Source organism: Mesorhizobium sp. P160219, assembly GCF_057786095.1.
In genome coordinates this window covers 118,504-174,735 of sequence record NZ_JBYNWG010000001.1, presented here as the reverse complement: position 1 = coordinate 174,735, position 56,232 = coordinate 118,504, and the positions used below count along the sequence as shown (strand labels likewise).

At 62.7% G+C, this 56,232-nt stretch carries 52 protein-coding genes and 1 tRNA gene (2 of these 53 cut by a window edge); 28 read left to right on the top strand and 25 right to left on the bottom strand.

Annotation, left to right across the window (positions count from 1 at the left end; all coding sequences use genetic code 11):
- The 3 genes from AC3EMP_RS00850 to AC3EMP_RS00840 all read left to right on the top strand — a co-directional run.
- Positions 1–573: the 3' portion of an alpha/beta hydrolase gene (locus AC3EMP_RS00850; protein ID WP_023730788.1), read on the top strand. 60 nt of this gene lie to the left of the window's left edge; only the last 573 of its 633 coding nucleotides appear in the window; its start codon lies beyond the left edge, outside the window; the stop codon is at positions 571–573.
- Positions 566–865, top strand: a complete 300-nt coding sequence (locus tag AC3EMP_RS00845) for a GNAT family N-acetyltransferase (RefSeq protein WP_023730787.1) — start codon at positions 566–568, stop codon at positions 863–865. The genes AC3EMP_RS00850 and AC3EMP_RS00845 overlap by 8 nt, the downstream gene beginning before the upstream one ends.
- 249 nt (positions 866–1,114) lie before the next feature.
- Positions 1,115–2,173, top strand: coding sequence for a dipeptidase (locus AC3EMP_RS00840; protein WP_352498123.1), 1,059 nt, complete (start codon positions 1,115–1,117; stop codon positions 2,171–2,173).
- Between the two features lie 3 nt (positions 2,174–2,176).
- Here the strand turns inward: AC3EMP_RS00840 and AC3EMP_RS00835 are convergent, their stop codons facing one another.
- Genes AC3EMP_RS00835 through AC3EMP_RS00820 form a run of 4 tightly spaced genes read right to left on the bottom strand, consistent with a single transcriptional unit; the run spans position 2,177 to position 6,874 of the window.
- Positions 2,177–2,422: a hypothetical protein gene (locus tag AC3EMP_RS00835; RefSeq protein ID WP_023690115.1), complete on the bottom strand. Its 246-nt coding sequence runs from the start codon at positions 2,420–2,422 to the stop codon at positions 2,177–2,179.
- A 2-nt stretch (positions 2,423–2,424) separates the two neighbouring features.
- Entirely contained in the window at positions 2,425–3,651 is a 1,227-nt protein-coding gene (locus AC3EMP_RS00830; RefSeq protein ID WP_352712579.1) for an aminomethyl transferase family protein, read from the bottom strand.
- Between the two features lie 51 nt (positions 3,652–3,702).
- A complete protein-coding gene (locus AC3EMP_RS00825; RefSeq protein WP_352712577.1) occupies positions 3,703–5,268 on the bottom strand; it encodes a phytoene desaturase family protein in 1,566 nt (521 codons plus the stop codon).
- Positions 5,255–6,874 (bottom strand): phytoene desaturase family protein, encoded by a 1,620-nt coding sequence (locus tag AC3EMP_RS00820; RefSeq protein WP_352712576.1) that lies wholly within the window; start codon positions 6,872–6,874, stop codon positions 5,255–5,257. The genes AC3EMP_RS00825 and AC3EMP_RS00820 overlap by 14 nt, the downstream gene beginning before the upstream one ends.
- A 201-nt stretch (positions 6,875–7,075) precedes the next feature.
- Between AC3EMP_RS00820 and AC3EMP_RS00815 the strand changes: the two genes are divergently transcribed.
- From AC3EMP_RS00815 to AC3EMP_RS00795, 5 genes are all read left to right on the top strand, one after another.
- Positions 7,076–7,876, top strand: coding sequence for a class I SAM-dependent methyltransferase (locus AC3EMP_RS00815; protein ID WP_352712575.1), 801 nt, complete (start codon positions 7,076–7,078; stop codon positions 7,874–7,876).
- Positions 7,877–7,903: 27 nt separating this feature from the next.
- Positions 7,904–8,584, top strand: a complete 681-nt coding sequence (gene betI / locus AC3EMP_RS00810; protein WP_023670076.1) for a transcriptional regulator BetI — start codon at positions 7,904–7,906, stop codon at positions 8,582–8,584.
- Positions 8,585–8,642: 58 nt separating this feature from the next.
- Entirely contained in the window at positions 8,643–9,725 is a 1,083-nt protein-coding gene (locus tag AC3EMP_RS00805) for an ABC transporter substrate-binding protein (protein WP_023696413.1), read from the top strand.
- A gap of 116 nt (positions 9,726–9,841) precedes the next feature.
- The gene (locus AC3EMP_RS00800) at positions 9,842–10,918 is read left to right on the top strand and encodes an extracellular solute-binding protein (protein ID WP_023690122.1); all 1,077 of its coding nucleotides are present in this window, start codon (positions 9,842–9,844) and stop codon (positions 10,916–10,918) included.
- Positions 10,915–12,210, top strand: a complete 1,296-nt coding sequence (locus tag AC3EMP_RS00795; RefSeq protein ID WP_023715004.1) for a flavin monoamine oxidase family protein — start codon at positions 10,915–10,917, stop codon at positions 12,208–12,210. The genes AC3EMP_RS00800 and AC3EMP_RS00795 overlap by 4 nt, the downstream gene beginning before the upstream one ends.
- Positions 12,211–12,250: 40 nt before the next feature.
- Here the strand turns inward: AC3EMP_RS00795 and AC3EMP_RS00790 are convergent, their stop codons facing one another.
- The 3 genes from AC3EMP_RS00790 to AC3EMP_RS00780 form a co-directional block, all read right to left on the bottom strand.
- Positions 12,251–13,324 (bottom strand): ABC transporter ATP-binding protein, encoded by a 1,074-nt coding sequence (locus AC3EMP_RS00790; RefSeq protein WP_023696411.1) that lies wholly within the window; start codon positions 13,322–13,324, stop codon positions 12,251–12,253.
- Between the two features lie 91 nt (positions 13,325–13,415).
- Positions 13,416–14,240: an ABC transporter permease gene (locus AC3EMP_RS00785; RefSeq protein ID WP_352712572.1), complete on the bottom strand. Its 825-nt coding sequence runs from the start codon at positions 14,238–14,240 to the stop codon at positions 13,416–13,418.
- On the bottom strand, positions 14,237–15,154 hold the full coding sequence (locus AC3EMP_RS00780) for an ABC transporter permease (RefSeq protein WP_023696410.1): 918 nt from the start codon (positions 15,152–15,154) through the stop codon (positions 14,237–14,239). The genes AC3EMP_RS00785 and AC3EMP_RS00780 overlap by 4 nt, the downstream gene beginning before the upstream one ends.
- Positions 15,155–15,446: 292 nt before the next feature.
- Between AC3EMP_RS00780 and AC3EMP_RS00775 the strand changes: the two genes are divergently transcribed.
- On the top strand, positions 15,447–16,859 hold the full coding sequence (locus AC3EMP_RS00775; RefSeq protein ID WP_352712570.1) for an aminotransferase: 1,413 nt from the start codon (positions 15,447–15,449) through the stop codon (positions 16,857–16,859).
- A 15-nt stretch (positions 16,860–16,874) separates the two neighbouring features.
- Here the strand turns inward: AC3EMP_RS00775 and AC3EMP_RS00770 are convergent, their stop codons facing one another.
- Entirely contained in the window at positions 16,875–18,077 is a 1,203-nt protein-coding gene (locus AC3EMP_RS00770) for an aromatic ring-hydroxylating oxygenase subunit alpha (RefSeq protein WP_023696407.1), read from the bottom strand.
- A 503-nt stretch (positions 18,078–18,580) separates the two neighbouring features.
- Between AC3EMP_RS00770 and AC3EMP_RS00765 the strand changes: the two genes are divergently transcribed.
- On the top strand, positions 18,581–18,961 hold the full coding sequence (locus tag AC3EMP_RS00765; protein ID WP_023683947.1) for a hypothetical protein: 381 nt from the start codon (positions 18,581–18,583) through the stop codon (positions 18,959–18,961).
- A 235-nt stretch (positions 18,962–19,196) separates the two neighbouring features.
- Here AC3EMP_RS00765 and AC3EMP_RS00760 read toward each other — a convergent pair whose 3' ends face one another.
- Together AC3EMP_RS00760 and AC3EMP_RS00755 are read right to left on the bottom strand one after the other, a co-directional pair.
- Positions 19,197–21,287, bottom strand: coding sequence for a hybrid sensor histidine kinase/response regulator (locus AC3EMP_RS00760; protein ID WP_023670065.1), 2,091 nt, complete (start codon positions 21,285–21,287; stop codon positions 19,197–19,199).
- 223 nt (positions 21,288–21,510) lie between these two features.
- Positions 21,511–22,239 carry a response regulator gene (locus AC3EMP_RS00755; protein ID WP_023670064.1) on the bottom strand — a complete coding sequence of 243 codons (729 nt, stop codon included), beginning with the start codon at positions 22,237–22,239 and terminating at the stop codon, positions 21,511–21,513.
- 94 nt (positions 22,240–22,333) lie between these two features.
- Between AC3EMP_RS00755 and AC3EMP_RS00750 the strand changes: the two genes are divergently transcribed.
- Positions 22,334–23,038 carry a response regulator transcription factor gene (locus tag AC3EMP_RS00750; protein ID WP_023670063.1) on the top strand — a complete coding sequence of 235 codons (705 nt, stop codon included), beginning with the start codon at positions 22,334–22,336 and terminating at the stop codon, positions 23,036–23,038.
- Between the two features lie 71 nt (positions 23,039–23,109).
- Here the strand turns inward: AC3EMP_RS00750 and AC3EMP_RS00745 are convergent, their stop codons facing one another.
- Together AC3EMP_RS00745 and AC3EMP_RS00740 are read right to left on the bottom strand one after the other, a co-directional pair.
- A complete protein-coding gene (locus AC3EMP_RS00745) occupies positions 23,110–23,280 on the bottom strand; it encodes a hypothetical protein (protein ID WP_023670062.1) in 171 nt (56 codons plus the stop codon).
- Between the two features lie 33 nt (positions 23,281–23,313).
- Positions 23,314–23,646, bottom strand: a complete 333-nt coding sequence (locus tag AC3EMP_RS00740; protein ID WP_023670061.1) for a hypothetical protein — start codon at positions 23,644–23,646, stop codon at positions 23,314–23,316.
- Between the two features lie 331 nt (positions 23,647–23,977).
- Here AC3EMP_RS00740 and AC3EMP_RS00735 point away from each other — a divergent pair, with 331 nt between their 5' ends.
- Entirely contained in the window at positions 23,978–24,439 is a 462-nt protein-coding gene (locus AC3EMP_RS00735) for a L,D-transpeptidase (RefSeq protein ID WP_023683946.1), read from the top strand.
- Between the two features lie 164 nt (positions 24,440–24,603).
- On the opposite strand, the gene AC3EMP_RS00730 is transcribed toward AC3EMP_RS00735, so the two are convergent.
- A complete protein-coding gene (locus tag AC3EMP_RS00730) occupies positions 24,604–27,687 on the bottom strand; it encodes an efflux RND transporter permease subunit (RefSeq protein WP_023696405.1) in 3,084 nt (1,027 codons plus the stop codon).
- Positions 27,684–28,988 carry an efflux RND transporter periplasmic adaptor subunit gene (locus AC3EMP_RS00725; RefSeq protein ID WP_023670058.1) on the bottom strand — a complete coding sequence of 435 codons (1,305 nt, stop codon included), beginning with the start codon at positions 28,986–28,988 and terminating at the stop codon, positions 27,684–27,686. Before AC3EMP_RS00725 ends, AC3EMP_RS00730 begins: the two co-directional genes overlap by 4 nt.
- Before the next feature lie 149 nt (positions 28,989–29,137).
- On the opposite strand from AC3EMP_RS00725, the gene AC3EMP_RS00720 reads away from it, so the two are divergent.
- The 8 genes from AC3EMP_RS00720 (at position 29,138) to AC3EMP_RS00685 (ending at position 36,812) form a co-directional block, all read left to right on the top strand.
- Entirely contained in the window at positions 29,138–29,674 is a 537-nt protein-coding gene (locus tag AC3EMP_RS00720; protein WP_023670057.1) for a TetR/AcrR family transcriptional regulator, read from the top strand.
- Between the two features lie 348 nt (positions 29,675–30,022).
- Complete coding sequence (locus AC3EMP_RS00715) at positions 30,023–30,811, top strand: 3-hydroxybutyrate dehydrogenase (protein ID WP_023670056.1); 789 nt, start codon at positions 30,023–30,025, stop codon at positions 30,809–30,811.
- Positions 30,812–30,951: 140 nt separating this feature from the next.
- Positions 30,952–31,770 (top strand): chromate resistance protein ChrB domain-containing protein, encoded by an 819-nt coding sequence (locus AC3EMP_RS00710; RefSeq protein ID WP_023670055.1) that lies wholly within the window; start codon positions 30,952–30,954, stop codon positions 31,768–31,770.
- A complete protein-coding gene (gene chrA / locus AC3EMP_RS00705; protein ID WP_352712566.1) occupies positions 31,767–33,158 on the top strand; it encodes a chromate efflux transporter in 1,392 nt (463 codons plus the stop codon). Before AC3EMP_RS00710 ends, chrA begins: the two co-directional genes overlap by 4 nt.
- Before the next feature lie 288 nt (positions 33,159–33,446).
- Positions 33,447–34,382, top strand: coding sequence for a methyltransferase (locus AC3EMP_RS00700; protein WP_488494577.1), 936 nt, complete (start codon positions 33,447–33,449; stop codon positions 34,380–34,382).
- A gap of 379 nt (positions 34,383–34,761) precedes the next feature.
- Positions 34,762–35,967, top strand: a complete 1,206-nt coding sequence (locus tag AC3EMP_RS00695) for a pilus assembly protein TadG-related protein (protein WP_348529196.1) — start codon at positions 34,762–34,764, stop codon at positions 35,965–35,967.
- A gap of 19 nt (positions 35,968–35,986) precedes the next feature.
- Positions 35,987–36,412, top strand: coding sequence for a TadE/TadG family type IV pilus assembly protein (locus tag AC3EMP_RS00690; RefSeq protein ID WP_245260130.1), 426 nt, complete (start codon positions 35,987–35,989; stop codon positions 36,410–36,412).
- Positions 36,402–36,812, top strand: a complete 411-nt coding sequence (locus AC3EMP_RS00685; protein ID WP_023708223.1) for a TadE/TadG family type IV pilus assembly protein — start codon at positions 36,402–36,404, stop codon at positions 36,810–36,812. Before AC3EMP_RS00690 ends, AC3EMP_RS00685 begins: the two co-directional genes overlap by 11 nt.
- 278 nt (positions 36,813–37,090) lie before the next feature.
- On the opposite strand, the gene AC3EMP_RS00680 is transcribed toward AC3EMP_RS00685, so the two are convergent.
- Positions 37,091–37,167: transfer RNA gene (locus AC3EMP_RS00680), tRNA-Arg, on the bottom strand.
- 106 nt (positions 37,168–37,273) lie between these two features.
- On the bottom strand, positions 37,274–38,437 hold the full coding sequence (locus AC3EMP_RS00675) for a M20 aminoacylase family protein (protein WP_023699100.1): 1,164 nt from the start codon (positions 38,435–38,437) through the stop codon (positions 37,274–37,276).
- A 233-nt stretch (positions 38,438–38,670) separates the two neighbouring features.
- Between AC3EMP_RS00675 and AC3EMP_RS00670 the strand changes: the two genes are divergently transcribed.
- Together AC3EMP_RS00670 and AC3EMP_RS00665 are read left to right on the top strand one after the other, a co-directional pair.
- The gene (locus AC3EMP_RS00670) at positions 38,671–39,849 is read left to right on the top strand and encodes a D-alanyl-D-alanine carboxypeptidase family protein (RefSeq protein WP_023694057.1); all 1,179 of its coding nucleotides are present in this window, start codon (positions 38,671–38,673) and stop codon (positions 39,847–39,849) included.
- 3 nt (positions 39,850–39,852) lie between these two features.
- The gene (locus AC3EMP_RS00665; RefSeq protein ID WP_023822508.1) at positions 39,853–40,950 is read left to right on the top strand and encodes a CobW family GTP-binding protein; all 1,098 of its coding nucleotides are present in this window, start codon (positions 39,853–39,855) and stop codon (positions 40,948–40,950) included.
- A gap of 12 nt (positions 40,951–40,962) precedes the next feature.
- On the opposite strand, the gene AC3EMP_RS00660 is transcribed toward AC3EMP_RS00665, so the two are convergent.
- The 5 genes from AC3EMP_RS00660 to AC3EMP_RS00640 form a co-directional block, all read right to left on the bottom strand.
- Positions 40,963–41,211, bottom strand: coding sequence for a sulfurtransferase TusA family protein (locus tag AC3EMP_RS00660; RefSeq protein ID WP_027050749.1), 249 nt, complete (start codon positions 41,209–41,211; stop codon positions 40,963–40,965).
- 60 nt (positions 41,212–41,271) lie between these two features.
- On the bottom strand, positions 41,272–42,567 hold the full coding sequence (locus AC3EMP_RS00655) for a L,D-transpeptidase family protein (RefSeq protein ID WP_352713599.1): 1,296 nt from the start codon (positions 42,565–42,567) through the stop codon (positions 41,272–41,274).
- A 233-nt stretch (positions 42,568–42,800) separates the two neighbouring features.
- Positions 42,801–43,751 (bottom strand): acetyl-CoA carboxylase carboxyltransferase subunit alpha, encoded by a 951-nt coding sequence (locus tag AC3EMP_RS00650; RefSeq protein WP_352463189.1) that lies wholly within the window; start codon positions 43,749–43,751, stop codon positions 42,801–42,803.
- A gap of 88 nt (positions 43,752–43,839) precedes the next feature.
- A complete protein-coding gene (locus AC3EMP_RS00645; protein WP_286439652.1) occupies positions 43,840–44,751 on the bottom strand; it encodes a site-specific tyrosine recombinase XerD in 912 nt (303 codons plus the stop codon).
- Positions 44,752–44,772: 21 nt separating this feature from the next.
- Positions 44,773–44,925 (bottom strand): hypothetical protein, encoded by a 153-nt coding sequence (locus tag AC3EMP_RS00640; protein ID WP_023670666.1) that lies wholly within the window; start codon positions 44,923–44,925, stop codon positions 44,773–44,775.
- 171 nt (positions 44,926–45,096) lie between these two features.
- On the opposite strand from AC3EMP_RS00640, the gene AC3EMP_RS00635 reads away from it, so the two are divergent.
- Genes AC3EMP_RS00635 through AC3EMP_RS00625 form a run of 3 tightly spaced genes read left to right on the top strand, consistent with a single transcriptional unit; the run spans position 45,097 to position 47,731 of the window.
- Complete coding sequence (locus tag AC3EMP_RS00635; protein ID WP_023670667.1) at positions 45,097–45,708, top strand: shikimate kinase; 612 nt, start codon at positions 45,097–45,099, stop codon at positions 45,706–45,708.
- Positions 45,705–46,838 (top strand): 3-dehydroquinate synthase, encoded by a 1,134-nt coding sequence (gene aroB, locus AC3EMP_RS00630; RefSeq protein ID WP_023742904.1) that lies wholly within the window; start codon positions 45,705–45,707, stop codon positions 46,836–46,838. Before AC3EMP_RS00635 ends, aroB begins: the two co-directional genes overlap by 4 nt.
- Entirely contained in the window at positions 46,835–47,731 is an 897-nt protein-coding gene (locus AC3EMP_RS00625; protein WP_352713602.1) for an HlyC/CorC family transporter, read from the top strand. The genes aroB and AC3EMP_RS00625 overlap by 4 nt, the downstream gene beginning before the upstream one ends.
- Before the next feature lie 40 nt (positions 47,732–47,771).
- Here the strand turns inward: AC3EMP_RS00625 and AC3EMP_RS00620 are convergent, their stop codons facing one another.
- From AC3EMP_RS00620 to AC3EMP_RS00610, 3 genes are read right to left on the bottom strand one after another with little or no spacing between them, the layout of a single operon-like run.
- Entirely contained in the window at positions 47,772–49,322 is a 1,551-nt protein-coding gene (locus AC3EMP_RS00620; protein ID WP_352713605.1) for a SpoVR family protein, read from the bottom strand.
- A gap of 9 nt (positions 49,323–49,331) precedes the next feature.
- Entirely contained in the window at positions 49,332–50,639 is a 1,308-nt protein-coding gene (locus AC3EMP_RS00615) for a YeaH/YhbH family protein (RefSeq protein ID WP_352713607.1), read from the bottom strand.
- Between the two features lie 17 nt (positions 50,640–50,656).
- Complete coding sequence (locus AC3EMP_RS00610) at positions 50,657–52,606, bottom strand: PrkA family serine protein kinase (protein ID WP_352713610.1); 1,950 nt, start codon at positions 52,604–52,606, stop codon at positions 50,657–50,659.
- Between the two features lie 536 nt (positions 52,607–53,142).
- Here AC3EMP_RS00610 and AC3EMP_RS00605 point away from each other — a divergent pair.
- A complete protein-coding gene (locus AC3EMP_RS00605; RefSeq protein WP_352713621.1) occupies positions 53,143–54,696 on the top strand; it encodes an acetolactate synthase large subunit in 1,554 nt (517 codons plus the stop codon).
- A gap of 11 nt (positions 54,697–54,707) precedes the next feature.
- Here the strand turns inward: AC3EMP_RS00605 and AC3EMP_RS00600 are convergent, their stop codons facing one another.
- Entirely contained in the window at positions 54,708–55,010 is a 303-nt protein-coding gene (locus tag AC3EMP_RS00600; protein WP_023670675.1) for a BolA family protein, read from the bottom strand.
- Between the two features lie 168 nt (positions 55,011–55,178).
- Here AC3EMP_RS00600 and AC3EMP_RS00595 point away from each other — a divergent pair, with 168 nt between their 5' ends.
- Entirely contained in the window at positions 55,179–55,808 is a 630-nt protein-coding gene (locus tag AC3EMP_RS00595; protein WP_032887126.1) for a J domain-containing protein, read from the top strand.
- A gap of 121 nt (positions 55,809–55,929) precedes the next feature.
- Positions 55,930–56,232: the 5' portion of a cobaltochelatase subunit CobS gene (gene cobS, locus AC3EMP_RS00590; protein WP_023670677.1), read on the top strand. Its footprint extends 684 nt past the window's final position; the window shows 303 of its 987 coding nt (coding positions 1–303); its start codon is at positions 55,930–55,932; its stop codon lies off the right edge, out of view.

The following is a 56,232-nucleotide window of genomic DNA, read 5'->3' as shown; positions in this document are numbered from 1 at the left end:
TTCGTCTTTCACGGCACCGGCGCGGACGAGAGCCAGCTGCTGTCGCTCGGGCGCGACCTCGCGCCACAGGCGACGATCGTATCGCCGCGCGGCGATGTTTCCGAGCATGGTGCGGCGCGTTTCTTCCGCCGCACCGGCGAGGGCGTCTACGACATGGACGACCTCGCGCGGGCGACCGCCAAGATGGCCGGTTTCATCAAGGCGCAGGTGGCAGCGGCAAGGCCATCTTCGGTCTTGGGTCTCGGCTATTCCAACGGCGCCAACATCCTGGCGTCCGTAATGTTCGCCGCGCCCGAGCTGTTCGATGCGGCGGTGCTGATGCACCCGCTGATCCCGTTCGAACCGCAGGTGCAGGGCAGCCTTGCCGGACGCCGCATCCTGGTCACCGCCGGCAAGCGCGACCCGATCTGCCCGCCCAACCTGACATCCCGGCTGGAGGCCTATTTGCGCGCCGATGGCGCCGATGTCACAGTGGAGTGGCACGATGGCGGCCACGAAATTCGGCCAAACGAGATCGAAGCGTCGAGGCGGCTTTTTGCCGATGCGCCGGTTGAAGGAGCAAGCGATGCCTGACGAATTGCCTGAGATCGAACTCGAGGACCGCGGCTCGAAGGGACGTTATGTCCTGCGCAGGCCCGGTGGCGCCGAGGCGGAAATGACCTTCACCAAGGTCGGCGAGCACCAGATCATCATCGATCACACCGAAGTGCCGGACGTGTTTCGCGGCCAGGGCGCCGGCCTTCGGCTTGTCACACGCGCCGTCGAGGACGCGCGGGCAGTGGGCAAGAAGATCATCCCGCTCTGCCCCTTCGCCAACGCCCAGTTCCGCCGCCATCCGGAATGGGCGGATGTGCTGAAGCAATAGACCTTTTTCCCTTCCCCCCTTGTGGGGTGAGCAGCCGGTTCGCCGCAGGCGAATTCATCGTGCCGGTGGCATGATGAAAGGCCGGCGAACGCCGGGACGCTGCGAAGCAGCGGGGACCGGCAGGTGGTCGGAGTCGCTCAGCCACAAGAGCGAACGCCTCTCTGGCATTTGCGCAGTTCGGCCTTCTTGCCTAAGTACACAGTTCGCTGCGGTTCGTCCGCTCCTGCCAACTGACCGAATGGCTTCCTGATGACCGAATCCGATCTCGTCCCCGTCTTCGACGGCCACAACGACACGCTGCTGCGACTGTACCAGTCGAAAGACACAGACGTCGAAAAGCTGTTCATCGAGGGGACGCAGGGCGGTCATATAGATCTGCCGCGCGCCAAGAAGGGCGGCTTTGCCGGCGGCATGTTCGCGATCTTTCCACCGCCGGTCGAGAAGAGCAAACGCTCTGCGGTGCCGCCGGCGCCGAGCGACAATGAGCCGTTGCCGCCGGAACTGCCGCGCGCTGATGCGCTCAATTCCACCATCGGCATGGCCTCGATCCTGTTTCGGCTGGAGCGAGCGGGGGCGCTGACCGTCTGCCGCAGTGCCGGTGACATTCGCGAGGCGATGGCGAAAGGTTCGATCGCGGCGGTGTTTCATATTGAAGGCGTCGAGGCGATCGATCCCGAACTTACCTTGCTCGACGTGCTCTACGAAGCCGGCCTGCGCTCGCTCGGCATTGTCTGGAGCCGCCCCAACGCCTTCGGCCACGGCGTCCCGTTCCGCTTTCCGTCGTCGCCCGATACCGGACCGGGGCTGACCGATGCCGGCAAGGCGCTGATCAAGGCCTGCAATCAGCTCAAGATCATGGTCGACCTGTCGCATCTCAACGAAAAGGGCTTTCGCGATGTCGCCGCACTCAGCGATGCGCCGCTGGTCGCCACCCATTCGAACGTGCATGCGCTGTGCACCCATTCGCGCAACCTGACGGACTGGCAGCTCGGCGCTATCCGCGAGACCGGCGGCATGGTCGGGCTCAACTTCGCCACCGGCTTCCTGCGCGAAGACGGACGGATGAACTCGGACACCAGCCTCGACATCATGGTGCGCCATGTCGACTCGCTGCTGCAGGCGCTGGGCGAGGACGGCGTCGGTCTCGGCTCCGATTTCGACGGCGCCATGATCCCGGCGGTCATCGGCGACGTTGCCGGTCTGCCGAAGCTGATAGATGCGCTGGCCGCGCGCGGTTTCGGACGCGCGTTGATCGAGAAGATCGCCTATCGCAACTGGCTGAGCGTTCTCGAAAGAACCATAGGCTGAGGCTTAAGCGCCCATGCGCTTCAGCCAATCCTGGCCGCCGCGATCCCTGATCATCGGCAGCGGGTTCTCCCAGTCCAACCGCGCGCAGATGCGGTAGACTTCGAGCGTCTCGGCGCTCATTTCGCCGCGCTTGTAGAAGTACATGGCGGCGGCATAGCGGGTACGACCCGACCATTTTTCGCCGAGCGGCGTGTTGACCAGCTGCCACTGTTCGGCGGCTTCCGTCTCATCATCCGGTTCGTCGGCCATGATCAGAAATCCGCCGGCGGATTGGCGGTGCGGCGGTCGAGCTTGATGAAAGGACGGGCCACCACCTTGGCCCGCTTCATCAGCTTCTGGTACTGCAACTCGCGCATGGCGTAGATCTCGACCCAGAGGTCTTCCACCATCGTATCACCATAGGGACGCGTCAGCGAGGCGATGGCGATATTGCGCTTGGCCATCGGCGACCAGATGGCGGCGCTGACCAGCCCGACCTCCTGATGCTTCTTGTGGTAGACGATGGCGTGCTCGGCCGGGATGTTGCCTTCGATCTCCAGCCCGACCAGCATGTGGCGCAGCCTGCGTTTGGCACGGGCTTCGAGGATGGCGCGGCGGCCGTTGAAATGGCCTTTTCCCAGGTCGACCATAAAGCCGAGACCGATCTCGTCCGGCATGCGCAGACGGTCGGCGCGAATGGCATGGTCTGCGGTGGTGAAGTCGGCATTGGCGACGATCAGGCCGGCTTCCAGCCGGGCGCGGTTGAGGGCGGCGTAGCCGATGGCGCGGATGCCGCGCAGTTCGCCTGCCGTCATCAGGCGGTCCCAGAGGCCGAGCGCTTTTTCGGCCGGCACGAACAGTTCGTAGCCGAGATCGCCGGTGAAGCCGGTGCGCGAGATGGTGATAGTGCCGCCATCGTGCGGGAATTCGGCGAGATCGAACACTTTGAGTTTTTCAACGCCGGCGAAACCCGCCTCGTGCAGCACGGCGAAGGAGGTTGGGCCTTGCAGAGCGAGACCAGCGACGCTTCCAGTCTCTTCCTCGACTGTCACCTCGAAGCCGGTCGCGCTGTCCAGCAGCCAGGGCAGGTGCCGCTCCTGCGAACACAGGCGGAAGCGGGTCGGCGACAGCCGGAACAGCGTGCCGTCATCGAGGACAAAACCTTCGTCGTCGCACCATGCGGTGTAGTGGACGCGGCCCGGTTTCAGCTTGGTGACATCGCGCAGCGTGACGCGATCGAGGAAGGCTTCGGCATCCGGCCCCTCGATGCGGTATTTGGTCATCGGCGAGATGTCGAACAAAGCCGCCTGGCTGCGGATGGCGAAATATTCGAGTTCCTCGTCCCACAGCGAATGCGGCGCGCGATAGCCGGCCCAATTGTACCAGTCCTGAGTTTTGGCCAGCGCATCGATGCGCGGCTGGAACGGCGTGCCGAGACGCAGTGTGCGGAAATGCGACTGCGCTGTGGGGTGGGCGGCGTTGTTGATCGGACTCGTCATGACGGCATTCCTTCGCCGTAGAGTGCGGCGTTGACTGGCTGAAACATCCGATCATCCCTTCACCGCGATGATGCGCCGCGCCGCATTCAAACCGGGAGCACCCGAAACGCCGCCGCCTGGATGCGAACCGGCGCCGGCCAGGAACAGCCCCTCGATCGGCGTGTCGTAGCCCGACCAGCCGGAGACCGGCCGCGACATCAACATCTGGTCGGCCTGCAATTCGCCGTGGTGCCAATGGCCCCCCGGCATGCGGCAATTGGCTTCGATATCGGCTGGCGTCAAAAGCTCGGCATGCAGCACGGACTTGCCGATACCGGGGGCGTACGCTTCGAGCTGCGCCATAACAGCCTTGAGGAATTTCGGCTTGCCGGCATCCCAACCCTCTTTCAGCGCATAAGGCGCGTATTGCACGATCGCCGACAGCACGTAGGCGCCGCTTGGCGCGAGCGACGGGTCGGAGAGCGACGGCAGTGTGATCTCCATCACCGGTTCGGCTGAGAACTCGCCATATTTTGACGGGTTGAAGGCGCGCTCGACATGGTCGGCCGAGGGCGCGATGACCAGACGGCCCTTGTGGCTGGCGGCGTCGACGCCGGCGAAGTGCGGCGGCCGGTCGAGCGCCAGATGGAGCTTGGCCGCATCGCCCTTCATGCGAATGTTCTTCACCTTGCGCACGAAGCCGGTGCCGATCTCGCGTGACCCGACCAGGCCGAGCATGGTGGTCGCCGGGTTGATGGCGGAGATGATGGTTCTGGCTTGCAGCACCTCGCCGCTGTCGAGGGTCACGCCGACGGCGCGGCCTTTCTCGACGACTATCCTGGCCACGGGCGCTGCCGTGCGGATGGTGACGCCGGCTTGCTCCGCCGCCGCGCGGATCGCGGCGACGACCGCACCCATGCCACCTTTCGGCAGCATCTGTGCCCCTGCCGCACCGCCGGTCTCGCCGGCCAGCCGATAGTAGAGGCCGAGCAGGGAGGTCGGCGAACGCGGGCCGAGATGGCTACCAAGCGTGGCGTCGAAGGCAAGCAGGCCCTTCAGCCTGATATCGGCAAGCTGCTCGTCGAGCAGGTCGGCGACGTTCATCAGGAGAACGCGCAGGAAGTCGCGCATGTCTTCCTTGCCGAGCTTTTTCAGCGCCACGACCGTCTGGCCGAGCGCTGCGGTTTCAAGCAGCGACATGCCACCGAGATCGGGCGGGCGCCGCGACAGGAACGGTTTCAGGATGCCGGCATAGCGCATGAGTTGGGCGCGCAATTCCTTCCAGGCGGACTGCTCGGACGGAGTGGAGCCGGTCAGCACTTCGCCATAGGCGCCATGCAGGACAAGCGGCGGGCCGTCCTTTGCCAAGGCGACCGACGGCATGAAGTCTGTACGGGTGACCTGCACCCCGTGTTTCTCCAGCTCCAATGTCTTCACCACGTCGGGGTGCAGGCGGTTCAGCACATGCGCGATCGAGGAGACCCGAAAACCCGGCGCAAACTCTTCGGTGCGCGCCGCGCCGCCGACATCGCCAGCGGCTTCCAGCACCAGCACCTTGCGGCCGGCCTTGGCCAGCGTGGCGGCAGCGACAAGGCCGTTGTGGCCACCGCCAATGATAATGGCATCAAATGACGTCATGGGCCGGGCTCATATGGGAGGTCGATTTGGCGAGGTCGCGCAGGATCTCGGCTGCCGCATTGCGGCCGGGTGCGCCCATGACGCCGCCGCCGGGATGTGTCGAGGAGCCGCACATATAGAGCCCGCCGACCGGCGAGCGGTATTGTGCGTAGCCCGGCACCGGCCGGTTGAACAGCAGCTGGTCGAAGGTCAGCTCGCCCTGGAAAATATTGCCTTCGGTCAGCCCAACCTCGGCCTCGATCTCGCGTGGCGTGCGCACCTCCATATGGACGATGCGGTCGCGGAAGCCTGGCGAGTATTCCGCGATCTGCGCAACCACGCTTTCAGCGAAACCGTCGCGGTCGGCATCGGTCCAGTCCTGGCCATTCACCTTGGGCGGCGCGTACTGCACGAAGCAGCTCATAAAATGCTTGCCCGGCGGCGCCATGGTCGGGTCGAGCGTCGTTGGGATGACCATGTCGAGGAATGGGTCGGCCGACCAGCGACCGGCCTTCCAGTCGTCATAGGCGCGCTCCATGCGCTCCATGGAATCGGTGAAATGCATGTCGCCGCGATAAACGGGTGAATCCTTCGGCAGTGCCGGGAATTCCGGCAGAGAATCCAACGCGATGTTGACCTTGCCGGAGGAGCCGCGGATCTTGAAGTTCCTGACCCGCCGCAGGAAAATGTCGGGCAGTTCCTTCTCCTCGACCAGTTTCAGGAATGTGCGTTTGACGTCGGCGTTGGAGACGACGAGCTTGCCGTAAATCTCCTCGCCGCCAGCCAGCACCACGCCCTTGGCCTTGCCTCGGCTCACCAGCACATGATCGACCTCGGCGCCGGTACGGATGGTGCCGCCGGACGCCTTGAAGGAAGCGGCGAGCGCCTTGGTGACGGCGCCCATGCCGCCGCGCGCATAGCCCCAGGCGCCGACCGAGCCGTCGACCTCACCCATATAATGGTGCAGCAGCACGTAGGCTGTGCCGGGCGACATCGGCCCGAGCGCGGTACCGATGATGCCGGACAAAGCGAAGTTCGCCTTGATGACATCGGTCTCAAAATATTCGTCGAGGAATTCCGAGATCGACATGGTCCAGAAGCGCAGCGTCAGCGCCATTTCTTCTGATGACAGGCCGGCGAATTTCTTGCCGAGATAGAGAAGCTCTCCGAGGTCACGCGGCTTGAGACTGGCCGGGTCCGGTGCGGTGCGCATCAGCAGCGGCTGGATGAAACGGCACTGCCGCGTCACGTCGCGCGAATAGCGGTCATAGGCCTCCGCGTCGCGCCTGGAGAAGCGGGCGAATTCGCGCCGGTGCGCATCGTGGTCACGGTAGTTGGCGAGGTAGTCGCCGTCGCGGGTGAACACGGCGCCGCCTTCATAGGAAATAACCTGCAAGCCGAAACGCGGCAGTTCGAGGTCGCGCATGATCTCGGGGCGAAACAGCGAGCAGACATAGGAGCAGTTGGAGTAGAGGAAGCCCGGCGTCAGCTCGCGGCTGGTGGCGGCGCCGCCGACCCAGTCGTTCTTTTCCACCACCAGCACGTCGAGCCCGGCGCGTTGCAAATAGCAGGCGTTGACCAGGCCGTTGTGTCCGCCGCCGATGACGATCGCATCCCAAGCTTTCATTCGCGCCCAGCCTTCATGGTGCTCGACCCTTCATTTTCGCGTGATTTGTCGCCGAATGCGCGGAATTTGGCACGGCAGCGGCTATTCTGTCCAGCCATTCTGAATGAATGTTCAACAAATGATATTGCGTTTTCCTGTTAATACGCTACGCTTTGCCGGCATTCGAACCTGCGCAATTCGGCTGACGGGACTTAAGGTCTGATGATCGAAACGGCAGATGGCGAGCCGGAATATGACGACGCCGCGATCCGCTTCCTCGAGGCGCTGTGGGGCGAGGGCTATCTGTCGCCGGGCGGACCAGACGAGGTCGACCGGGTGGTCGAAGGGCTGTCGCTCAGGGGCAAGACGATCCTCGACATCGGCTGCGGCTCCGGCGGCATCGCGCTGCATCTGGTGGAGCGCCACGGTGCTGCTCATGCCACCGGCTTCGACATCGAGCGGCCGGTGATCGAGGCGGCCAGAAAGCATGTCGCTGCACGAGGGCTTTCAGACCGCGCCAGCTTCGTCCAGGCGCCGCCGGGGCCGCTGCCTTTTGCCGACGCTTCGTTCGATGTCATCTTCTCCAAGGATGCGCTGGTGCACGTGTCCGACAAGGACGCGCTGTTTGCGGAAATCTTCCGCGTGCTGAAGCCGGGCGGCGTCCTTGCCGCCTCCGACTGGCTGATCGGCCATGACGGCGAGCCGTCATCTGAGATGAAGGCCTATGTCGCGGCCGAAGGCCTGTCCTTCGCCATGGCCTCGCCGGCACGCTATGCGCAAGCGATGCGCAGCGCCGGCTTTGCCGATGTCACTGTGAAGGACCGCAATTCTTGGTACCGCGAGGTCGCACGCGGCGAGCTGGAAAGGCTGAAAGGCCCGCTCTACGAGACGGCGGCAGTCGCGGTCGGAGCGGCCTATGTCGACAAGAACATCAAGACCTGGGAAGCCATGCAGAAGGTGCTTGACAGTGGCGAGCACCGTCCCACTCATCTTCGCGGGTGGAAGCCGGCTGTGGTGGGATAGCCGGCAATGTGGAGCATGACGGCACCGATGAAAGCTGCAGCGCGCGAAGAGCGATCCTCCGACACGTCTGGAAAAACCGAGCCGGAAAAACGCGGCCGCAAGGCGTCGAAGGAGGTCAGGCAACAGCAGCTGATCGAAGCGACCATCGATTCGCTGGCCAAGCGCGGTTATTCGGAAACGACGATGGCCGATGTCGCTGACGGCGCCGGCCTGTCGCGCGGCATCGTCAACTTCCATTTCGAGAGCAAGGAGAAGCTGCTCGTCGCCACGCTGGCCTATATGGCCGACGAATATGCGGCGCATTGGCGCGTCGCGCTGACCAAGGCCGGCGAGGATCCAGCCCGGCAGCTGCGGGCGCTGGTCGCCGCCGATTTCGACCGTTCGATCTGCAACAAGCGCAAGCTCGCGGCGTGGTGCGCGTTCTGGGGCGAGGCCAAGTCGCGGCCGACCTACCAGGCGCTGTGCGGCGCGCGCGACGCGGCCTACCAGAAGATCTTCATCGACCTCTGTGCCACGCTCAAGCAGGGCGGTGGTTACGCCTATGAGCCGCAGGTCATGGCGCTGGCGCTCAGCGCCATGCTGGAGGGCTTGTGGCTGCGGCTGATGATGGGGACCGAGGACGTCACCCGTGAGAGCGCGCTACAGGCGGCAAACGAATTCCTGTCGGCCGCCTTTCCGAAGCACTACCCGCCGGACAGCGGACGTTGACAACAACCGGCGGATCCAAGCCGGAGCGAACAATCAGAAACAAAGAGGATGGAACAGCATGAAAAGAATAGCCCGACGCCTGACACTGACATTGGCGCTGACGGCGACGCTGGCTGGTTCGGCCGCGGCGATTGCGGTCGCCGCCGACAAGGACCTGATCGTGTTCGACTGGTCCGGCTATGAGGACCCGAGCTTCCACCCCAAATATGTCGAGAAGAACGGCGACTCGCCGACCTTCGCCTTCTTCGGCGACGAGGACGAAGCCTTCGAAAAAGTGCGCTCCGGCTTCAAGGCCGATCTTGGTCATCCCTGCTCGCAGAGCGTGACAAAGTGGCGCGAGGCGGGGCTGCTGCAGCCGCTCGACACCTCGAAGATCACCGGCTGGAAGGATCTCAATCCCGGCATCATGGCGATGAAGGATCTGGCCACCACTTCGGACGGCAAGGCCTGGTTCATGCCGTGGGACTGGGGCAACACCCAGCTCACCTACAACTCCGACAAGATCGACGCGAAGGATGTGCAGTCGCTGAAGGCCTTCGCCGATCCCAAGTTCAAGGGGCGGGTCTCGATCGGCGACAATGTCGACGACGCCTATGCGCTGGCCAGCCTTGCCATGGGGCTCAAGGACTGGACCAAGATGACGGACGACCAGTTCAAGCAGGCGTCCGACTTCCTGCGCCAGGTGCACAAGAATGTCCGCTCCTACTGGACCGATACCACGGACGTCGTCCAGTTGCTGAGCGGCGGCGAGGTCGATCTCGCCTGGGCATGGAACGATGCCACGGTACAATCCGTCGCTGCCGGTGTGCCGATCAAGTCCAAGAAGGATACGGACGAAGGCATCTCGACCTGGGTCTGCGGCTACGTGCTGTTCAAGGACGCACCCGGCAATGTCGACAAGGCCTATGACTACCTCAACGCGATCAACGATCCCGAGACCGCCAAGGTGCTGGTCAAGGACTGGGGTTATGGCCAGGCCAACGCCAAGGGCATGGCCGGCGTCGACCCGGCGATCCTGAAAGAAAAGGGCTATGACGATGTGCAGAGATTCGTCGACAAGACCCTGTTCCAATCGCCCGTGCCGTCGTCGCTCAAGCTCAAGATGATCGCCGAATTCGAGAAGATCAAGGCGGGGTACTAAAGGTCTGTCCGGCTTCCTCCGTCTGCCTGTCAGTGCGCCGGGCAGACGGTCTCGCCAAGGCCGCTGAAATTCCGTAACGTCGCCCGGCCGCTTTTCGCGATGAGGAGTTTCGCGCCATGAATTCCATGCTTCGCCGCCTTGCTCTTGCTGCCGCCCTTACGGTCGGCGCAGGCGCCGTGCTTGCTTATGCCGAAGGCGGCGGAGACCTCGTCGTGTTCGACTGGTCGGGTTATGAAGATCCGTTGCTGCACCCTGACTACACCGCCAAATACGGCGCCGAGCCGACCTTTGCTTTCTTCGGCGACGAGGAGGAAGCGTTCCAGAAGATGCGCGCCGGCTTCAAGGCCGACATCGCCCACCCCTGCTCGCAAAGCGTGACCAAGTGGCGCGCGGCCGGCATTCTGCAGCCGCTCGACACCTCCCGGATCGCCGGCTGGCAGGATCTCAATCCCGGCATCATGGCGATGAAGGATCTCGCCGTCACCGCCGACGGCAAGGCCTGGTTCATGCCGTTCGACTGGGGCAACACTTCGCTGCTCTACCGCACCGACAAGGTCACGGCGGAGGAAGCGCAGTCGCTGAAGATTTTCGCCGATCCCAAATTCAAGGGCCGCGTCACCATCGGCGACAATGTCGATGACGCCTATGCGCTGGCCAGCCTGGTCATCGGCCTCAAGGACTGGACCAAGATGACCGACGCGCAGTTCCAGGAGGCGTCCGCCTTCCTGCGTGACGTCCACAAGAACGTCCGCTTTTACTGGACCGACGACACCGACCTCAACCAGGCCTTTACCGGCAATGAGGTCGACCTCGTCTGGGGCTGGAATGAGACCTTCGTGACGCTCAAGGGCCAAGGCATGCCGATCGCCATGAACCGCGACACGAGGGAAGGCATATCCACCTGGGTGTGCGGCTATGTGCTGATGAAGGATGCGCCGGGCAAGCTCGATCAGGCCTATGATTTCCTCAGTGCGGTCAACGCGCATGCCGTGTCCGATTACTTGGTCAAGACCTTCGGCTACGGCCACGGCAACAGCGCCGGGATGGCCGCGATCGACCATCAGGTGCTGAGCGACCGTGGCTTCGACAATCTCGACAAGTTCTTGGACAAGACGCTGTTCCAGCAGCCGGTGCCGCCTGAGCTCAAGCAGCGCATGGTCACGGAATTCGAGAAGATCAAGGCCGGCTATTGAGCGACAGGACTGAAAGAACCGATGTCGTCATCGTCGGCGCCGGTTTCACGGGCCTGTCGGCTGCGCTTGAGCTGAGAAAGGCCGGCATCGATGTCGTGCTGCTCGAAGCACGCGACCGCGTCGGCGGCAGGGTCGAGGCTATTCGCAACGGGCTTGGCGAGCGCATCGACAGCGGCGGCCAGTTTTTCTGCGAAGACATGCCGGAGGTGACGGCGCTGGCCGCGTCCCGTGGCAAGGCCTTCGTCGAAACCTATGTGAATGGCGATTTCATCACCCATCCATCGCTGTCGGTCGAAGAGGCCGAACGGACCTATCATGGCGCGATGGCAATCCGCGAGCGGATGAATGCGATCGAGCCGGACGATCCCTCGATCGCCGGCATGAGCGCTGCCGCCTGGCTCGAATGCCAGCATGATCCCACTGACGCCAAGACGGCTTTCCGCTCGATGATCGAAGGCCTGTGGTGCCTGGCGATGGACAAGGTGCCGCTGTGGTACCTCATCGACAATGACCGCCGCATCACCAACGAGGTGCCCGAGCTGCAATATTCGCTGCTCGAAACCATGCAGTCGCTGGCCGAGGACATGGCGGGAGATCTCGGCGATAGCGTTCGGCTGAACGAGCCGGTTACGCGCATCGAGCACGGGCCGCAAGGGGTTCGTGCCGTCTCGGCAGGCAGCGCCATCGAAGCGCGAAGAGTGCTGGTCGCGCTGCCGCCGGCGAGGGCCGCGAAGCTGGATTTCGCGCCCGCTCTGCCGCCAGCTCTCGCAAAGGCGCTCGGCGTCTGGGAAAGCGGTGCGGTGATCAAGATCCTGGTGCGCTATCCCACGCCGTTCTGGCGCAAGCGCGACCTCTGCGGCATGGTGATGTGGCGCGACCTGCCGGGCCTGTTCGCTTGTGACGCCAGCAAGGATGCGCAACATGCTGCGCTGGTCGTCTTCGTCGGCGGACCGCTGGCCTTGCATTGGCGTCCGCTCGCGGACGCGGCGTTGCGTGCGGAGGTCACGGCAAGGCTCGTTGATGCCCTTGGGCCGGAGGCAGCCGACATTGTCGATTTCAGCCAGCGCGACTGGATCGATGACCGCTGGAGCGGCGGCGCCTACAGCGACCTTATTGTCGATGTGACGGCACGGGATGCCGAGCGCACGATCCGTGCCGGCGCAGATCCTGTTCATTTCGCATCGTCGGAACTGTCGCCGTCATTCCCGGGCTATGTCGAAGGCGCCATCGTGATGGGGCGGATCGCAGCCAAACAGATCGCGACGGAACTTAAAATTCTTAGTGGAGCATGATCTTATTCCGAAAACCGGTTCCCACTTTTCGGGATCATGCTCAGTCCGCCATCGCCACCAGGGCCTCGGGATCGTAGCCGAGGCGGATCGAAGTGCCGACGGGGATATCGTCGGCGCCGAAGTCGTTGGTCTCGGTGACCGACAGTGGCTTTTCCAATCCGGGTATCTCGACGATCAGGTGGGTGATCTCGCCAAAATAGTGGCGTTCGACCACCTTGCCGGCCACTTCGAATTTCGCCGTCGCATTGTCCCACAGCACGCGCAATCGCTCCGGCCTGATGCCCAGAGTGGCGCCGCCGCCATTGCGCACGAAGGCCTTCGGCTTGTCGGTCCTGACCCGGCCGAAGCCCAGCGTGTCGACGACCAGCGAGGCGCTGCTCTCCTCGACGATCTGCGCTTTTACGAAATTCATGCCGCCGAGGAAATCGGCGACCTGGCGGTTGACCGGCCGCTGGTAGATTTCCTTGGGCGAGGCGACCTGGGCGATCTTGCCGCCGAACATTACGGCGATGCGGTCGGACATAGCGAGCGCCTCATACTGGTCATGGGTGACCAGCACGAAGGTGATGCCGACCGCCTGCTGCAGGCGGCGCAGTTCGACCTGCATCTGCTCGCGCAATTTCTTGTCGAGTGCCGACAGCGGCTCGTCGAGCAGCAGCACCTTGGGCCGCATCACCAAGGCGCGGGCGAGCGCCACGCGCTGGCGCTGGCCGCCGGAAAGCTCGGTGGCGAGGCGTTTGCCGAGGCCGGTGAGCGACACCTGCGCCAGCGCTTCCTCGACGCGGCGCTTTTCTTCCGTTCCTCCCAGCCTGAGCCGTTTCAGCCCATAGGCGACATTCTGCTCGACATTGAGATGCGGGAAGATGGCATAACTCTGGAATACCATGTTGGTCGGCCGGCGGTTGGCCGGGATGCCTTCCATCGACTGGCCGCCGACCGAGATCGAGCCGCTGGTCGGGTTGTCGAAACCGGCAATCATGCGCAGCAGCGTGGTCTTGCCGCAGCCGGAAGGGCCGAGCAGCGAAAAGAACTCGCCCTCCTTGATGGTCAGCGAGGCGTCGTCGAGCGCCTTGAACGCCCCATAGCTGCGGGTAACGCTGCGGATTTCGATCATTGCCCGGTCGGTTTGGGGTCGATCAGATTGGGCCCGCTCGGAATTATCTTGCTTGGATGGCTCATCCTGAGGCCGTTCGGCCCGGGACTGCTCAGGCATAGAGGCCTCCCTCGCTCTGGGTGCGTCTGGCCGCATGGCGGCGCAGGATCTCGGCAACGGTCATCAAAACGAAAGAGGCAACCAGCAGCAGCGTGCCCAGCGCCAACACACCCGGCAGCTTGGCGGCAAAGCGCAACTGGCCCCAGATATAGATCGGCAGCGTCGTCTCGGTGCCGGTCAGGAAGAAAGCGATGACGAACTCGTCGAGCGAGATGGTGAAGCAGACCAGGAGGCTGGAAATGATCGCCGGCGCCACCATCGGTAGCGTCACCCGCCGGAAGGTGCCGAAGGCACTCTCGCCGAGATCGGCGGAGGCTTCTTCGAGGCTGCGGTCGAAGCCCTCGAAACCGGCGGTCAGCACCGTCATCGAATAGGGAATGCAGATCAGGACATGGCCGAGTACGACGGTGAACAGCGAAAGGCTTAAGCCCAGTTGCAGCATGACCAGCAGCATGGAGATGGCGAGGATGATTTCCGGCAGCACCAGCGGCGCCATGATCAGGCCATTGATTGTGCGGCGGCCGGGATAGCGGTAGCGGGTGATCGAGCGGGCGGCGAGGATGCCGAGCAGCGTCGCCAGCACCGATGCCGAGATACCGACGATCAGGCTGTTCCAGGCGGCGTCAAGCAGCGCCGGCGTCGTCGGCAGGTCTTGGTACCATTTCAGCGTATAGCCGGTGAGAGGAAATTTCGGCGTCGGCGCGGTGTTGATCGAGAAGATCGGCAGGAAGATCACCGGCAGATAGAGAAAGACGACGTAGAGGAAGGCGTAGGCGGACAGCCAGCCGCCGGGAAAAAGGCGCCGCCTCGCCGTCATCGCGCCAGCCTCTGCAGCGCGCGGATGATGAGCACGGTGGCGCCCGCCATCAGCGTCACGACCAGCATGGTGGTCACGGACAGTGCCGCGCCGAGTGGCCAGTTGGAGGCCTTATGGAACTGCGACTCGATGGCATTGGCGATCATCACGCCATCCTTGCCGCCGACCAGCCTTGGGGTGACGTAGTCGCCGACGGTGGGGATCATGACGATGAGAGCGGCCGAGATGACGCCCGGCGCCGACAGCGGCAGCGTCACGCGCAGGAAGGAGCGCAGCGGGCCGTCGCCAAGATCGGTGGCAGCCTCGACCAAGGTGCGGTCGACCTTCTCGAGCGAAACGAAGATCGGCAGGATGGCGAAGGCCGCCCAGGCGTGTGTGAGCGTGATGATGACGGCGCTGGAATTGTAGAGTAGCGCGGTCGATGGTTCGTCGACGATGCCGAGGGCCATCAGGCCGGAATTCAGCACGCCATTATAGCCGAGGATGACTTTCCATGACATCACGCGCAGGAGATAGCTGGTCCAGAACGGGATGGTGATCAGGAACAGCCACAGGCTCTTGTGGCGACCGCCATGGAACGAGATGAAATAGGCGATCGGATAGGCGAGGATGACGGTGAAAAAGCTCACCGTCAGGGAAATGCAGAGCGAGCGCCAGAGCAGATCGCGGTAGATCGGCTCGGTCAGCGCGATGCGATAATTCTCCAGCGTGAATGTATGGTCGATGGTGAGGTAGTTCTGCGTCCAGAAGGAGTGGGCGAAGACCACCAGGATCGGCACCAGCAGCAGGATCAAAGCGTAGACCAAGGTCGGGCTGATCAGGGCAAGGCCCTGGACGGACTCGGACTGCAGAAGGGCGTTTCGCCTTGCTCGCGTCATGCGCCGCGTGGGCACCCCTTCGGCAGCTACCGTCATTGCAGCGACCCGGGCGTGATCTCGGTTGCTGGCTCGAACTGTTCCGCCATGATGCTCCCATCGACCGGGCCGGCTGCCTGTTCCCAATTTTTGCGGAGCGCGCTTTGCTGGTTGCGCTCCAAGCTTGCCGGCTTTCTTTCATCATGAGCGCATCCGTGCATTGAAATCAAGCGCTATTTCTGTAATATTGATTGAACGGACATTCAAAATGAAGTGAAGAAAGCCGGCTTTCCTGCCCGTGGCGCTTCGCTTTCTGTCCGGTGAAATTACGCTCAGACGATGCGAGGCAATGATGGCGGCTGCAAGAGACCTAAGAGCGATGGAAATGGCTGACGGTGGCGATGCGGTCGAGCTGGCCAAGCGCCATCTCATCCAGCCCTGGCCTTATGCCGGCTCGGTCGGCAATGAAGCGCGTGCGCTGATTGGCGAGGGCGATGGCATCTACATCACCGATGTAACAGGCAAGCGACTGATCGACGGGCCGGCCGGCATGTGGTGCATCAATGTCGGCCACCGCCGCGAGGAGCTGGCCAGGGTGATGTACGACCAGGCGATGATGCTGTCCTACAACACGCCCTGGTATACGATGAATGCGCCGTCGGCCGAGCTCGCCAAGCGCCTCGCCGATCATGCGCCGGGCGATCTCAGCCATACCTTCTTCACCACCGGCGGATCGTCGGCTGTCGAGACGGCACTGCGCTTCATGCAGTTCTACAACAATGTGCGCGGGCGGCCGGAAAAAAAGCTGATCCTCAGCCGCGGCGGCGCCTATCACGGCTCGACCTATCTGTCGGCCTCGCTCAACGGCCGGCCGCGCGACCGCGACTGGATGGACGGCGCCGACGATCTGGTCGTCAAACTGTCCTCGCCAGACCCGTTCCGGCGGCCGAAAGGCATTGACATCGCCGCCTTCTGCGATTTCCTGGTCGAGCAGTTTCGCGATACGGTCGCCCGCGTCGGCGCAGAGAAGATCGGTGCTTTCGTCGGCGAACCGGTGCAGGCATCCGGCGGCGTCGTCGTGCCGCCGGATGGCTATCTCAAGCGCATTCGCGAAATCTGCAGGGACAACGATATCCTCTATATCTCCGATGAGGTGGTGACCGGCTTCGGGCGGCTCGGCCATGTCTTTGCCTCCGGCGATGGCTTCGGCATCGACCCCGACATGATCACCTTCGCCAAGGGCGTTACATCAGGCTATTTCCCGCTTGGCGGCGTCATCATCTCGGAGCGGCTGCTTCAGGAAATGCGCCGTTCCAACCATCCCGATGCGATGTTCGGCCATGGCCTGACCTATACCAGTCATCCCATCGGCTGCGCGGTGGCGCTGAAGAACCTCGATATCCTGGAAGACAGCGTGCTGGCCCACACGCGCGATGTCGCGCCCTATTTCCAGGCGCAGTTGAAGACGCTGGAGGAACTGCCGCTGGTTGGCGAAGTCCGCGGCATGGGCCTGATGGGCTGCGTCGAGTGCGTAGCCGACCGCGAAAGCAAGGATCCGCTGCAGCTCGACAAGGATGTCGGCAAGCGCATCGACGCGCATTGCCACGAACTCGGCCTCCTGGTCCGGCCGCTGATCAACATGTGCGTGATGTCGCCGCCGCTGATCATCACGCGAGAGCAGATCGACGACATGGTGGCGGTCCTGCGCGAAGGCATTTCGCGGACCATGGATGATCTGCGCAAAGAGGGCGTGTGGCAGGGGTGACTGGCAGTTCCGCCCCTACACCTGCGAGCGCATAGCCTCATTGAGGTTCCACATGTCCTTCTCCTCCGGCGCCGTCTCCAGGCCCAGCACCGGGATCTGCTTGCGCAGATGGTCGTGGTGGGTGCGCACACCGTATTCGAGGTCGGAGAGATAAAAACCCTCGAAGGCCTCCGAGATCATGGACTCGTTTGACCAGACGGAAAGCTGCACGTCCTCGTTCATGGTATCGCGGTCGATGCGGTAGGCGAGATAGCGGGCGGCCGCCTGTTCCCGGGTCTCGTCGGGGTAGCGGTAGATGGCGCCGCGCAGCAGCGTCTCGCCGGTCGACAGCGGGAACTCCTGATAGAACTGCACCGATTCCGGCATGATCGACAGCGCGTTGTTGGGGAAGATGCCGTAATAGATCCAGGCCCTGCGCAGATGCTCCGGCAGGTGTGAGGCATCGGGCGTGAGCTTGATGTATTCGCGCACGCTCCAGCGCCGGCCGGCATGCGGATTGTAGGTGGCAAACGAGCGCGACACGCCGTTGATGAACGGCTCGTCGAAATAGGTCGAGCCGTAGAGATCCTGCAGCGCCGGATGCGCCATGGCGACGTGGTAGCCTTCATTGTCGACGTCGCGCACCGACTTCCAGTTGACCGGCGTTTTCTGTGTCCAGATGCCCCAGGACGGCACCATCTCGGCCACGTTGTAGTGTGCCATCTCGGCCTCGATCGGCTTCAACAGTTCGGCCACCGAAGGCTGCGGGCCGCCCTTGCGAAAGCGGACAAAGATGAAGCCCATCCATATCTCAAGGTCGAGCGGCATCAGGCCGAATTCGGTCTTGTCGAGCTCGGGGAAGGAGCGCGGCCGGGCGGCGCCGCGCAGCGTGCCGTCGAGATTGTAGACCCAGCCATGGAACGGGCAGACCAGCGCGTTCTTGCAGGTGCCCTGGCTGTCGGCGACGACGCGGCTGCCGCGATGCCGGCACATGTTGTTGAAGGCGCGCACGACGCCGTCCTTGCCGCGCACGATGAGCGCCCGCTCGCCGACCACGTCCATAGTCAGATAGTCGCCGGCATTCGGCACGTCGCAGACATGGCCGGCGATCTGCCAATGGTTGCGGAAGACGTATTCCTTCTCAAGTTCGAGAAGCGCGTCGGAGTGATAACTCCAGCCCGGCAGACCCCGCCGGTCCCAATCATTGGGGATCGCCACGTCACGGAGATGCGGGTTCATAAAAAAGCTCTTCTTTTATTGAATACTCATTCAATAAAACCATATTTTACATTGAAATGCAATGGCTTGTAGAAATCTCAACTTTTCAAGTCGGCACAACAGGACCAGCTGAAAGCCAGAAAATCCCGGAATATCCGGGCGTTAACCGGGGGCGTGAAATAGCTGTCCGGCATGCGGATTTGGCCGTGCCGAGCTTGCAAACACGGCCCGCTCCGAGACGAAAATACCTGGCGTCCGCAAATTCGATCCGCAGTGTGAGCTTGTTCATAGTGCGGCCGACAGGAAGCGGGCTTGGTGCGTTCGCGGCCCGCCTGTCGTCAACATTTGATTGCCCGCATGAAACAGCTTCGCAAACGCATCTTGCCGTCGGCACATAACCGGATCTGTCCGGATATGCCCGAATTTCTTGTTTCAAACCTGTTACGCGGGCAAGCCAAGCGCATCATTCGCCCGTTACCAGGCGCGCTTAGGTTCTTTTCATAAGAAAACGAAGGGGAGCAGCAATGCATACGAAAGTCGAGATCACTAGCAACGAACGACGCGCCAAACTGGCACTGCGTCAGCGCGCCAGCGACCATCCGGTTGCGATGTTCTCCATGCTGGGCGCCTGCGCTCTGGCCGTCATGTTCCTGACACCGGCTTCCGGTCCGGCTTTTGCTTCGCTCAACCCGCCGGCCAATGTTGTCCAGGGCGCGCCGACCACCATCAAGACCGCCCGGCTGCCGGAGCCGGAAATCGATTTTGCCTGCCAGGGTCAGGCCTGGGGCGCCGAGAGCGCGGAGTGCCTGCGCGTCATCGCCGCCCAGTCCGGCGTGCACAAGGCGCGTGCCGTCCGCATGATCGCCAACGCAGCGCCGCTGACCACGACACCCAACGTTTTCTGAACCTCCCGAGCGCTTCCTCCCGCGCTCGTTCTTGGCTCCCGCCGCTTCCCTCGGTCGGGAGCCTCTTTTTTAGGGCCTATCGATATTCGGGTGAGGCCGGCCTGCGCATGGAGGTTCCCTGCGCTTCCGGTGCTCGCGTACTTCAAGTGCGCTCCGCTCCGGTTCTCGGGAACCACCATTCTCGACTCCGCCTGACCCGAATCTCGATAGACCCTACATGGGTGCTTCCGAAAACTTAGCCGGCGGCGGCGACCTGGTCGGCTATTGCCGAGAGTACGCCGCGGACGTCCAGCGTCGAGAACGGCTTTTCCAGGATTTGCGGGCGCTGCGGCGCCGGCAAGGCTTCGATCTCGGCCTTGGCGCCGATCAGGTCGCCGGTGACCAGCACGAAGCGTTTGGCCAGCGCCAGGTTGTCGGCGAGCAATTCGCGGTAGATGGCAATGCCGCTGGTGCCGGGCATGCGCAAGTCGGAAAAGACGATGTCTGGCGGCATGTGGCCGGTCAAGGTCGCCGCCGCCGACGTCCAGGCCGGCACGACCCGCGACTTGATACCCATCAGTTCCAGGATGTCGGAGAGGGAGCCGGCGACGTCGGGTTCGTCGTCGATGATCAGCGCATGGCGCAAGCCGCTGGAACGAGCCGGGCTGTCGCCGGCTGCTGCCGCGCCGCCGGTGATTACCGGCAGCTGGACGACGAAGCGCGCGCCACGCGGCAGCACCTCCTCGAACCAGATATTGCCGTTGTGGCGCTCGACGATCGATTTCGAGATCGACAGGCCGATGCCGGTGCCGACGCCGACCGGCTTGGTGGTGAAATAGGATTCGAAGATGCGGCTGCGGATCGCCTCGGGAATGCCCGGTCCGTTGTCCTCGACCGAAAACCCGGGGTTGCCGCGATCGCTGCGGAATGTCCGCACCTTGATCAGGCGGTCGCCGCCGATACCGGCCAGAGCGTGTTGGCTGTTGATCAGGAAATTGGCGGCCACCTGCGTGACGTGGTCGGCATCGGCCATCGCCAGCAGCGGGCCGGGCGCGAAATCGGTGTCGATGATGATGCCGCTCGAGCGTGCGCCATAGGCGGTTACTTCGAGTGCGGCGCGGATCACCTGGTTGAGATCGGTCTCGGCCTGCGCCGCCGGATGCAGGCGCACCATCGACAGGAAGCTTTTGACGATGCGGCCGCAGCGCTCGGCAGCGGCGCGCACTTTCTCGGCGCGAACCTTGGTCTGCGGGTCGGTGGCGAATTCATGCAGCAGCGTCGACTGCGCAACGACCACGGCGAGCGGGTTGTTGAGCTCGTGCGAAACACCGGCCAGCAGTGAACCCATCGCCGCCATCTTCTCGTTCTGGTGCAGTTTTTCGCGCTGGCGGTTGATCTCTTCTTCGGCGCGCAGCTTATCGCGCAGATCGCGGATCGAACCGAAGATGAGCTGACGGTCAGCCACCCGCATCTCGGTCGCCGTCAATTCGATGGGAAACACCTCGCCGGCCGCATTCTGTGTCACGGTCTCAAGCCGTTGGCCAACCATCGGCGCGCCGCGGCCAGACATGTATTCGGCGCCCGAGACATAGCCCTTGCGGTAATATTCCGGCACCACGGTATCGAGCAGGTCCTTGCCGAGGATGTCGCTGCGCTGATAGCCGAACATCTTTTCGGCGGCCGGATTGAATTCGATGATCGAGCCGGTCTCGTCGATGACGATGATGGCGTCGAGCGACGCCTGCAGCATGGTGCGGCGGATGACTTCGCTGGCATGGGCGTCGGACGGCGAGTGCTCGATGGCGTCGCCGATGGCGAGCGCGATGATGTGCATCGTCGCCTCTTCCTCTTCGGTCCATTCGCGCTCGTTTAGGCAGTCATTGACCGCGAACGTGCCCCACAGATGACCGTGCGCGAACACCGATACCGACAGGAACGACTTGATGTGCTGCTTTTCGAAATCGGCCCTGAGGAACCCGTCGAGATCGCGCGTATGGCCGGCGAAGATCTTGCCTTGCCGCTCGTCCTCTCCAATCCGCTCCAGCAGCGGATCGGTATCGACGATCGACTGCATGATCACCGTCGGCGAAGCCAGTTCGCCGCCGAAGCGAGGATCGATCCAGTAGGCGGCGACCGATTGGGCGAAGCCCTGGCCGGGCAATTCGCGCAGCCTGAACAGGATGCCGCGCTGGCAATTCATGGCGCTGCAGAGCGTTTCGAGGATGGTTTCCATCTCGCGCTGCCAGTCGCCGGCATCGCGCAACCGGCGGACGACGCGCACAGCCGCCATCGCGGCGCTCTGGCGAGCGCCTTGCGGGTCCATACGTGGTGCTGGTTCAGCGGTCATGTCAGCCATCAGTAAAGGGCCGTCGAATTAGGCAGCTATGGAGCATTTCACGAAAAAGGTGAAACGCTCCATGTTTCAATGTAATCCCGAACGGAAATCGCTACGCACTGTTCCTGGAATTGCTAGAGCGTTTCACCGTTTCACGGAAACGGAGAAGCCTCTATCTCTTTGTTTTTTACGCAATTCCGGGCGGAAAACCGCGTACACTTTTCCTGTAATTGCTCTAGTGCCCGTCACCGGTCGGCAGCGAGAAGATATAGCCTTCGCCGCGCACTGTGCGCAAAAATTTCGGATTGGCCGGATCGGTTTCGATCTTCTTGCGCAGCCGCATGATGCGAATGTCGACGGCGCGCGACGATTCAGGATCCTCAACAAAACCAATCGCCTCGGAGATCGCCGATCGCGTCAACAGCCGGTTGGCGCGGGTCAGGAAAACCTCCAGCACATCGAACTCGCTCTTGGCCATGTCGATGACGGCGCCGTTGGCGCCGGTGACAAGCCTGCCGTCGAGGTCGGCCTGGAACGGGCCGAAGGTCAGGCGGCGGCCGCCATCGGCTTGTGTCTTCGCCGCCTGGGGCGGGCTCGGCTGCGGAACGCGGCGCAGCACGCTGCGCACACGAGCCAGCACCTCACGCAACTCGTAGGGCTTGACGATGTAGTCGTCGGCGCCAAGCTCCAGCCCGACAATGCGGTCGAGTGCGGTGCCGGCAGCCGTGGCATAGATGATGCCGACCGGTATTTTCGAGCGCAGCCAGCGGCCGAGCGACAGTCCGTCCTCGCCCGGCATGGCGATGTCGAGAATGGCCAAATGAAACGATTCCGTCTCCAGCAAGGCGCGCGCCTCGGCCGCGCTTCCGGCCTGGGTCACATCGTAGCCGTTGGCGCCGAGATACTCGGCGACCGCGTCCCGGAGATCGGGCTCGTCCTCGACGATGACAATCCGTGCCCGCACTATGGCCTCGCTCCCGCTTTCAGCGGAAAGTAGATTGGGTATAAACATGATGTCCAGCACTCATATCCGGTTGCGGGGGAACGGGAAGAAAAACATGGCTGCACGATCCGTCATCGCGCTGGTTTCCGTCGCCGATGTGGTGGCCGGCGATCTTGCCGATCATCTCGACCGGCGCGGCCATGACGTGCGCGAGGCGCGGCAGCCCTGGGAAGCTGAATCCCTGCTTTCGGCCGGAGGCATCGATATCGTCATCGTCGGCGACAGCCTCAGCCAGGCGGAAGGGCGGGACCTGCTCAGGCGTTATGGCGGCGGCCAGAGCGCGGACGGGAAGGCGGGGCCGGATTTCATCCTGATCTGCCGGCCGGCCGATCTGGTCGACAAGGTGCTGGCGCTCGAGCTTGGCGCCGCAGATGTCGTCGAAAGTCCGCTCAATGTCAGGGAGCTTGCCGCGCGCATCGGCGGCCTGCTGACGCGGCGCGGCAGGTCCGCCCAGGAACTGATCGTGCTGGAAAATGCCACCGTCGATTTGCGGTCGGCCATCGTCATGCACCGTTCGGGTACGGAAGAACAGCTGTCGCCGGGCCAGGTGGCGCTGCTCAGGCTGTTTCTGGCCAGCCCGCGCAAGGTGCTGACGCGCGACGACATCATTGCGGCGGCGCCCGCCGAAAATGCCGATGCCTTCGACCGCTCGATCGATTCGCGCATCGTGCGGCTGCGCCGCAAGCTCGACACCGAAACCATCACAACTATACGCGGCGCAGGCTACCGGTTCGACCCGCCGACGCAGCGCGCCGACTGAGGGTCGGGAGGCTGGATTGTTCCTCGGCTCGCCCAAAAAAGCTGCGCAATCTCGGGCGCCATGCATAGGCGTCAGCGCACCACCAGAAGCGATGGTCCCGACGGCAATTCGCTGGCGACTACGATTTCGCTGGCGGCATGCGCGCGGTCCTTCAGGAGAACCGTGGCGAGACCGGCAAAGCCGAGCAGGCCTTGTGCATAGAGCAGTACCGAAAGCACGGAGGCTGCAGATTTCGTCTTCATCGGTTGTCCCCAAAAATCAGAACCGCGGGTGCTTCAGGATAAACCCGAAGTGCCCGCGTCGCCCACGGAGCCCCCCGTTGCGACGCGGGCCTTCGGTCCTCTCGGCAGCAAGTTGCCGGAGGGGCCGCGCATCCACTTCAACCCGAGGCCGACCCGCCAGAGGGCCCTGAGACGGTTGATGCGCAGACTGGAGACAATCCAGACCAAGGCTATGAACAGCGCGGCATGCAGCGTCGAAATCTCACCCGAATTCATCACCGCCAGTTTCGTCATCGGGGTGCCGGCTACTGTGCCGATGCCGCCGACGACAAATGCGGCGATGCTTATCCTGAAGAGCCAGGACAGGGTGGTCGATTTGATGCTCATTTTCGTTGGCGCCGGCTGTTCTCGTTGGGATGACTGTGCCGCGAGCCTGTAACCAGATCATGCCGCCCAGGCCGCGCTTTGTTGCAAGTCGGTTTCGAGCGAAGCCAATCTTCTTTCATATAAGGACATCAGCACTTTCGTTTGGGGGCGCGGTGCGTGATCGGGAGTGCGCAGCGAAGGCGGAGCACGCTTCCCTTGTCCACCTTGCTTGTTAACCAGAGGAAACAGATTCGAAACACAAACGAGCCTCAGCGAAGTCAGTCTGAAACATGGCGCGGGGATAAGGCGGCCACCGAATTGACGCCGGCAGGACCGGCAAAGAGGAGCCATCATGTACAAAGCCATTTCCGCCAAACTCATCAACGTCACCGCCGCAGCCGGCGGCGCCGCGCTTCTGCTTGGCACCGCCAACAGCACCGCCCATGCCGCGGCAAACCAGATCGTGGCGCGTGTTTCGCTGTCGCAGCAGACCATGGAAGTGCTGGTCGATGGCCGGCCGACTTTCGCCTGGAAGGTCTCGACCGGCGACAGTGCGCATGTCACGCCGACCGGCTCGTTCAAGCCGACCCGCATGCACGAGATGTGGCATTCGAAGAAATACGACAACGCGCCGATGCCGCATTCGGTCTTCTTCAGCGGCGGCTACGCCGTGCATGCGACCAACGCCATCAAGCGGCTGGGACGGCCGGCGTCGCATGGCTGCGTGCGGCTGCATCCCGACAATGCCGCCGACTTCTACCAGTTGGTCGAAACCTTCGGCCCGACCAACACCAGCATCGTCATCGTCAAGTAGCAGACTGCGTTTGGAGCGATGGTGCAGCGCAGCCGGCCAGGTCATGCCGCACCGCAAGTTCCCGCCTGAAGCTCCATCAGAGCTTCGCGGTAAATCAATCCAGTCAAAAAAGAGGCCGGAAATTTCCGGCCTCTTTTCGTTTGTTCGCTAACGCCGTTCGCAGCTCAGTCCGCGTGCACCGGCATCAGCTTCGGGTCTGGCTTTTCGGCGTGGTGCGGCAGGTCCTTGCTGGCGATGAAGGTGTAGAACATCGGCACCACGAACAGGGTGAACATGGTTCCGACCAGGATGCCGGTGAAGATCACGAGGCCCATCGAATAGCGCGCCGCCGCACCAGCACCACTGGACACGATCAGCGGCACGACGCCGAGCGCCATCGCCGCTGTCGTCATCAGGATCGGCCGCAAGCGCACCTTGGCCGAGGCGACGATCGCATCGCGCCGCCTCATGCCATGCAGCTCGCGCTGCTGGTTGGCGAACTCGACCAGAAGAATGCCATGCTTGGTGATCAGACCTATCAGTGTGATCAGGCCGACCTGCGTGTAGATATTGAGCGTTCCAAGCCCCAGATTGAGCGGCACGATGGCGCCAAAGATCGACAGTGGCACCGCCATCATGATGATCAGCGGGTCGCGGAAGCTTTCGAACTGCGCCGCCAGCACCAGATAGATGACGATTACGGCGGCTGCGAACGCGATAAGGATCGTGTTGCCCTGCTCCTTCTCCTGCCGGGACTGGCCGGAATAATCGATGAAGAAGGTATCGGGCAGGCTCTCCTTGGCAAGGTTCTCCAGGGTCTGCAGCCCGTCGCCCGTGGTGACGCCGGGAAGCGGCAGCGCTGATATCGTCGCCGAGTTCAGCTGGTTGAACTGCTCGATCGCGGCCGGCGCGGCGTTGGTCGAAATCTTCACTACCGCTGAAAGCGGCACCATTTCGCCGGTCACGCTACGCACGAAATATTCGCCGAGCTTCTCGGGATTGTCGCGGAATTCCTTCGGCACCTGCGGGATGATGTCGTAGCTGTTGGAGTCGCGGTCGAACTGAGCCACTTCGGCGCCGCCGACCAGCAGCGTCAGCGTCTGGCCGATGTCGGCGATCGGCAGGTTGAGAGCCGCCGCGCGGTCGCGGTCGATGGTCACCGTCACCTGCGGAGCGTCAAAGGACATCGAGTTTTGCACGACGATGAAGCGGCCGGAGGCCTGCGCCTTGTTCTTAATCTGCTCGGCCGCCTCGTAGACCTCGGCGGAACCACCGGTCGAGCGCACCACCATGGAGATCGGCAGGCCGCCGCCGGAGCCCGGCAGCGTCGGCGGCGCGAAGACGAAGGCCTCGACGCCGGCCACCTTGCCGAGGCGTCCCTGGATATCGGCTTGAAGCTCCTTTGAGTTGCGCTGGCGCTCGGCCCAATCCTTGAAGGCGAAGCCGACAAAGGCGCCGTTGGTGGCGCCGCCAAAGGCAACGGCGGAGAATTGCGCCCTGGTTTCGGGAATGTCCTTCACCAGGCCGAGGATCTGGTTGACGTAGGTCTCGGTGTAGTCCGAGGTCGCGTAGCGCGGTGCCGTCACGATAGACAAGAGGAAGCCCTGGTCCTCTTCCGGCGCCAGTTCGCTCGAGGTCTTGGTGAACATGAAGCCGGTGAGCGCAACCAGCGCCACGACCATCAGCAGCGTCACCGGTCGATTTCTCAAGGAGGCGGTGACCGCCCGCTCATAGACATGCTCGACACGGCTGAAGGTTCCGTCGACGACGCGCTGGAAGCGACTGTGCGATCCCGCCTTGAGCAGACGCGCCGCCATCATCGGCGTGATGGTGACGGCTATGAGGCCGGACAGCACCACCGAACCGGCGAGCGTCACCGCGAACTCGCGGAACAGCGCGCCGGTCAGGCCGCCGGTGAAGGCCAGCGGCGCGAACACGGCGGCGAGCGTGATGGTCATGGCCACGATGGCGGAGAAAATCTCGCGCATGCCGTTGAAGGCCGCCTGCATCGGCGACATGTGGTCCTCCTCCATGTGGCGATGGATGTTCTCCACCACCACGATAGCGTCGTCGACGACAAGGCCGATGGCCAGCACCATGGCCAGCAGCGACAGAAGGTTGATCGAATAGCCGACCGCAAACAAAAGGAAGCAGACGCCAACCAGCGACAGCGGGATGGTCACGATCGGCATCATCACCGAGCGGAATGAGCCGAGGAACAACAGGATGACCACGACGACGATGGCGACGGCTTCGGCGATGGTCTTGAACACTTCATCGATCGAGGCGCTGATCTGTTCGGTGGAATCGTAGACGATTTCGATGGTCATGCCTTTCGGCAGCGTCTCTTGAATCAAAGGCACGATCTTGTGGATCGCCTCCGCCGTTGTCAGCGGGTTGGCGGCCGGCGTCGGGAAGATGGCGAGGAAGGTGCCGGGCTTGCCATTGAAGCTCACCCTCGTGTCGGTGCTCTCGGCGGCAAGCTCGACTCGCGCCACGTCGCGCAAGCGCACCACCTGGCCGTCCGTCGAGCGCAGCGGAAGCTCGGCAAAGGCCTCAGGCGTCTGCAGCGTCGAGCGAACCGTGATCGAGGAGACGACATATTCGTTCTCGGTGTTGCCGGGCGCCGACAGGAAGTTGGAGTTGTTGATCGCCGCCAGCACTTCGGCGGCGGTGACGCCACGCGCAGCAAGCTTGACCGGGTCGATCCAGACCCGCATCGAATATTCCTCGGCGCCGAAGATCTGCACGTCGGCGACACCTTCGACCGTCGACATGCGCGGCCGCACCACCCGCTCGATATATTCGGTGAGCTGCTCCTTGCTCATGTTCGGATTCTGCATCGAGATGTACATCATCGCGAACTCTTGGCCGGTACCCTTGACGATGACCGGGTCCTTGGATGCATCCGGCAAGGTGCCGCGTACGCCCTGCACCTTCGACAGGACCTCGGTGAGCGCGACATCCGGATTGGAGCCGAGCTTCATCTGGACGACCACGGTGCTCGAAGACGGCCGGCTGGACGAGGTGACGTAGTCGATGTTCTCGGTCGAGGCGACGGCCCGCGCGATCGGGGCGGAGATGAAGCCCTGGATCAGGTCGGCGCTGGCGCCGGGATAGGCGGTGGTGATGGTGATCGCCGTCTCGTCAACCTTGGGATACTGCCGGATCGACAGGTTGAAGATGCCCTGGAAACCCAGGAGCAGGATCATGCAGGCGAGGACGGTGGAGAGGACCGGCCGGCGAATGAAGATGTCGGAAAAGTTCATTGCTGAGCCTGCTGGTTAGCCGACTTGCTGGGGTCAATGGTGTTGTCGACAGCGACGGACATGCCGTTGAAGAGACGGTTCTGACCGGCGGTGACGACCTCGTCACCGGCCTTGATGCCCTCGATGATCTCGACCATGCCGTCGTTGCGGCGGCCGGGCTTCACGAACACCTGCGACAGCACGAGCGCCGGCTTTTCCGGTTCTGCCGCGGGCTTCGCGGGGTCGACAGCCGGCTTGTCCGCGGGCTTCGCCGCGGCGTCTTCGGCAGCCGGTTTCGCGTCTGCCGGCTTTGCATCTGCCGCCGGCTTTGCTGCGTCGGCCCCCGCGGCAGGCTTTTCCTCGGGTTTCGCGGCTGGGGCGCCTTCCGCCGGCTTCGCCGGAACGACGACGAAGACGAAGTCGCCATAGAGGCTCGACGTCAATGCCGTCTGCGGCAAGGACAGAATGTTTTTCTCCTGCGGCAGCTCGACGCGAACCTGGACGAACTGGCCGGGCGTCAGCTTGCCGTCAGGGTTGGCGACCTCGCCGCGGACGGACACCAGGCGGCTTGAAGCGTCGATCTTGGGATCGATGCCGCGAATGGAGCCGGCAAACGGCATGTCGGCGCCGCCGCCGGTGCCGCCGAGGCCGAGCCGCACCGCCTGGCCTATCTTGAGCAGCGGCAGCTGCTGTTCGGGTACCGAGAAATCGACCCGCATGGTGTCCAGATCCTGCAAGGTCACCACTGCGTTGCCGGGCGAGAGATATTGGCCGAGGTCGATCTTGGGGATGCCCACGGTGCCGGCGAACGGCGCCGTCAGCTGCTTCTGATCGAGCACGGCCTGCAGCTTGTTGACCTGCGCGGCGGAGGCCGATGCAGCGGCTTGAGCGGTGTCGAGCGTGGCATCCGTTCCGACGCCGCGCCGCTGCAGCTCCAGCGCGCGTTCGAGCGCCGTCTTGTCGGACACGGACTGCGCCTTGGCCGCGACCAGATCCGCGCGTTCGACGGCATCGTCGAGCTGCAGCAGGACCGAATCGACCGGCACCTTCTGGTTGGCATGGAAAAGGATGTCCTTGACGATGCCGCTGGTCTCGACGGTAAGGTCGACACCGCGCACGGCGCGTACCGTGCCGATCGCCTCGACGCCCGGCGTCCAGTCGGAAGGCTTGACGACAACCGTCGATACGGTCGTCGCCGGCGGCTTCATGGTGGCGAAATACTGTTTGATAGCGTTGTCGCGGAACAGGTTGAAGCCGACAACGCCGACGCACACCAGAGCGAGCAGAAGCAGAATTGCGGTGATAGAGATGAAGCGCTTCACGAACTGTCCCCTCGGCCGGTGTCCGGCAAAATAGCCGAATAGCGGGACACTTATCGACGCCAGGTCCCGATTACAAATGACGGCGAACTTACTGTACCGTCTGGACGGTCTTGTCAATTCCGCCTAGGCTGGTGCGGGGGAAGGGATCGATGAAGACCCAAAGGGCAAATTCGCGCGACAAGATACTCGCCGCCGCCGCCGATGTCGCACGCGAGACCGGTCCCGGCAGCCTGTCGCTTGACGCCGTCGCCAGCCGCGCCGGCGTGTCGAAAGGCGGCCTGTTATATAACTTTCCGACCAAGGCCAAACTGATGCAGGGCCTGGTGGAGAATTACCTGCGCGCGTTCGAGCTGGCGCTGGAATCGGGCCGTGTCGCCGGCGCCAGCGGCGAGAGCCTGCTCGCCACCTATATCCGGCTCTCGGCGGATGATTGTGAGGAGCCGAAGCCGACGGCTTCGTGGATATTCTCGGCGATCGCCGAGGATCCGGATTTCCTGACGCCGATAAAAGCCTTCAAGTCACAGCTGCTGCAGCGGCTGAAGAGCGAGACGCCGGACCTCAAGACGCTGCTGGTCTGCTTTCTGGCCATCGAAGGGCTGCGCAGCATGAACCTCTTCGATTCCGACGTGCTGTCCGCCGACGAACGCCACTTGCTGGTATCGGCCCTACTGGAGATTGCGGGATAGCTTAGGGCGTCGCGGTCGAAGAAGCGATACGGGCCGGGCGGAAAGGACGGTTAGTGAGCGGCATGGCATAGGCACGCATCACGACATCGGCGATTTCAAGCTACAGCCCCCCTGATTCGTTGGATCGATGCTTCAGGAATGACTGCGCGAATGCGCGGCCGACTATGTTGCGCCGCACCATAACACTGCCGTGCCAGCCTTGACGTGTCAGCCTTGAGACGGCGCTCGGCGAGGCCTGCAAAGCGCGTTTTAGGGCTGTGATGGCGCCGGCATATGGTTATGGCATTGTCATGTTGCGGCGCACAAACTATGTGCCTTTGTAGTCCTCCTAACAGTCGCGAGATCTCCATGGGTTCCCTTTCTTCGAAGAATGCGCTCGTCACCGGATCGACCAGCGGCATTGGCCTGGCCATTGCCCGCGCCCTTGCCGCCGAGGGCTCCAACGTCACGATCAACGGCCTTGGCGAAGCCGCGGCGATCGAACAGGAGCGCGCCGGCATCGAGAAGGATTTCGGCGTCCAGTGCCGCTACTCCGGCGCCAACATGATGGACGGCGCAGCGGTGACCGCCATGGTGCGCGAAGCCGAGCAGGCCTTAGGCAGCCTCGACATTCTGGTCAACAATGCCGGGATACAGCATGTCGCGCCAATCGAGGAGTTTCCCGACGACAAGTGGGAAGCCATCATCCGCATCAATCTGCTTGCCGCCTTTTACGCGATCAAGGCCGTGGTGCCCGGCATGAAGGCGCGCAAATGGGGCCGCATCATCAACACCGCGTCGGCGCATGCACTGGTCGCCTCGCCGTTCAAGTCGGCTTACGTCTCGGCCAAGCACGGCATAGCGGGTCTGACCAAGACGGTAGCGCTGGAAGTCGCGCAGGACGGCATCACCGTCAACGCCATCGCGCCCGGCTATGTCTGGACGTCACTGGTCGAAAGGCAGATCCCCGACACGATGAAGGCGCGCGGCATGACCGAGGAACAGGTCAAGCGCGACGTGCTCCTGGCGGCACAGCCGACGAAGCAATTCGTCACCGTGGAGGAGCTCGCCGCGCTGACGCTGTTTCTGTGCTCGGACTCGGCCAGGCAGATTACCGGCACGACTTTGCCGATGGATGGCGGCTGGACGGCGCAGTAGGCGCGGTCCCCCGGCGCCGCTCTTTCCTTGACAAAGACGAAGGATCAATCCAGCATTGTGGCAAGGGGTTCCTTCGCGACGACCCCGTGAGGCGTCAGCCCAATGATCGCGTCCAAACTCTCACTCTGGAGGTGGACGCCATGCCGTCAACAACCGCAATCACCGTAGCGCAGCTTTCCCGCCTTGTCGGTCTGTCCGACGCGCCTGTTCTTGTCGATGTCCGCATCGACGAAGACTACGACGCCGATCCGCGGCTGCTTCCGGCCTCGTGCCGGCGCGACTTCAAGTCTGTTTCGAGCTGGGCGGCCGAGTTCACGGGGGCTCATGCTGTCGTCATCTGCCAGAAGGGGCTGAAGCTCTCGCAAGGCGTTGCCGCATGGCTGCGCCATGAGGGCATTGCTGCCGAATCCCTTGAAGGCGGCTTCGAGGCGTGGCAGGCGGCCAAGGGACTTCTGGTCAAGGCCGACAAGATACCGCCCCGCGACGACAAGGGCCGCACGGTCTGGGTGACGCGTGCCCGCCCCAAGGTCGACCGCATCGCCTGTCCCTGGCTGATCCGCCGCTTCGTCGATCCCTCGGCGGTGTTCCTGTTTGTCGAGCCGTCTGAAGTGCTGGCGGCCGCCGATCGGTTTGGGGCGGTTGCCTTCGACATCGACGACGTGTTCTGGAGCCATCGCGGCGAGCGCTGCACCTTCGACACGATGATCGAAGAGTTCGGGTTGCGGTCCGAAGCGCTCGATCGCCTTGCGCTGATCGTGCGTGCAGCCGATACGGCGCGCCTCGATCTCGTACCGCAGGCGGCCGGGTTCCTCGCTGCATCGCTCGGGCTGTCGCGCATGTTCCGCGACGATCTCGAACAGCTTGATGCCGGCATGCTGCTCTACGATGCGTTCTTCAGATGGTGCCGCGATGCCACTGACGAAACCCACAATTGGCCCAGCGCGGGCAAAGCGCCATGAGCGCCCTCGCCGCGGACGACGATGCACAGGCTACCGAGGCTCCGGTCGTCCCGACCTTCCGCCAAGCCGCGAAACTGTGGGCAAGGATCGGCCTGCTCTCCTTCGGCGGGCCGGCCGGACAGATCGCGCTGATGCACAAGGAATTGGTCGAGGATCGCCGCTGGATCGGCGAGCAGCGGTTCCTGCATGCGCTCAACTACTGCATGCTTCTGCCAGGCCCCGAGGCACAGCAGCTCGCCATCTATATCGGCTGGCTGCTGCACCGGACCGCCGGCGGCCTCGTCGCCGGCATCCTGTTCGTGCTGCCCGGTGCGTTTGTCATGCTGGGCCTCAGCATCTTCTACGTGCTTTACAATGATGCGCCTGTCATCGAGGCGCTGTTTTTCGGCATCAAGGCGGCGGTGCTGGCCGTCGTCGTCGAGGCGGTCCTCCGCATCGGCAAACGGGCGCTCAAGAACCGGGTGATGGTGGCGATCGCGGTGGCCGCGTTCCTTGCCATTTATGTCATCAGGCTGCCGTTTCCGCTGATCATCCTGGTTGCAGGGCTGACCGGCTGGATCGGCAACCGCTTGGCACCGGCGCGTTTTTCCGGAGCCGCACGCGGCAAGGACAATTTGCCCGATGTCAGGGGCGCCGTCGACGTCATGTTCGAACGCGGCGACCTCGCTCACACCAAGTCGACGAAATGGCACGCGCCGCGCACCATCGCGATCTGGCTGCCGATCTGGCTCGGGCCGGTCGTACTGATCCTGGCGCTGACCGGCCCTGCCAGTGTTTGGGCACAGCTTGGCGGCTTCTTCAGCCTGATGGCGGTGGTCACATTCGGCGGCGCCTACGCTGCGCTCTCCTATGTCGCGCAGGCAGCGGTGACCTCGTTCGGCTGGCTGGCGCCGGGTGAAATGGTCGATGGGCTTGGTCTGGCCGAGACGACGCCGGGACCATTGATCCTGGTGCTGCAGTTCGTCGGCTTCGTCGCCGCCTATCGTCACGCCGGTGCGATGGGACCGCTTGTGGCCGGATCGCTCGGCGCATTGCTGACGCTCTGGGTGACGTTCGTGCCGTGCTTCTTCTGGATCTTTCTGGGTGCCCCCTACATCGAGGCGCTGCGCGGCAACAAGGCGCTGTCGGCGGCGCTGAGTGCGATCACGGCGGCTGTGGTCGGCGTGGTGATGAACCTTGCGCTGTGGTTCGCACTGCATGTCGTCTTCGGCGCGTTGCACCGTTTTGGTCTTGGGATGGAGCTACCGGTGCTGTCGTCGCTGGATTGGCGCGCCGCGCTGCTGGCGGCGGCCGCCATGGTCGCCATGCTGAAACTGAGGATCGGCATGCTGCCGACATTGGCCGGCTCGGCGCTGGCCGGACTGGCGCTGCTGGCCTTGCCTGCGTAGCGTCCGAAGGCGCGACCAGCCATTATCACAGCCGGATTTTTGAGGTATGCCGGGCCGGCGCACAACGGTCGCGGGCGCTGGTAGGATCAGCGCTGGCCCCGGAGATACGCTTTACGTCGAACCCGATACCGCCAAGCTGAACCTGCTCGACGCGGAGAGCGGCGCGCTGGCGAACTGATTTGACGAGGTTGGCCGAGCTGTTCAAAGTCGATCCTGGATCGCACAACGGGATATGACATGGTGGATTCCGATCGGATCGACAAGCTGATCGCAGGGGTGCCCCCCGCCTTGGCGCTTCGTGCCGGGCTGGACCTTGGCATCTTCACCTGGCTCGGCGGCGATGCTGCGACTGCCGACAGCCTTGGGGCAGCGCTCAAAGTCGAGCCCGCTCGTCTGTCGCGGCTCCTCTACGCGCTCGCCAGCATCGGTCTCCTCGACGTCGAGGATGGTCAGTTTCGCAACGGAGCCGAAGCGTCGGAGTTCCTCGACGCGTCCAAGCCGACCTATCGCGGCGGCGATCATGTGCTGCTGCGCGAACTCTGGGGAGCCGACCTTTTGACCGCAGAGTCGCTGCGGCAGAATCGGCCGGCCGCGCTGCACGACTTTTCCGAAGCGGGGCCAGAATCCGCAGCGGCCTTCAGCCGCATGCTCGCACCGGGAGGGGTGATTTTCGGCCGAAATCTCGCCCGTGAACTGGACTTCTCGGCGGTCAGTTCGGTGATCGACATCGGCGGCGGCGCCGGGACCATTCTGGTCGGTCTTCGCGAGCGATGGCCGCATATTGCGGCGACTTTGATGGAACTCCCGACGGTCGCGGCGGTCGCACCAGCGATCCTGTCGGAATACGGTGCCGGCGATGTGGTTGTCGAAGAAGGCGACATAACGGTCGCGCCATCGACCGGCCGGCATGACTTGGCAATCCTGAAGGCTGTCGTCCAGGTCCTGCCGCCGGACCAGGCGCGCAGTTCGATCCTGAACGCGGCGCGTTGCCTCACCCAAGGAGGCGAGATCGCAATTGCGGGGTGGGGTGTCGTCGATGACGACCGTCTCGGCCCGCCTGAGGGTGTCTTTCTCAATCTCACCTTCCTGAACCTTTACCGCGCAGGCGAATCGTACACGGAAGGTCAGTATCGCGGGTGGATGGCCGAAGCTGGGTTCCGGGATATCTCCAGGTCGCAGCTGACCGACGGCACCACGTTGTTTCGTGGGCGCCTCACGGACTGATTGTGGCTGGAGTAGTTGGTTTCGGGCGTGTGTGGCCCTCAGAGCCAGCCCCGGACGGATTGCACAAAGTTCCTGAGGCGGCGTGAGCCGATCTTTCCCCGTACCGGCAGCGCGGTGTCCCCTGTCTTCTCGATAGCTTCTTCGCAGAGGGGGCATTTAAATGTCACTTGGTCGACAACAAAGTTCGGGATAGCGGCATATTTCGCATTCGTCGATTGGGGCGGAACCTCCGACAGGATGTTGCGCGGTCGCTGCAACTTGCGCCTAGCTAGCCCGTTCGACTACGTCGAATCGGAATGGAGTTTTTAGACATTCGTTTATCTATTCGTGGTTTCTAATACATATGGCATCCAACGCGTTCACCCGGATTTGGTTTGCTTTGAGCCGCCTAAGGCGCGCCACGAACGGTAACGTTGCCGTCATCGTTGCCTTCACCTTGCCGGTCGTGGTTGGCGGCGCCGGCCTCGGTGTGGAGACATCCTTCTGGTATTACAGCAGCCTCAAGCTGCAGGCCGTTGCCGATGCCGCGGCCTATGCCGGCGCGCTCGAGAAAGTCGCGGGTTCCGATAACCCGACCATCATCGCCGCCGCCACGCAGTCCGCGACCTCGAACAATTTTGCCACGCCGGGCACGATCCAGGTCAACACGCCGCCATTGTCCGGCCCGAACACCGCGAAGAAGGCAGTGGAGGTCATCGTCAAGCAGAACCTCGACCGCTACTTCACGGCGATTTTCAACCAGGCGCCCGTTGCCGAACAGGCAAGGGCGGTGGCGCTGATCAATGACGCCTCCAAAGCTTGCGTGCTGGCGCTCAGTCCGTCGGCCTCCCAGGCTGCGCTCTTTTCCGGCAACACCACCGTCAACCTCACCGGCTGTTCGGTCATGTCGGACTCGATTGCCTCGGACGCCATAAAGACGCAGGGCTCGGCGGTGCTCAAGGCCGACTGCCTGATCACGGTCGGCGGCATGGTGCTGAACAATCCAGCGACCACAGTCTGCAAGTCCAACATCACCCGAGCCTTGCCGGCAGCCGATCCTTTCTCCGGCTTGGCGACGCCGACAGCCGGCAACCCTTGCAAGAATGTCAATGGCAACAAGACGTCGCAAACACTCCAGCCTGGCACCTACTGTAGCGGCATGAGCCTCAGCGGCAACGTCACCCTGCAGCCCGGCGTCTACGTCGTGCAGGGCGGTATGAAGGTCAACGCCAACGCGGTCGTCGCCGGCAGCGGGGTAACCATCTTCATGGCAGGCAGCAACACCGTCAGCATGAACGGCAACGCCAAGGTGACGCTGAGCGCGCCTACCTCCGGAGCCTATTCCGGCGTGCTGTTCTACGGCGACAGGACCGGGACTGCGGCACAGAGCACCTTCAACGGCACAGCGGACTCGCTTTTGACCGGCGCCATCTATTTCCCCAGGCAGCAGGTCAACTACCTTGGCAACTTCTCGGGGAACGGCGGCTGCACTCAGGTCGTCGCCGACACCATCCAGTGGTCCGGCAGTACGACCATCAAGCAGGACTGCACCAGCCTCGGGATGAAGAACATTCCGGCGACGCAATCCGTTCAGCTCGTCGAGTAGCGGGATGGGTGGGCGGACCTTGCGCATTGTCCTGGACAAATCCGGGATAGCTGCCGTCGAGTTTTCCATGTTGCTGCCCATCCTGTGCCTCGTCTGCCTCGGCATCGCCGACGGCTGGTCCTACGTAACGAGTTACCTGCAGATGCGCGCGGGCGTCAAAACCGCGGCCAATCTCGTAATGGCCGGCGCGTCCAATGACACCGGAACGCAGGCGGTCGCGCTTTCGAGCTGGAACGACAAGCCCGAGGACGCCGCGGTCGTACTGGTCCGCTCCTATTTGTGCGGCGCCACGGTCGTGGATGCGACCACCATTTGCGGCGGAACGAAGCTGCCGACCGTCTTCGTCCAGATAACGGCGACGGGCACCTGGGTGCCCCCGTTTAACTTCGGTGTCTTCCCGGACCCGCGCGCGATCAGTCATCAGCAGGTGATCCGTGTCCGCTGAAAGGATCGGATCCAGGTGGCGCCGTGACTGCTCCGGCGCAGCCGGGCTGGAATTCGCCTTGATCGCGCCTTTCCTGGTGATGCTTTTGTTCGGAATCTTCGCCTTCGGCTGGGCCATGAATGCCGTGTCGACCGTCCGCTATACACTGGAAACCTCTTCCCGGGCGCTGCAGCTGAACAACACGCTTTCGCAGAGCGACATCCAGGCCATCGCCACGCAGAAATTGGTGAACCTGGGTCTGAAGAACGTCATTGTGACGATCGCGACCGACCCTGCCAGCGGCGGTTTCAAGATGGCGCATCTGACCGCCAGCTATGCCTTCGTCATCGCTTTCCCGTATTTCGACCAGTATCCGATAAATTACGCCACGACCGTCACGGTGCCCCTGGTTGCCAGCTAGGATACGGCCGGCTTCGTTGAGTTGGCGGCGCCGAACTCAGACCGTAACGGATCGACTGGGAACCATCGCTCGATCTGAAATTGTACTTGCAAGAGGTCGATTCTCTTCGCGGCTGTAGATGCTTAAAGCTCGCTCCTGAGACCTCAGGGATGGACTTTTTCTATGGAACTAAAGTCAGGCTGCTTGCTTGGTCGCGTCCGTGAAAATCACCGAAAACCAGTCCATCAGTGCTGCAACATGCCGACAGGCTATCTCAGTCACCAAGCCTTTGATCTTGCTGGTGATCCCGACAGGAATCGAACCTGTGACCTACAGATTAGGAATCTGCCGCTCTATCCTACTGAGCTACGGGACCACGCGGCCCGACACATAGCCGCTTCCGATCGTTTCGCCAAGAGGCTCGCCGAAGGCAATGAAGAGGCCGGCCGAAGGCTAATCGGCCGGCCTTTCGTCGGGGCAGGTCAGGCTGCCAGCGCCGTTTCGGCCAGTTTCACCCAGTAGCTCATGCCGTGCGGTATGACTTCGTCGTTGAAGTCGTAGGCCGGATGATGGAGGCCGGCGGTCTCGCCATTGCCGATGAAGATGAAGGCGCCAGGTCGGGCTTCCAGCATGTAGGAGAAGTCTTCGCCGCCCATCACCGGCTGGATGGCGCGGTGGACCTGGGTGTCGCCGGCGACATGTGCCGCGACATCGCCGGCAAAGACCGTTTCTTCCGGATGATTGAAGGTCACGGGATAGTTGGCGTCATAGTCGACAGTGATCGTCGCGCCGAAGGCGGTGGCTATTCCTTCGCAGATGGTGCGGATGCGCTCTTCCGACTTCTTGGCGATCTCTTTCTTCAGTGTGCGCACCGTGCCGGCAATCTCGGCGGTCTCGGGAATGACGTTGTAGGCGTCGCCGGCGTGGAACTTCGTCACCGAAACCACCACCGCCTCGACCGGATCGGTGCTGCGCGAAGCGACCGTCTGAAGGGCGCCGACCAACTGGCTGGTGATGACGATCGGGTCGATCGTGCCGTGCGGCATCGCCGCATGGCCGCCGCGGCCCTTCACGGTGATGGTGAACTCGGCGGTCGCCGCCATGATCGGGCCCGGCCGGATGGCGAACTGGCCCACCGGCAGGCCCGGCATGTTGTGCATGCCAAAGACGCGCGAAATATCGAAACGCTCCATCATGCCGTCCTTGACCATCTCGTTGCCGCCGCCGCCGCCCTCTTCCGCCGGCTGGAAGATGACCGCGACCGAGCCGGCGAAATTGCGCGTTTCGGTCAGATATTTGGCGGCGCCCAAAAGCATCGCCGTATGGCCGTCATGGCCGCAGGCATGCATTTTGCCAGGAATGGTCGAGGCATAGGGCTTGCCGGTGATCTCGTTGATCGGCAGCGCGTCCATGTCGGCGCGCAAGCCGATGGTCGCGCCTTGCCCCTTGCGGCCATGGATGATGCCGACGACGCCGGTCTTGCCGAGGCCCGTCACCACGTCGTCGCAGCCGAATTCCTTCAGCTTCTCGGTGACGAAGGCGGCGGTCTTGAAGACATCGAAATTCAGTTCTGGCGTCTGGTGCAGATGGCGTCGCCAGCCGGCAACTTCATCCTGCATCTCGGCGGCGCGGTTGAGAATCGGCATAATGGTTCCATCTCGCTGTTGGAGCAGACGATCTGGCCTGCTTGATTGCAATTGTGATTGCCATGCTTGTTGCCATCTTGGCACTTTGCCATCTTGGCGTCACATAGGGTAAATAGCACCCCAGACAATGTGATCCGGAAATTGAGGGCCGGATCAGGTCATGCTGGCCATCGCGTAACGAAATCTTACGGAGCCAGGGGCGACTACGGCAAGAGGCGATTTCGGATTCCATGATGCGGCACAGCCATATCCTCAAATTACTGCTAACGGGCGGCTTGGCGCTACCTATGCTGGCTGGGCCAGCTTTGGCCAATCCGGTGATCCTGTTCGACCTCAACAGCGGCAAGGTTCTGCAGCACCAGGACGCCTTCAAGCGCTGGTATCCCGCTTCGCTGAGCAAGCTGATGACCGCCTATGTCACCTTCCGGGCGATTGCCGCCGGCGAGGTCCAGCTCGATTCACCGATCAAGGTGACCAAGCATTCGGCGGGCGAACCGCCGAGCAAGATGGGCTTCAAGCCGGGCTCGGTGATGCGGCTCGACAATGCGTTGAAGATGATGCTGGTCAAATCGGCCAACGATATCGCCATGGCCATCGGCGAAAACATAGGCGGCTCGCAGGCCGGATTCGCCGTTCGCATGAATGCGGAGGCGGCGCGGCTTGGCATGACCGGAACGCATTTCGTCAATCCGAACGGCCTGTTTTCGCCGGAGCAGTACACGACGGCGCGCGATCTTGCCCTGCTGGTGATGGCGATCCGCAAGGAATTCCCGCAATACGCCCCCTGGTTCTCGATCGAAGGCCTTGCCGTCGGCAAGAAGGCGATCTCAAACTACAATCTCTTGATCGGGCGCTATCCCGGCGCCGACGGCATGAAAACCGGGTTCGTCTGTCCCTCGGGCTTCAACATGATCGGCTCGGCGACACGCAATGGCCGCACGCTGGTCGCGGTCGTGCTCGGCGAAAAATCGGCGATCAGCCGTGCCGAGACCGCCGCCAGGCTGCTCGACCAGGGCTTTGCCACGCCCGACCCGAACTGGCTCACGGTCGCGGCCATGCCTTCCTATGGCGATACAATGTCACCCAACGACATGCATGATGAGATCTGCAGGAAGAAGGCGCCGCACGAGCAGTCCGAGGCGGCTCCGCCGGTGGCCGCGAAGGGTGCCGACGTGCCGAAATCGCCCTATCAGGAAAAGCTCGACCACGTGCCGACGCTGGTTGCCGTGGGCCTCGGCGGCGCCACCGGGCCGGCGCCGAAGGCGATGCTCGACCAGGGCGGCCAGGAATACGCCGATGTGCCGCTGCCGAGCTGGCGGCCAGACATTCCGGCGCCAAAGGGCGCCGAACCGGCCGTGGTGGGCCAGGCAACCGCGGTGCAGGGCGACCAGCTGGTCAAAGCCGCGAACTAGGCGATGGCTGGCTTTCCGATACCCGTCACGGTGGTCACCGGCTTCCTCGGCGCCGGCAAGACGACATTGCTCAACCGGCTGCTCAAAGATCCGGCACTGGTCGACACGGCCGTCATCATCAACGAATTCGGTGAGGTGGCGATCGACCACCTGCTGGTCGAGCAGGCCTCGGACGGCATCATCCAGTTGTCCGACGGCTGTCTGTGCTGCACGGTGCGCGGCGAACTGGTCGATACGCTGGCTGACCTCGTCGACCGGCTGCAGACCGGCCGTATCGCCCGCCTTGCCCGCGTCGTCGTCGAAACCACCGGGCTCGCCGATCCGGCGCCGGTGCTGCAGTCGATCATGGCGCATCCCGCCCTTGTGCAGGCCTTCCGACTTGATGGCGTCATCACGCTGGTCGACGCGGTCAACGGCAATGCGACGCTCGACGGCCATGTCGAGGCGGTCAAGCAGGTGGCGGTCGCCGATCGCATCGTGCTGACCAAGGTCGATCTGGCCAGCGATCCCGGCGACGTCGATGCTTTGCGAACGCGACTCCATCAGCTCAATCCAGGCGCCGTGGTGCTGGAGGCCGGCGACGGCCGAACCGGCGTCACGGCGCTGTTCGATTGCGGCCTCTACAATGCGGCGACCAAATCCGCCGATGTCCGGCGCTGGCTCGGCGAAGAAGCCGCCCATGAGCACCACCATCATCATGATCACGGCGAACATGAGCACCACCACCGCCACGATTCCCGCGTGCGCTCCTACTCGCTGGTCCATGACGGCCCGGTGCCGTTTTCGGCGATCGAGATGTTCCTCGACCTGCTGCGTTCTGCGCATGGCGACAAGCTTTTGCGGATGAAGGGCGTCATCGAGCTTGCGGAGGACCCGTCGCGGCCGCTTGTCGTCCACGGGGTGCAGAAGATCCTGCATCCGCCGGCGCGGCTGCTGGCCTGGCCGGACGGCCAACGCGGCACCAGGCTGGTGCTGATCACGCTCGATATGCCGGAAGATTATGTGCGCCGGCTGTTTTCCGCCTTCACCAACCGGCCGTCGATCGACACGCCGGATCGCGCGGCGCTGGAGAGCAATCCGCTGGCGATAGCCGGGGGCTGATTGTCAGGCTCGCTATGCGCCGCGTTCGACCAGGAAGCGGTGGCCGCCGCTGACGGCTGATGTTTCAACAAGCTGGTGGCCAGCGTCGGCGCAAAAGGCGGGGATGTCGATGACCGCCAGCGGGTCGGTGGTCTCCAGCCAAAGCCGGCTGCCCGGCTGCATTGCCGCCAGGCGTTTTTTCGCCTTGAGAACGGGCAGGGGGCAGTTCAGGCCCTTGAGGTCATAGATCGCGGTGTGATTTGTTTGTTTGTCTTCATGCATGTCTTTGTCCCAAAACCGCTGCGCACTTTTGGGCGACATGCATCGGCAAGGCGAAAAACCTCAGCCGCCGAACATGCCTAGCAGCTTGTTCTTGATCTTCGACATCCGGCTTTCGTCCGCCGGCGGTTCTGCAGGCGCCGCCTCGACGCTCGCAGTGGCGACCGGCTGCTGGGGGGCCTGCTTGGCTGCTTCCTTTTCGGCCAGCGCTTGGGCCTTTGCGGCTTGCTTTTCAGCCAGTGCCTGGGCCTTGGCGGCTTTCGCAGCCTCGATGGCAGCAACCCGCTGTTCCTCGGCCTTGCGCTTGGCTTCCTTCTCTGCGTCCAGCGCCGCCATCTTGCGGCCGGCGGGCGAATCGATGCGGCCCATGCGCGCCGTCTCGGTCAGCGTGCCGTCGGAATTCAGCGACGGCGGTTCGATCGGCACGCGCTCGCCCCGGGCGCGGCGCTTCGACCAGTCTGAAACGATGGCGGCTTCCTTGATGCCGGCAATGGTTGGCTTGGGCGCCGGCACGCTGGCCTTGACCGCGCCGGTGAAGGCCGCGTCATAGCTGCTTTGATAGGCGTTGAGTGCGCTCTTCAGCGAATCGGGCTGCGTGGTCGCGGGGCATGCGCCAGTCGGATCGAATGTCGTGCCCTCAGGCGCCACCTGGTTGAAGACATAGCGCTTGTCGCAGACATCGACCTTCGGTGGCACCTTGGTGATCTCGAAATTGTCGTAACCGACCTTCAGCATCTTCCAGAACTCATAGTTCGGGTCGTTGCGGTAGCGCGCCATGTTGGCGGCGGTCATGCGGAACGGGAAGGCCTGGATCTGGAACTCGGTCTGGCCGCCCTGGAAGGCATCGCGACCAAAAGCGTAGATCTGCTCGATCTGCGGGTCGGTCATCGAATAACAGCCCGACGACGAGCAGGCGCCGTGCACCATCAGATTGGCGCCGGTGCGGCCATTGGCACGGTCATAGGCGTTGGGATAGCCGATGTTGAAGGACAGGTGATAGTTCGAGCGCGGATTCATCTGCGACGGGCGGACCGTATAGAAACCTTCCGGCGCCTGGCGGTCGCCCTCGGTGTATTTTGGGCCGAGCTTGCCCGACCATTTGCAGATGTCGTAGCTGGCGACCATCTCGTAGCGGCCGGTGGTCTTGGCCTTCCAGATTTCGAGCTTGCCTTCTTCCTTGAAGATGCGAGCCATCACCGACGAGGTGCGGATCATGCCCTTGGCTTTCATGTCGGCCAGGATCTTGTCCGGCAGCGGCTTGCTGGCTTCCGGCGCAAAATTCTTCATCGAGGAATCGTTGCAGCCGGCAACGCCAAGCGCGGCGATCAGAAGTGCGGTGCGGGCAAGCTTGGTAAACATGGATACGGCTATGTCTTTTTCTCGCGTCACGGCCGGATAGCGCCCGGGCCTGCATGCTGAACACTGACGGACCCTAAGCCCGTTAACCTTGAAAATTCCTTACCGCAAGCGTCGGACAGCGCCCCCACGGCAATTCGCCCGGTGTCACGGATTTTTTATTGAGCCGAATGCGGCGGCATTTTTGTGGCGAAATTGCTCCTTGACGCCACATTGCGGTGCGCTGCCGGCCAAAATCAGAGGCTGCGGCCCATCGCCAGGTATTTTTCGCGGCGCTGTTCGCGAAAATCGGTGTTGGCGCCGGCAAAATCCTTCATCGTCTTGGCGATGAGGTCGCCGGTGGCGGCGATCACCGTTTCGGGCGCGCGCTGGGCGCCGCCGAGCGGCTCGGCAATGATGGCGTCGATGATCTTCATTTCCAGAAGGTCCTGGGCGGTGATCTTCATGTTGGTCGCCGCATCTTTCGAGCGCGTCGTGTCGCGCCACAGGATCGAGGCAGCGCCTTCCGGCGAGATCACCGAATAGATGGCGTGTTCCAGCATGTAGACGCGGTTGGCGGTGGCGATCGCGATGGCGCCGCCCGAACCGCCTTCGCCGATGACGACCGAAATCGATGGCACTTTGAGGCCGAGGCAGGCCGAGGTTGAGCGGGCGATGGCTTCAGCCTGGCCGCGTTCCTCGGCGCCAACGCCGGGGTAGGCGCCGGCGGTGTCGACCAGCGTCAGAAGTGGAATCCGGAAGCGGTCGGCAAGTTCCATCAGCCGCACGGCCTTGCGGTAGCCTTCAGGACGCACCGAGCCGAAATTGTGCTTGAGCCGGCTCGCCGTGTCGGAGCCCTTTTCCTGGCCGATGACGGCCACCGGTTCGCCGCGGAAGCGAGCGAAGCCGCCGATGATCGCCTGGTCCTCGCCGAAATTGCGGTCGCCGGCGAGCGGCGTGAAATCGCTGAACAGGCCCTTGATGTAGTCGAGGCAATGCGGCCTGTCGGTGTGGCGCGCGACCTGCACCTTCTGCCACGGCGTCAGCGCCTTGTAGATGTCGCGCAGCGCGTCGCGCACGCGCTTCTCGAGCCGGCTGATTTCGTCGCCGACATCGACCGCCTCGCCATTCTCGGCAAGCTTCTTCAGCTCGAGGATCTTGAGTTCAAGGTCCTGCACCGGCTTTTCGAAATCGAGGTAATTGTACATTCTTGAGCGGACCGATGCGTCGGAAGGCAAACATCGCGCAGACGTAGGCTCCGCGCGGGCACGTTGCCCTCACATAGCGATATGAGGCCTAGTCGGCAAGCGGATGATGATCGTTGACCAGACGCACCAGCCGCTCTTCCAGCACATGCGTGTAAATCTGCGTGGTCGAGATATCGGCGTGGCCGAGCAGCTGCTGCACCGCCCTGAGATCGGCGCCGTTCTGCAGGAGATGGCTGGCAAAAGCATGGCGCAGCACATGCGGCGATATTTTCGCCGCCGATATGCCGGCTCGCGCGGCAAGGCCTTTGAGATCGCGGGCAAAGACCTGCCGGGAGAGAAAGCCGCTGTCGCCGGCGGCCGGGAACAGAAACGGGCTGTCGGCGAAAGCCGGCACCGACGCCCGGGCCGTGAGCCATGCCCGCATCGCCATGCGGGCCTTGGCCGACAGCGGCACCATGCGCTCCTTGTCGCCCTTGCCGCGCACCATGAAGAAGCGGTCGTCGCGCTGGGCGACGGTCACCGGCAGGCCGACAAGTTCGGAGACGCGCAACCCGGTGGCATAGAGCACCTCGACCAAAGCATGCAGGCGCAGTGCCGCCACCCGGTCGCCATTGACGCCATCGCCTGTCTCAAGCGCCGCACGGTCGAGCAGCCGACCGGTATCGGCCTCGCTCATCGTCTTGGGCAGCGGCCGGCCTTTTTTCGGACTGTCCAGCGTGCCGGTCGGGTCGTCGCCGCGCAAGCCCTCGGCGTAGAGAAACTTGAAGAACTGGCGGATCGCCGACAGTTTGCGCGCCTGCGACGTCGACGCAAAGCCGCGCGCCGCGATATCGTCGAGATAGGCGCGGATGTCGGCTGCGGCGGCAGCGGCAAGCCCGCCGGCAATCTGCTGCGAAGCGTCTTCGAGATCACGGCGGTAGGAAGACAGCGTGTTTGCAGCGGCACCGCGTTCGGCGCTCATCATCTCGAGAAAGGCTTCGATGCGAGCCGCGCTGTTCATGTTCCAGGGGTCAGTTTTGGGTCAGTTTTTCTTGGGGTTCAGCTTTTCCGGTGGAATGCGCACGGTGATTTCGGCTTTTTTCGGCTCGACGAACATCGCCAACGCCACCATCGTACCATAGGCAATGCCGGCAAGAATCATCATCGTCACGACAAAGCGGAACAGTGTCGGCATCAATCTTCGCCCGTCTTCTTGCTCTGCGATTCCAAGCCCGTGTCCTTATGGGACGCTAATTCCGTCAATTCAAGGACGAAGGGCTCTGCGTGCGAAAGGCGCTATGCTTGACGCAAACGGGCTTTTGATGTCGATACGCCGGCAAAGACGGCTTAGAAACAGCATGGTCTCATGAACGCGTTACCAGCAAATCCTCCCGGCGATAGCCATGCCGCGCTGCTCGACAGGCTGGGAAGCCGCTCGATCGTCTTTGTCGGCCTGATGGGCGCCGGCAAGACGGCGATCGGCCGCAAGGTGGCGACGATGCTGTCGCTGCCCTTCGTCGACAGCGACCAGGAGATCGAAACCGTGTCGCGCATGACGGTGCCGGAACTGTTCGAACGCTATGGCGAGACCGAATTCCGGGCATTGGAGCAGCGCGTCATCCTGCGCGTGCTGGAGAGTGGGCCGCAGGTGCTGTCGACCGGCGGCGGCGCGTTCATGAATGCGCAGACGCGGGAAGCGATCGCCGGGCATGGCGTGTCGGTGTGGCTGAAGGCCGAGATCGACCTGTTGATGGAACGCGTGTCCAAGAAGCAGAACCGGCCGTTGCTCAAAAGCGCCGATCCGCGCGCCGTGCTCGAGCGGCTGATGGGCGAGCGCTACCCGGTCTATGCCACGTCCAACATCACCGTGCCGACACGCGACGACCGCAAGGAGGTCATTGCGACCGAGGTTGTCGACGCGCTGTGCGGGCATTTCGGCATTCCGGCTCCGACTGCGCCGGGCGAGGTGCGGCTGTGAGCGAACCGGTCACTGTCGAGGTCGGCCTTGGCGAGCGCGCCTATGACATCCTGATCGGCCCCGGCCTTTTGGCGCGCGCCGGCGCCGAGATTTCGCGCCGCCTGCCCGGCACGAGGGCGGCGGTGGTCACCGACGACAATGTCGCGGCGGCACATCTCGACGCGCTGAAGGCCGGTCTGGAAACACGCGGCATCCAGCCTGCCGTCATCACTTTGCCGGCCGGCGAAAAGACCAAGAGCTTTGCCCATCTCGAAGAGGTGGTCGACGGCGTGCTCGCCGCCAAGCTGGAGCGCGGCGATGTCGTCATTGCGCTCGGCGGTGGCGTCATCGGCGACCTCACCGGCTTTGCCGCCGGCATCGTGCGCCGCGGCATGAATTTCGTCCAGATTCCAACCTCGCTGCTGGCGCAGGTCGATTCCTCGGTCGGTGGCAAAACCGGCATCAACAGTCCGCGCGGCAAGAATCTGGTCGGTGTCTTCCACCAGCCGAAACTGGTGCTGGCCGATACCGAAGTGCTCGACACGCTGCCGATCCGCGAATTTCGCGCCGGCTATGCCGAGCTTGCCAAATACGGGTTGATCGACCGACCGGCGTTTTTCGCCTGGCTGGAAGCGAACTGGGAAAAGGTGTTCGCTGGCGGACCGGAGCGGGCCGAGGCCATCGCCGAGGCGTGCCGCGCCAAGGCCGATGTCGTCGCCCGCGACGAGTTCGAAACCGGCGACCGCGCACTGCTCAATCTTGGCCACACGTTCGGCCATGCGCTGGAAGGCGCCACACAGTATGACGGCGCCCGCCTCGTCCATGGCGAAGGCGTCGCCATCGGCATGGCGCTGGCGCACCGCTTTTCCGCAAGGCTCAATCTGGCCAGCCCGGACGACGCGGCGCGGGTCGAGGCGCATCTTCGCGCCGTCGGTCTACCCTGGCGGATGGCCGACATCCCTGGTGAGTTGCCCGATGCCGAGGCGCTGCTTGGCTTCATCACCCAGGACAAGAAAGTGTCGCGCGGCGCGCTGACATTCATCCTGACGCGCGGCGTTGGCCAGGCTTTTATTGCCAAGGATGTACCGGCGTCGGAAGTGCTTTCGTTCCTCAGGGAGAACCACCCGGGCCAGGAAAGCCGGCAGCGATGATCAACGAGCCCGGCTGGACCGTCGTCGCCGTCCTTGCCATCCTCATCCTGCTGGTCCTGGCCGTGCGCACGCGCCTGCTTGCCATGTTCGGCTATGAGCTGTCGCGCATCGAGCCGCAGCGCTCGACACAGGACGAGTTGCGCGGCGCGGTCGACGATTTCCGCCGCGACGGCCAGATGGTGCGTGAGGACCGCGACCGCGTCGGCGGGCTGTTCGATCTCGCCGAGCTCGAAGTCTCCGACATCATGGTCCACCGCACCAATATGCGCTCGGTCAATGCCGACAATGGGCCGGAAGCGGTGGTGCGCGAGATCCTGCAAAGCCCGCACACCCGCATGCCGTTGTGGAAAGGCTCTCTCGACAACATTGTCGGCGTGCTGCACGCCAAGGACCTGCTGCGAGCGCTGAACGAGGTCGGCAACGACTTTTCCCGGATCGACGTGATGAAGATCGCTTCGAAGCCTTGGTTCGTGCCCGACACCACGACGCTGCAGGAACAGCTCAACGCCTTCCTGCGCGCCAAGGCGCATTTCGCTATCGTCGTCGACGAATATGGCGAGGTCGAAGGGCTGGTGACGCTGGAGGACATTATCGAGGAGATCGTTGGCGAGATCGCCGACGAGCACGATGTAGACATTCAGGGCGTGAAGCAGGAGGCGGACGGTTCCGTGGTCGTCGACGGCACCGTGCCGATCCGCGATCTCAACCGGGCGCTCGACTGGAACCTGCCTGACGAGGAAGCGACCACCATTGCCGGCCTGGTCATCCACGAGACGCAGTCGATCCCCGAGGAAAAGCAGGCTTTCACCTTCCACGGCAAGCGCTTCGTGGTGATGAAGCGCGACAAGAACCGGATCGCCAGAATCAGGATCAGGCCGGCGGGCGAAACCTGAGGTAACGAGCAGGCCCGCAACAGGACGCTCTTTGCCGAGCTTATGCCGCGATCTGGCTCGTAGACCGTTCGTGGATGGTCGCACCGGTTTGAGCGTCAACTGCGACCAGGCTGACCTCGTAGCCCCAGAGGCTGCGGACATGGCGTAGCGTCGCGTCACGGCTGGCCCCTTCGAGCACAACACCATCCTTTACCCTGTGTTGCAGTCGCAACTGCCGGTCGCCGAGCAGGTCGACATCAATCACCTGGATGTCCGGCCGATTCGCTCCAAGGTCGTAACTGTGGGCAAGCTGGGCGCGTATCTTGTGATAGCCACGTTCGTTGTGGATCGAGGCGACTTCGAAATGCGGTTGGTCGGCTCCATCGCCAAGCACGAAGAACCGCCATTTTCGGATCAAGCTCGGGCTGAGATACTGGCGGATAAAGGATTCGTCGCGGTGGTTGGCCCAGGCCTCAAGCAGGACCTCGCGCCAGTTGCCATGTCCTGCAATGTCCGGGAACCAGTCGCGGTCCTCCGCCGTCGGCTCGGTCGAAATGCGCTGTATGTCCTGCATCATGTCGAGGCCGAGGGCATAGGGATTGATGCCTGAAAACCGGGGATCGTCAAAGGCCGGCTGGAAGATCACGTTCGAATGGTTGCGCAGGATTTCGAGCATGGCACCTTCGCCGATCCGGCCACGATCGAATAGCATGTTCATGAGCGTATAATGCACGAAGGTGGCGCAGCCTTCATTCATCACTTGAGTCTGTCGCTGCGGGTAGAAATATTGCGCGATGACGCGGACGATCCTGATGATCTCGCGCTGCCAGGGTTCCAGGATCAGGCTGTTCTTCTCGAGGAAATAAAGGAGGTTTTCCTCGGGAAGGTTGAGCGATCTCTTGCGCTCCGCCATCCCTTGATCCTCATTGCCGGACTTGTTTTTGTTCTGCGACGGCGGCAGCGTGCGCCACAGATCGTTGTAGGAGCGCTCTTCGTATTCGAGGCGCTCGCGAAGCCCTTCGCGCTGTCGCTCCGACGAGAGCTTTGGCGGCCGGTGGTAGCGGAACACCCCTTGTTCCATCAGCGCATGGGCGGAATCGAGAATGGCCTCCACTGCTGCAAGGCCGTGCCGCTCCTCGCACCGGGCGATGTAGCCCTTGGCGAAGTCCAGATAACCCAGGATTGCCCCGGCGTCGGTCCATTGCTGAAACAGATGATTGTTCTTGAAGAAATGATTGTGGCCAAGCGCCGCGTGGGCCGTCACAAGGGCCTGCAACGCCATGGTGTTTTCCTCCATGAGGTAGACGATGCAGGGATTGGAGTTGATGACCAGTTCATAGGCCAGCCCCCGACCACCCTTACGGTAAAGAAGCTCCTGGTGAAGGAAATGTTTGCCGAACGACCAATGCCGATACATCAGTGGCATGCCGATAGATGAGTAGGCGTCGAGCATCTGCTGGGAGGAGATTATCTCCATCTGGACCGGGTAAGTATCGAGATGCAACTCGTCGACCGCGATCGCCTCGATCTCTTCAAAAGCCCGCGATAATTTCTCGAAATTCCAGTCAGAACCGGAAAACAACAAATTCGTTTCGTTGGCTCGCCTGGCCATCTCTCTCTCTCAAGCGCTCTTGATGGCCACCGGCTGCCTGGCGAAGAGCCGGTGGAAGACCGGGTAAATATCCGCGGGAGCAGCGATGCGGCTCATCTGGAAGTTGGGCCATTTCAGCTCGATCGTACTGTAGGCGCGCCAAAGCGACGTCCCGTTTTCGGTAGCACCGAATATGTGGCTCTCGCGTTCGTCGATGATCTCGACATAGGCGAAATACTGGCACAGGCGCATGAGCTTGCCGTTCATGAGCTCTATGCATCGCTCGGAATCGGTGGTGAAATTGTCCCCGTCAGAGGCCTGCGCGGCGTAAATGTTCCACTCGCTGGCAGGATAGCGCTGGCCGATAATGCGGTGCATTTCGTCGAGCGCGGTGGAGACGATCGTACCGCCGCTCTGCGTGTTGTAGAAGAACGTGTCCTCATCCACTTCGTGCGCCTCATGGGTATGGCGGATGAAGACGATCTCCGTGCGTTCGTAGCGCCGTTTCAAGAACAGGTGCAGCAGCACGAAGAAGCGTTTGGCCAAGTCCTTTTCGCGTTGGCCCATCGATCCGGACACGTCCATAAGGCAGAACATGACGGCATTGGCATTCGGCACCGGCCGGGCGTCGAAGCGGTTGAATCGGATATCGACCGGATCGACAAAGGCAATTCGCCTGCGCCGTCGCTCCAGCCGGTCAAGCTCGTCGCGTAATTCCGCGATGCGCTGGCGCACCGCCGCGCCGGCCGGGGCCGACTCAAGCGTGACGATTTCCCGGAGGATCGCCTCCAGTTCCTGCTGCGTGGGGCGCCTCAGCGCAATGCGCCGGCCTAGGCTGTTGCGCATCGTGCGGCCGGCATTGATGTTGGTCGGGGAACCGGTTGCCGCGAAGCCGGCCCGGCGCGGCTTGAAGGCAAGGATTTCCTTGAGATTGAGCTTAACCAGGTCGGGCAGTTCGAGATCCTCAAAAAAGAGTTCGAGCACCTCCTCGCGTGACAGCACGAAACGAAAATCGTCTTCCGACGCCGTGTTTCCTGGCGACGACGCCGCGCCGCCCCCATGCGGCTTCGGGAGCAGGTCTCCAGGGGAAAAATGCCTGTTGCCCGGAAGGATGTGTCGGCGCCGTCCGCTGGCCCTGTCATCGTTGAAGCTCGGCTCGGCTGTTTTCCTTTCAGGCATGGGCACGGCGTGCTCGGTATCCACGTCGGCGATCCTGCCAGTGCGGATTTGATTGCGAATGCTCCGCTTCAACTCCTCGCGAGCACGCCTGAGGAAGCGCTGTCGATTGCCAAGGCTCTTGTCCTTGGGGTTCAGGCGACGGTCGATGAAGATCGGCATGGAACCATCCGGCTCTGTCAACCCGCCTTGTTCACCCGCATGTACCAGTCCACCAGCCGGCGTACCTGCCGTTCTGTGTAGCCACGCTCGATCATGCGCTGCACGAATTCGTTGTGGCGCTTTTCCGTAACGCTGTCTTGCTTGGAGCCGAAGCTGATCACCGGCAAGAGGTCCTCGACCTGTCCGAACATCCGCTTCTCGATGACCTCGCGCAGTTTTTCATAGCTGGTCCATGACGGGTTGCGGCCGTGGTTTCTTGCGCGAGCGCGCAGAGTGAACTTCACCACCTCGTTACGGAAGTCCTTGGGATTGGCGATGCCTGCCGGTTTCTCGACCTGCGAAAGTTCGTTGTCCAGGATCTCCCGGTTGAGGATCTGGCCGGTGTCGGGGTCCTTGTAGTCCTGGTCCTCAATCCAGGCATCCGCATAGGCGATGTAGCGGTCGAAGAGGTTCTGGCCGTATTCGCTATAGGACTCCAGATAGGCCTTCTGGATTTCGTGGCCGATGAACTCGGCGTAGCGCGCCGCAAGCTCCGACTTGATGAATTCAAGATAGGCCGCTTCCGTTTCCTTCGGGAACTGCTCCCGCTTGATCGCCTCCTCCAGAATGTACATCAGATGCACAGGATCGGCGGCGACCTCCTCATTGTCGAAGTTGAATGTCTGCGAAAGGATCTTAAAGGCAAAGCGCGTGCTGACGCCCGTCATGCCTTCATCGACGCCGGCGGCGTCGCGATATTCTTGGACCGACTTTGCCCTGGGATCGACTTCCTTCAGATTTTCGCCGTCATAGGCGCGCATCTTGGTGTAGAGCGGCGAGTTGTCGTGTTCGGCCAAGCGCGTCGAAACTGCAAAGCGGCTGAGGATGTCCAAAACTTCAGGGGCACAGGGGCTGGCGGCCAACTCGCTCTCACGCAGCAATTTCTCATAGATCTGCCTCTCTTCGGTGATCCGCAGGCAATAGGGTACCTTGACCACCAGGATGCGATCGAGAAACGCCTCATTGTTCTTGTTGCTCTTGAACTGTTGCCATTCCGACTCGTTGGAATGGGCGACGATGATCCCCTGGTAGGGAAAGGCGCCGAAATTTTCAGTGCCGTTGTAGCTGCCTTCCTGTGTCGCGGTCAGCAGCGGATGCAGAACCTTGATGGGTGCCTTGAACATCTCGACGAATTCAAGCAGACCTTGCGTGGTCCGGTTCAGGCCACCGCTATAGGAATAGGCATCGGGGTCGGACTGGCTAAAATTTTCCAATTGCCTGATGTCGACCTTGCCGACCAGGGCCGAGACATCCTGATTGTTCTCATCGCCAGGTTCGGTCTTGGCAATGCCGATCTGGCGCAGCCGCGAAGGCATCAGCTTGACGACGCTGAATTTGGAAATGTCGCCAGACAATCCGTCGAGGCGCTTGGCCGCCCATGGCGAAATCAATCCGTTCAGCCGGCGCCGGGCTATGCCGTATTTATCCTCTAGCAGATCACCCATGTGATCGGGATGGAACAGCCCAAGCGGCGACTCGAAAACCGGGCTGATCTGGTTGCCGACCTTCAGCGTGTAGATCGGGCGCTGCTCCATCAGTTTCTTCAGGCGCTCGGCCAGAGAGGATTTGCCGCCGCCGACCGGGCCGAGGAGATAGAGGATCTGCTTGCGTTCTTCGAGCCCCTGCGAGGCATAGCGGAAATATCCAGCTATGCGCTCGATCGTATCCTCCATTCCATAGAAGTCAGAAAAATGAGGGTAGATCTTGAGGGTCCGATTCGCGAAAATGCGGCCGAGGCGCTCGTCTTTGCTGGTGTCAACCAGTTTTGGTTCGCCGATTGCGTCGACCATCCTTTCGGGCGCCGAAGCGTACATCGATTTGTCTTCCCGACAGGCAAGAAGATACTGTTGGATGCTGACCTCTTCGTCCGCCGCATTGGCATAAATTTCCGAAAAAAGATCGAAGACGTCGGATTGGGTTGCACGCATGATGTTCTGCCCTCGGAGCCGATCTGGATTCCAATCGCCTCATCACCTTCAACTGTCGGAAAGCATTGTTGGTTCCCTTCACATGAAGGAGAGTGGCTGCAATCCGGGTAGAAGGCTTGGGAGGAAACATTCGGAGTGGCTGGAATGGCGGGTTGCCCGGTGCTGCGGCGCTGATGGGCGGCGTTGTCGCCGGCCAGCTATCTCGATGGACACAAGCATCCGCCGACCTTCATCGCCTATTCGCGCGCCGAAGGCCGCGACGACCAATCGAAGGCTTTGCCAAATGCCTGCGCGCCATCGGCACTGAAGTGACGCTGTTCGACGGCAACGCCTACACGCATATGTCGATCAATCACGACTTCGGCGAGGACGGCGACGCGTTGACCGCCGCGATGCTGGCCTTCCTGAATGGACCGTCGGTTGATCCCCGATCCCCGCGAGGCGTCCTGGATCAGACCAAAAGCCCCGGCGGGACATTGCCGACCCGGCGGCTACAGGTGCAATTGTTCCTGAGTTGTCGATTGGGAAAGAAAATCATGAATGGCGCCGATCTGCTGTGCGACGTGCTCCTGGCCAATGACGTCACGGTCTGCTTCGCCAATCCTGGCACATCCGAAATGCATTTCGTTGCCGCACTGGACCGCAAACCTCAGATGCGCTGCGTGCTCGGCCTGTTCGAGGGCGTGGTGACCGGCGCCGCCGACGGCTATGCGCGCATGACCGACCGCCCGGCAGCAACGTTGCTGCATACCGGACCGGGTCTCGCCAACGGTTTGGCCAACATGCACAACGCAAGGCGTGCGCGCAGCCCGATGATCAACATTGTCGGCGACCATGCTTCCTACCATCTGCCGCTCGATGCCCCGCTGACCAGCGACATAGAAGGCCTGGCGTCGCCGATGTCGAACTGGGTTGGCCGCGTCAAGGGGCCGGCCGATATTGTGCCGGCCGCAGAGGCGGCTTTCCGCGCCTCACTCACGCCGCCTGGCGTCACGACCTTGATCCTGCCTGCGGATGCCGCCTGGGGCGAAGTTGCTGCGATTTCGCCTGGCAAGGTGAAGCTGGAGCCGCCGCCCGCCGTCGACATGGCTGTTGTGCGCACGATCGCCGAAGCAATCCGCGCCGCGCCGGGCCGTGTCGGCATGGTGGTGCGTGGGCAGGCGGCGCGCGCCGATGGACTTGAAATCGCAGGGAGAATGTCATCGGGAAGCGATGTCAGGCTGTTCAGTGAGGTTCTGATCGCCCGCATGCAGCGCGGCCGCGGGCGGTTCGCCCCGACCCGCATTCCCTATCCGGTCGATGCGGCGACGGCCATGCTCCGGGATATCGACTTGCTGGTGCTGGTCGGCGCCAAGGAGCCGGTTGCCTTCTTCGCCTATCCCGGCAAGCCCGGGCGGCTGGTTCGGGACGATTGCAAGGTGCTTTCGCTGGCGGCGCATGGCCAGGATCTGAAAGCGGCGCTGGAGGCGCTGGCTGCCGAGGTCGGCATCAAGCCGACGCAGCAATTCGCCGCCGCAACCGCCTTTCCAGACGAACCGACGCTGAGCGGCAGACTGACGGACGATGCCATCGCGCTGTCGGTGGCGCGCAAACTTCCCGCCAATGCCATCGTCTGCGACGAAGCGGTCACCTCGGCGAGACGGTTCTTCGCGCTATCCGCCTTTGCGGCGCCGCACGACTACATGATGGGTACGGGCGGATCGATCGGCGGCGGCATTCCGATGGCGACAGGAGCAGCGATCGCCTGCCCGGACCGCAAGGTGATCAATCTCGAGGCCGACGGCAGCGGCATGTACACGGTGCAGGGACTGTGGACCCGGGCCAGGGAAAAGCTTGACGTCGTGACCATCATCTTTTCCAACCGGACCTACGCCATCCTGCATGGCGAAATGAAGAATGTCGGGGTCAATGAGATCGGCGAGAACGCTAGGCGCATGCTCGATCTCGACCATCCGGCGCTGGACTGGGTTGCGCTGGCCAAAGGCATGGGCGTCGAGGCGGCCCGCGCCGACACGTGCGAGCGGTTCGACGCGCTGCTCGACAGTGCCCTGTCGCGTCCGGGACCGTTTCTCATCGAAGCGGTGATCTGAGGCGGAGAGACTTACCAACGGGTCTTTTCGCCGGGTGCAGCCGGTTCGATTGCCAGCGCATGGACGCCGGCTTGCAGCTCCGCTGCGAGCAATTCGTTGACGGCGCGGTGGCGGTCGATGCGGCTCATGCCGGCAAAGACGGATGAGACGATGCGGACGCGAAAATGCGTCTCGCCGGTGCCGTCATAGGCACCGTGATCGTCGGAGCCGTGGTGGTGATGACCGGCATGAAGGTGGCTTTCATTGACGATCGCCAGCCGCTCCGGCGAAAACGCCTTGTTCAGCTTGTCTTCCATCGTCGCCTGTATGGACATCGCCATCTCCCTTCACCATATCTGCAAGGCGTGATCGGGAAATCGGGATCGATCCCGCCGGGCCGCCTCAAAAATCGCCATTCGCCCTGCTTTATGCCGCGATTCAGCGGTTAGGGCGATGATCGCGAAAATGTCAATTCTTGTTTCGCACGTGCGAACAGCCCATAAATGGGTGAGATGAAACCGTACCCCAAATATTTCGAGAAAATTCGGGTCCGTCCCGACAAGGATGCGGAGCTGAAGTCGCACTCGCCGATCTGCCAGTGGGACGGCTGCAAGGAGGCCGGTACCCACCGGGCGCCGGTCGGACGCATGAAGGAAGGCGAGTATTTTCAGTTCTGCTTCGATCATGTGCGCGAATACAACAAGGGTTTCAACTACTTCTCCGGCGTGCCGGACACCGAGATAGCCCGCTTCCAGAAGGAAGCGATGACCGGCCACCGGCCGACATGGAAGATGGGCGTCGCCGGCGCCTCGACGCGCTCCTCGCCCGATTTCGCCCAGCAGCGTTCCGGTCGCGCCGGCTATTACAACCGCATGCGCGATCCCTTCGATCTGTTCAAAGGGCCGAAGGACCCGCGCGAGGCGCGCGAACGCAAGGCCAAGCCGCTTGAGGCCAAGGCGCTGGAAACGCTTGGCCTTGATACAAAGGCGACTGGCAAGGACATCAAGGCGCGCTATAAGGAACTTGTGAAGCGCCACCATCCGGATGCGAATGGCGGCGATAGAGGTTCGGAAGACCGGTTCCGCGATGTGCTGCAGGCCTATCGCGTGCTCAAGCAGGCGGGTTTGTGCTGAGCAACCTAACGGTTCGTCGTTTTCCAACTTTCATAAGGGTGGAAAAGGCTCTAAGACCGCCCCCGGACAAAATCGATTGCCGGCGAAATCGGGCATTTCGCCAGTGGAGACTTGGATAGAGATGAACAAGGTCGATCGCGACATCGCCAATTTGCCCGACACGACGGTGTCGGTGAAAGACAAATTCGGCTTCGAGTCCAAGATGGTGGTGCCGGCCTATTCGGTGACCTCGGAACATGTGCCGGACATCGATCCGGATTATCTGTTCGACAAGGCGACGACGCTGGCGATCCTTGCCGGCTTTGCCTACAACCGCCGCGTCATGGTGTCTGGCTATCACGGCACCGGCAAATCGACCCATATCGAACAGGTCGCCGCCCGCCTTAACTGGCCCTGCGTGCGCGTCAACCTCGACAGCCATGTC

Excerpts from the sequence above, each read along its gene's own strand:
- AC3EMP_RS00765 (WP_023683947.1), top strand. The coding sequence starts at position 18,581 with ATGCATACGAAAGTCGAGATCACTAGCAACGAACGACGCGCCAAACTG.
- AC3EMP_RS00660 (WP_027050749.1), bottom strand. The coding sequence starts at position 41,211 with ATGCATGAAGACAAACAAACAAATCACACCGCGATCTATGACCTCAAG.
- AC3EMP_RS00830 (WP_352712579.1), bottom strand. The coding sequence starts at position 3,651 with ATGACGAGTCCGATCAACAACGCCGCCCACCCCACAGCGCAGTCGCAT.
- AC3EMP_RS00635 (WP_023670667.1), top strand. The coding sequence starts at position 45,097 with ATGAACGCGTTACCAGCAAATCCTCCCGGCGATAGCCATGCCGCGCTG.
- AC3EMP_RS00820 (WP_352712576.1), bottom strand. The coding sequence starts at position 6,874 with ATGAAAGCTTGGGATGCGATCGTCATCGGCGGCGGACACAACGGCCTG.
- AC3EMP_RS00710 (WP_023670055.1), top strand. The coding sequence starts at position 30,952 with ATGCCGTCAACAACCGCAATCACCGTAGCGCAGCTTTCCCGCCTTGTC.
- AC3EMP_RS00650 (WP_352463189.1), bottom strand. The coding sequence starts at position 43,751 with ATGTACAATTACCTCGATTTCGAAAAGCCGGTGCAGGACCTTGAACTC.
- AC3EMP_RS00740 (WP_023670061.1), bottom strand. The coding sequence starts at position 23,646 with ATGAGCATCAAATCGACCACCCTGTCCTGGCTCTTCAGGATAAGCATC.
- AC3EMP_RS00805 (WP_023696413.1), top strand. The coding sequence starts at position 8,643 with ATGAAAAGAATAGCCCGACGCCTGACACTGACATTGGCGCTGACGGCG.
- AC3EMP_RS00715 (WP_023670056.1), top strand. The coding sequence starts at position 30,023 with ATGGGTTCCCTTTCTTCGAAGAATGCGCTCGTCACCGGATCGACCAGC.
- AC3EMP_RS00780 (WP_023696410.1), bottom strand. The coding sequence starts at position 15,154 with ATGACGGTAGCTGCCGAAGGGGTGCCCACGCGGCGCATGACGCGAGCA.
- AC3EMP_RS00785 (WP_352712572.1), bottom strand. The coding sequence starts at position 14,240 with ATGACGGCGAGGCGGCGCCTTTTTCCCGGCGGCTGGCTGTCCGCCTAC.
- AC3EMP_RS00835 (WP_023690115.1), bottom strand. The coding sequence starts at position 2,422 with ATGGCCGACGAACCGGATGATGAGACGGAAGCCGCCGAACAGTGGCAG.
- AC3EMP_RS00800 (WP_023690122.1), top strand. The coding sequence starts at position 9,842 with ATGAATTCCATGCTTCGCCGCCTTGCTCTTGCTGCCGCCCTTACGGTC.
- AC3EMP_RS00655 (WP_352713599.1), bottom strand. The coding sequence starts at position 42,567 with ATGTTTACCAAGCTTGCCCGCACCGCACTTCTGATCGCCGCGCTTGGC.
- AC3EMP_RS00625 (WP_352713602.1), top strand. The coding sequence starts at position 46,835 with ATGATCAACGAGCCCGGCTGGACCGTCGTCGCCGTCCTTGCCATCCTC.
- AC3EMP_RS00745 (WP_023670062.1), bottom strand. The coding sequence starts at position 23,280 with ATGAAGACGAAATCTGCAGCCTCCGTGCTTTCGGTACTGCTCTATGCA.
- betI (WP_023670076.1), top strand. The coding sequence starts at position 7,904 with ATGAAAGCTGCAGCGCGCGAAGAGCGATCCTCCGACACGTCTGGAAAA.
- AC3EMP_RS00615 (WP_352713607.1), bottom strand. The coding sequence starts at position 50,639 with ATGCCGATCTTCATCGACCGTCGCCTGAACCCCAAGGACAAGAGCCTT.
- AC3EMP_RS00825 (WP_352712577.1), bottom strand. The coding sequence starts at position 5,268 with ATGACGTCATTTGATGCCATTATCATTGGCGGTGGCCACAACGGCCTT.
- AC3EMP_RS00595 (WP_032887126.1), top strand. The coding sequence starts at position 55,179 with ATGGGTGAGATGAAACCGTACCCCAAATATTTCGAGAAAATTCGGGTC.
- AC3EMP_RS00600 (WP_023670675.1), bottom strand. The coding sequence starts at position 55,010 with ATGTCCATACAGGCGACGATGGAAGACAAGCTGAACAAGGCGTTTTCG.
- AC3EMP_RS00720 (WP_023670057.1), top strand. The coding sequence starts at position 29,138 with ATGAAGACCCAAAGGGCAAATTCGCGCGACAAGATACTCGCCGCCGCC.
- AC3EMP_RS00675 (WP_023699100.1), bottom strand. The coding sequence starts at position 38,437 with ATGCCGATTCTCAACCGCGCCGCCGAGATGCAGGATGAAGTTGCCGGC.
- AC3EMP_RS00640 (WP_023670666.1), bottom strand. The coding sequence starts at position 44,925 with ATGCCGACACTGTTCCGCTTTGTCGTGACGATGATGATTCTTGCCGGC.
- AC3EMP_RS00840 (WP_352498123.1), top strand. The coding sequence starts at position 1,115 with ATGACCGAATCCGATCTCGTCCCCGTCTTCGACGGCCACAACGACACG.
- AC3EMP_RS00815 (WP_352712575.1), top strand. The coding sequence starts at position 7,076 with ATGATCGAAACGGCAGATGGCGAGCCGGAATATGACGACGCCGCGATC.
- AC3EMP_RS00730 (WP_023696405.1), bottom strand. The coding sequence starts at position 27,687 with ATGAACTTTTCCGACATCTTCATTCGCCGGCCGGTCCTCTCCACCGTC.
- AC3EMP_RS00775 (WP_352712570.1), top strand. The coding sequence starts at position 15,447 with ATGGCGGCTGCAAGAGACCTAAGAGCGATGGAAATGGCTGACGGTGGC.
- chrA (WP_352712566.1), top strand. The coding sequence starts at position 31,767 with ATGAGCGCCCTCGCCGCGGACGACGATGCACAGGCTACCGAGGCTCCG.
- AC3EMP_RS00770 (WP_023696407.1), bottom strand. The coding sequence starts at position 18,077 with ATGAACCCGCATCTCCGTGACGTGGCGATCCCCAATGATTGGGACCGG.
- AC3EMP_RS00760 (WP_023670065.1), bottom strand. The coding sequence starts at position 21,287 with ATGACCGCTGAACCAGCACCACGTATGGACCCGCAAGGCGCTCGCCAG.
- AC3EMP_RS00620 (WP_352713605.1), bottom strand. The coding sequence starts at position 49,322 with ATGGCCAGGCGAGCCAACGAAACGAATTTGTTGTTTTCCGGTTCTGAC.
- AC3EMP_RS00845 (WP_023730787.1), top strand. The coding sequence starts at position 566 with ATGCCTGACGAATTGCCTGAGATCGAACTCGAGGACCGCGGCTCGAAG.
- AC3EMP_RS00790 (WP_023696411.1), bottom strand. The coding sequence starts at position 13,324 with ATGATCGAAATCCGCAGCGTTACCCGCAGCTATGGGGCGTTCAAGGCG.
- AC3EMP_RS00750 (WP_023670063.1), top strand. The coding sequence starts at position 22,334 with ATGGCTGCACGATCCGTCATCGCGCTGGTTTCCGTCGCCGATGTGGTG.
- AC3EMP_RS00670 (WP_023694057.1), top strand. The coding sequence starts at position 38,671 with ATGCGGCACAGCCATATCCTCAAATTACTGCTAACGGGCGGCTTGGCG.
- AC3EMP_RS00605 (WP_352713621.1), top strand. The coding sequence starts at position 53,143 with ATGAATGGCGCCGATCTGCTGTGCGACGTGCTCCTGGCCAATGACGTC.
- AC3EMP_RS00610 (WP_352713610.1), bottom strand. The coding sequence starts at position 52,606 with ATGCGTGCAACCCAATCCGACGTCTTCGATCTTTTTTCGGAAATTTAT.
- AC3EMP_RS00665 (WP_023822508.1), top strand. The coding sequence starts at position 39,853 with ATGGCTGGCTTTCCGATACCCGTCACGGTGGTCACCGGCTTCCTCGGC.
- AC3EMP_RS00735 (WP_023683946.1), top strand. The coding sequence starts at position 23,978 with ATGTACAAAGCCATTTCCGCCAAACTCATCAACGTCACCGCCGCAGCC.
- AC3EMP_RS00645 (WP_286439652.1), bottom strand. The coding sequence starts at position 44,751 with ATGAACAGCGCGGCTCGCATCGAAGCCTTTCTCGAGATGATGAGCGCC.